This is a genomic window from Kitasatospora sp. NPDC001159, assembly GCF_053598235.1.
Genome location: NZ_JBSFJV010000034.1, coordinates 1 through 56,253 on the forward strand (window position 1 = coordinate 1; position 56,253 = coordinate 56,253).

Genomic DNA, 56,253 nt, shown 5'->3' on the forward strand with positions numbered 1-56,253 from the left:
GCCGGTCCTCCCGCCGCTGCCGCCCACGGCGCAGCGGCTGGTCGGGCATCCAGCCGAAGGTCAGACAGGCGCCCACCACACCGAGCAGCATCCCCATCAGGAAGCCGCCCAGGTTGGAGGTCACCCAGCTGGCCAGCGAGGCGAGCACCGCGAGGACGGAGTAGAACAGCCGCTGCGCCGGGTTGAACAGGATCAGCAGGCCGCACAGCACCATCACTACCGGCACCAGGTACCCGGCCAGTCCCGCCATCCCGATGTGCAGGAGGACGGGCAGCGGGGCCCACAGCGTGAACAGGATCTCGGCGCCGCCGAGCGTCACCAGCAGCCCGCCCCAGAACGGTCTCTTGCCCCGCCAGTCGCGCTTGGCCGGGCCCGGTGGAACGGCGACGGGGGGCGTGGTCGCGGCGGGCGCGGCGGCCGTCCCCTCGGCTGCCACCCCCTCGGTCCGCGCCACGGCACCCTCGCCGGTTCCGGCCTGCTCCGGTACGGACTCCGTCATGCTCAGCAGCCCTTGGTGCTGAAGCTCAGCCGCAGGTTGGGCAGTTTGAAACCGACGGCGGTGCTCGCGTAGTTGTGCTGCTTGAGGTGGGTCAGCAGGACGTGGTCGGCCTGCTGGCCGAAGACGCCCCGGCCGCCCTTGCCGACGTCACCGGCCTTGTTGAAGGTGCTGGCGTCGCCACCGATCTCGATGTTCTTGAACTCCGCGTCGCCGGACAGCAGATCGGAGTCGGTGGTGAGGTCGCTGGCGGTGACGGGGGTGCCGCCGTCGCCCGCGTGGATCAGCAGGTTGACGCCGCCGAGGTCGACGCTCTGGCACAGGTTGGTGATCTCGGCGGACTTGATCGCCGACACCGCGACCAGGACCTGGCCGCCGGTGTTCCCCTTGTTGGGACTGTTGGGGATCATCTTGTCCAGCGAGCCGAACTGTGCGAAACCGTCTCCGTCGAGCTTGTCCGCGGTGATCGTGAACGGCATGCCGGAGATGGAGAACTGCGCGGCGAGCACGCCCTGGGCGGTGAGGGTCATCAGGACGCCCCCGATCGCGACAGCCGGTACGGCCATCAGGACGGAGCGCTTCAGCCGCACCCGGCCTCTTCTGGTCCCGGTCGGCGTCTGCGGGGTTTCCGCCGCGGCGGCGGCGTCCTCGGACATGGCCATGTGTGCTCCCTGTGCGTGGATGGGTGTGCAGGCACTGGCACGTTGCCCTGGCGCGGACAGCGTTGGGCGGCCCGACCGGCCGTCCGCCCCTCGGCAGCGGGGCGGGTCCGGTCGGAGCGCGAAGTAACTGGAAGCTACTGCCCGGTATTGGCCGGGTCAATAGAGGTGCACGAAGGATCTTCACCGATCCCGGCTCCGAGCCGCTCGACCGCCTCTGCCGGGCCGAGGAACGGCGAGAGGCAGAACATGCTCAACACCGGTATCAGATTAGGCAGTTGAGCGGTGCGGCCAGAGGCGATCCGCCGGTAGACCGCGCTGTAGACGCCGCCCACCACGGCATCCACCATCTCCTCCACCCCGACCCCGCCCGGTAGTTGGGGCACGTCGGCGAAGAACGCCCGGAAGCGGGTAAGGAGTTGGTCCCGCTCACGCCGTCCAGCCGGGCCGACCGCCTCGATCTCGATCACCGCCATGGTCGCGAAGGACGGTGTCCCGGCGAGGAGTTGGAGCATCGCGCCGAGCGCCTGACGGATCCCGGCGCACCAGTCGGATTCGGCCGCGAAGGCCGCCGCCATCCGCCGGATCACCACCCCGGTGCCGTGCCGGTGGGCGGCCAGGAAGGCGTCCTCCTTGCCGCTGAACAGCTCGTAGAACACCGGTCTGGTCACGCCCGCCGCGCGGCAGATCTCGCTCACCGTCGCGTGCTGGTAGCCGCGTTCGGCCACCGTCCGGACCAGCCCGTCCAGCAGCCGCTCGCGCTGGGTCGCGGCGACCACGCCGGCGGGCAGTCGGCGCGGGCCGGGCTTGATCGATCTGGCCGGATCCCGGCCGGTCCGGGCACCCGGCAGCAGGATCATATCGGCACTCCGGAAGTACTTCCGATCCATCCCAACTCCTGTGTCCTGTATTGACATTGACGGAAGAGCGGGTTTACAACACTGGCAGGTTTCCAACCGGTGGGTAAGCAGGCCACCACCGGTCGACCTCCAGGGCTTCGACGCCCCCGGGCCAGCCGCCCGGGCTTCAGGACCACGGCGGGCACTTGGGCCGCGGCGGTGGCAGCCGCCGACGTGCACACCCACAGCAGCGCACGTCCGCACCGATCCGGCTCCGTGCCGCTGTGATCCGAACCGCCGCGTACAGCACCGCCGTACCTCCGCGAAGTCGCACCTGCACACCGCCGCACCGCACGAGTGGGCCCGTGGCGCCGGGCCCGCCCGTACCGCGGTCCGCCGGAGCCCTCGGTACTCCAACACCTCCCCCGTCGTGCACACCACCACACCCGCACGCCGGGATTCCCCCACCCGTCCCCGGACGGAGAGAGGCACCCTCATGCGCATCCGTCGCACTCTCGCAGCCGCATCCCTCGCCGCCATCGCCCTCACCGGCGCCGCCGTGGCACCGGCCCAGGCCGACGCCGGCGCCGTGCTGACCACCGGCAGCGCCTCCGGGCCGGCCGTCTCCGTCGGCGACACCCTCACCGCCAGTCTGGTCTCCGGCACCGCCGCGACCTTCACCGACGGCCCCGACAGCACCAACGGCGTCAGCTGTGCGAGCTCCTCCTTCTCCGCGACCGTGACGTCCAACCCGGCCGCCCCCGGCAGCGCGACCGAGCAGCTCAACAGCCAGTCCTTCGACTCCTGCACCTCCACCGTCATGGGCGTCATGGGCGTGCAGAGCGTCACCGCCACCAGCCTGCCGTACACCAACACCGTCACCTCCGGCTCCGGCAACAACGTCTCGCTCAACGGCGGCACCGCCGGCCCGGTGGGGATCACGGTGGTGCTGAACACCCTCCTCGGCACCATCGAATGCGACTACCAGAGCCCCAGCGGCATCTCCGGCGCCACCTCGAACAGCGGCAACACCATCGGCTTCTCCAGCCAGCCGGCCAACCTGGTCTCCGGCCCGGGCCTGTGCTTCTCCACCGGCTACTTCAGCGCCACCTACGGCCCGGTCACCGACAGCTCGGTCTCCGGCAGCCCGGTCCTGTACGTCAACTGACGCTCCAGGGAGCGGACATGAGGCGAGCGGCGTACGACGGGCAGCAGCCCGCCGTACGCCGCGCCGGGCGGCTACGGCTTGATGCAGAAGTACACCACCAGGCCTGCGGTCAGGCTCAGCAGGACCAACGCCCCGCCGAACCTGATCCGGGAGAACAGCGCCGACCCGGCCCGGCCGGCCGCCCGGGTCCTCGCCGAGGCGAAGGTGATGGGCTACCACGGCAACAGCGACTACGGCTCCGCGCTCGGCGAGTTCGCCGACCGCCACCTGGACGCGGCCGGCCCGCGCACCTGTGTGCTCGTCCTCGGCGACGCCCGCAACAACCACCGCGACCCCAGCCTGGACGCGCTGCGCCGGATCGTCGGCCGGGCCCCGCGGGTGTTCTGGCTCAACCCCGAACAACCCGCACTCTGGCCGACCGGCGACTCCGCCGCACTCGCGTACGCGGACGTCGTGGAGATGCATTCCTGCCGCAACGCCCGCCGACTCGGCGAGCTGATCTGCCGCCTGCTGCCGGTCTGAAGAGCGATCTAGGACAGGCCCCAGCCTTCGAGGTGCTTCAGGAAGTCCAGCAGCGCCTCCGTCACCTCGGCCGGCCGCTCCTGCTGCGTCCAGTGCCCGGTCTCCGGCAGCCGGACGTGCCGGTGCAGCTTGGGCAGCCGGCCCAGCAGGTGGGCCAGCACCTCCGGCGGGACCATCGCGTTCACCAGGTCCTGTTCGCCGGCCACGTACAGCGCCGGGACCTCGACCGTCACCCCGGTGAAGGCGGCCAGCAGTTCGGCGTTGCGGTCCAGGTTGCGGTACCAGTTGAGCCCGCCGGTGAAGGCGCGCTCGCCGTGCGTGGCGTAGTCGGCCGTGAAGGCGTCCAGGTCCGCGTCGGTGAGCCAGTCCGGCAGCGTCTCCGGCTCGGGGACGGTGTCCAGCAGGGCCTTGCCCTCGGGCACGATCCACGGCCGCGGCACGCCGTCCGGCTGTTTGCCGCACAGGATGCGCCGCAGGCTGGACTTGATGTCGGCGGCCAGCTCGTCGTCGGCCCGTCCGGGCTCCTGGAAGTAGACCTGGTAGAAGCCCTCGCCGAAGTTGGCCCGGGCGGACTGCAGCGGCGGCGGCCCGCCCACCGGCAGCGGCGGAACGCTCAGCCCGGCCACCCCCCGCACCAGGTCCGGCCGGAGCGCGGCGGTGGCCCAGGCGACCGGCGCGCCCCAGTCGTGCCCCACCACCACGGCCTGCTCCGCTCCCAGCGCGCCGATCAGCGCGGTCACGTCCCCGACCAGGTGCAGCAGGGTGTAGGCGTCCACGTCCTCGGGCTGTGAGCTGCGGGCGTACCCGCGCTGGTCGGGGGCGACCACCCGGTACCCGGCCTCGGCGAGCGGCGCGAACTGGTGCCGCCAGGAGTACCAGCTCTCCGGGAAGCCGTGCAGCAGCAGGACCAGCGGCCCCTCGCCCTGCTCCGCGAGGTGCAGCCGGACGCCGTTCACCTCGACGTGGCTGTGCTTGATCGCGTCGTTCAACTCCGCTCCCGGTTCGGTCCGATGGGTCCTTGGGTGGCCCCGTGCGACCCCTGCCCAGCCCAAGGCACCCCCAACCCCGGTGGGTTCCCCTTCCGCCATGTCCACTCGGAAAGCAGCCGAGGCCGCCCCGGTGTTCCGGGACGGCCTCGGCCTCGGCCTAGCGCGCTGAACTGATTGTGCGTCAGCTCACCGTGTAGCTGTACGGGATCGCCGCGAGCACCGAACCGGTGGTACCCAGGCTGTTGTTGGCGGTCGGCACGAAGCTCGGGCCGGACACCAGGTAGAGAACACCCTTGACCGTGCTGCCCTTCGGGCCGGTCGGGGTCACGGTCACCTGCAGCGAGCCGGTGGCGCCCGGAGCGACGGTCACCGGGTTGGCGGCCGGAGCGGAGGCGTTGACACCGGAGGCGTACGGGTCACCGGTGCTGGAGGCCAGCGCCGGGTCGAACGCCAGGGTGTGCGCGGTGGCGGTGATGGTGGAGGTACCGGCCGGCGCGGTGCCGTTGCCGAACGGGCCGATCTGCTGGACGAAGGTGCCCCAGGAGCCGGGGACGACCGGCTGCTCGGCGCTGCCCTTGTCGGTGGCGACCGAGATGGTCGAACCGTCCTGGGCCTTCTTCAGGTCACCGAACAGGTCCGGCGAGCCGGTGGTGGCGTTCAGCTCGATCTGCGCCGGCGTCGAGGACGCCGCCACGGCCTTGAGCTGGTCGGTCGCCGGCGGCACCAGGAAGCCCGGCACCGAGGAGGTGAGGCTCAGCGGCAGGGCGACCGAGGCCGAGGCGCCCTGCGGCACCAGCGGAAGGTCGACCCGCTTGTCCAGACGGCCGTCTGCCGCGATCCGCTGGGTGGCGGCGGTGTTGTTGGTGTAGTTCACCTGGACGGTGACCGGCTTGCCGGCCTCCAGCTTGGTCTTCGCGTCGTTCGGCAGCCCGGCCGCGGTGGCCTGGTTCTGGTTGAACGCGATGGTGCCGGTGAAGTCCTGCGAGAGCTCCTGGCCGCTGACCGGGCCGAGCACGTTCAGGACGAACCGCCAGTGGCCCTCGGCCGGGTTGACCGTGGTGGCCGAGACACCGTTGGAGCTGCCGGTCAGGTTGCCCTGGGCGTCGAACAGCGCGTTGCCCTCGATGTCGATCGGGGTGCCGTTCGGGCTGATCAGCGCGCCCTGCATGAGCAGGTTGGCGTCCTTGGCGACGGTCACGCCGACCCGCAGGTCCTTCTGGCCCTTCGGGACGTCGAAGCCGTAGGTGAAGCTCTGAGTCGGCGAGGAGCCGCGGCCGTTGCCGCCGGTGATGGTGCCGGTGAAGGTGCCGGTGCCGTTGGTGACCGGGACCAGGCTGCGCAGGATCACCGGAACGCTGGTGGTGTTGCCGTTCGAGCTGGAGACGGTGACCGCCTCGCTCGAGTCGCCGCTGGTCGCCGGGACGGTGAGCTGGACCTTGAGGGTCTTGGTCTCACCCGGCTTCACGTCGGTGCTGTTCGGGCTCACCGCGCCGGCCGGGACCGCGCGCTGGGTCGAGGTGCCGAACTGGACGTCGCCGCTGTAACCGGCCTTGCCCGCCGGGGTGTACATGATCGCGGTCCACTCACCGGCGACCGGGTGCGGGACGTCGACCAGGCCGTAGTTGGCCGGGGTGGCGCCGCCCTGCGGACGGGTGTTGGTCTCGAAGCGGCCCGACGGGTCGAGCAGCGTCATGCGGACCACGGGACCGTTGGTGACCGGGTTCGGGCCGCCGTGCCAGGCGATCGACGCCGCGAGGCGGTCGGCACCGGCCGGAACGGTGAACTTGACCTGCTTCTGCACCCAGGTGGCGCCGTTGGTGGCGTACTTGAAGGTGTCGGTGGAGGCCGTGTCCAGCTTGACGGTCTGCTGGTTGTTCGACAGCGGCGCGAAGCTGCGGGTCGCGGCGCTCACCGTCTGGGTCTCGTCACCGGTGTTGGTGACGGAGACATCAGCGGTGTGGGTCGAGCCCGGGGTGCCGGAGATGTTCAGCTGGCCGGTGTTGACCACGACGGTCTGGGCACCGTCGGTGCCGTCGCCGTCGTCGTAGCCGCGGGCGGCCTCGACGGCGGCCCGGACGTTCAGCAGACCGGCGCCCTGCTCCTCGGCGGGGACGCCGAGGTCGGTGGCGGTACCGGTGATGAACTTCTTCACCAGGGCCGGGGACGGCGAGTCGCCGCCGTGGGTGTCGCGGTAGGCCTGGATGACCAGGGCCGCGGCGCCGGTGACGAACGGGGCGGCCTGGCTGGTGCCACCGAAGGGCTGGATCGCCGAGGGCTTGCCGTTGAAGTCGGTGCACTCGGTGAACTTGGTGGTGTCGGGGGTGCAGAGCGCCCAGTCCGACTCGCCCGGCGCGACCAGGTCGACGGTCCGGCCGGCCTGGGTGAAGCCACCCGAGGACAGCGCGGAGATGCGGCTGTTGCTCCAGGTCTTGTTGGAGAACTGGGAGGCCGCGTAACCGGTCTGCTGGTAGTTCTGGTTGTCCGTCGACGCGCCGACCGCGATCACGTTCGGGTCGGTGGCCGGGGTGCCGATCGTCCCGCTCAGGCCCGCGTCACCGGAGGAGACGGAGACCGTGACACCGGCCTTGACGGCCTGGTCGTTGAAGAGCGAGATGGTGTCGTGCGCGCCGCTGTCCGGGGTGACGTTGCCACCGAAGGACTCGTTCAGCACGTCGACGTGGGCGACCCGCACCGCGTAGTCGATGGACTGCAGGATCGACGAGTTCGACATCATCTCGCCGCCGGCCTTCAGGGCGACCAGGTCCGCGTCCGGGGCGAGGCCCTTGATGCGGATGTTGCAGCCGGCCGGAAGCGGGTGCGAGGAGTTGACGAACTTCGAGACGTCGTAGGTCTGACGGCCCTGGGCGATGACCGCCGAGGCGTCGCCGAAGGCCTCGGCGGCACCGCTCGGCGCGCCCCAGCCGTCACCCGCGAAGTCCTGGTAGTCGACCACGGCGTGCGAACCGTCGGCCCGGATGAAGTCCGGGTTGTTCGGGTCGAGGCTGTCGGCGATGTAGGCGACCTTGACGCCCTTGCCGGTGGCCAGGTCGGCCGCGCCGGGCTTGCCGTTGCCGGTCACACCGTGGACCGAGTACAGGCCCTCCGGCTCCAGCAGCGGCTTGGAGGGGTCGGAGGGGCAGACCGTGTTGGTCGCGTTCTCCTCGGGCTGGCCGTTGCTGCCCGAAACGGCCTCCGGAGCGGCGTTGCCCTTGGCCGAACCGGCCGCGGTCGTGTCCGTGTCCTTCTTGGCCTTGGCGGCGGCGATCGGAGCCACCTGGACCTGAGTGTCCGCCACCACGGAGGCGACCGCCGGGTCGGCCTGCAGCTTGGCGCGCAGCGCCGGGCTGACCGTGGCCGAGAAGGCGTTGCCGACCACGAAGCTCTTGATGTTGGTGCCGCCGTTGGCCTTGACCTTGTCCAGCAGCGGCGCCTGGGAGTTGGCGGTCTTCTGCTGGCGGTCGCCCAGGTGGCCGTGGTCGGCCGGGGCGTCCGCTATCTGGTCCTTCAGGATCACGATCACCGGTGCCGGCGCGCCGTCCGCGGACGCCGCCTGGGCGTTCTGCGGGTCCTGGAGCGGGGCTGCGTTGGCGATGGTCCCGAGAGTCAGGACCATGGACGCGGTGGTGACCGTGACGGCGGCTGCAAGCTGGGTCTTCCGCCAGCCGATCAATGGACATCCTTTCGTCTGATGAGACGTCAGGTTGCACGGCCCAGCGTACGCGAATCCCGATTGGACGCGTGGTTGCTCCGGACCGCGCGTCCCGACAGCGGACGCATTCCAGCGCATCCGACACGACCACGACAAGGGGCAAAATCCCCATCAGAAAGTAAAAATGACCATCGGGAAGTAAAATTCACAGTATAAATCGCGCCGAGTCCGTCCCTTTTTCACCGATCAGAGCCGGTCAGGGACGGTCGAAAGTGACCGCCGCGGCGGAGAATTTGCCAGTGGCGAACTCTCGACAGTGGCGAAACATCGCCACCCGGTTCACTGCGCGCTACCTACTTGTCGACACTTCGACCCTTCCTTCCCCGTCGACCGGGATCGAAACAACACGCGGCGACGACGCTGGGGCCGCCGGGGAGAGTTCGCCCACACCCCCGGCCGCTCGGACGTTTTCCGCAAGGCGCTTCCCGGAGGGGACTTCAGGAGGAGGCCGCCAGCCACTCCTGAGCGTCCGCCAGGCCCCCGGCGGTCGGCGCGTCGTCCCGGGTCAGCCGGTGGCGCCAGTACCCGGCGAAGTCGATGCCCGGCTTCAGCGCCCCCTGCTCGTCGACCAGGCACCGGCGGATCGTCCGGACCGCCCCGCCCCGCCTCGGCGGCGGGTCAGCCGGTCGGACGAAGGGCTCACTCGTCGGCAGCACGGCACCCCGGAACGCCCCGGCCGGATCGGCGCTCGGCTTCGGGAATCGCCAGGTAGGCCTGGCATCGACCTGTCGGGTCGCCCTGCCGCGCCGGCAACAGCGGCTCGCGTTGCCCGGGACGCGGGAAGCGGAGCCCAGGCTGCCGGTCGGGCGCCGTACCGGCGGTGTCGGCCAGGGCCTCGCCCTCCAAGGCAATCCGGGCGGTGCGCGGCGTGATCCGACGGACCGCCACGACCGCGACGAAGGTGACGGACGGCGCCATCGCGAACCCCTTCGATTGGTAATCTTACGACATAAAGAATCACCGTCGCGGGGATGCTTTACGCCCTAAGGAGATTTCGGATGACCGTCTACGCCGGGCAGGGCGACGTCCACCGCTCGCTCGCCCTGCTCTGGGGCGCTCCCGCGGAACCGCGCGCCGGGCGCAGCGGCCCCAAACCGGGCCTGAGTGTGGACGCGATCGTGTCCGCCGGAATCGCGGTGGCCGACACCGAGGGGATGGCCGCACTCTCGATGCGCGCCGTGGGCGAACGGCTCGGTCGCACCGCGATGGCGCTCTACACGTACGTACCCGGAAAGGCCGAGCTGCTCGATCTGATGCACGACCGCGCACTCGCCGAACTCCCCGGCGAACTAACGCTGCTGGAGGGCTGGCGGGCCGCCGCCGAAGCCTGGGCCGAGCAACTGTACGCCTGCTACCTGCGCCACCCCTGGGTACTCCAGATCTCCCAGGCCCGCCCGGTGCTCGGTCCGGCCGAACTCGCCTCCATGGAGAGCCTGTTGACCGCCCTACGGCCGGCCGAGCTGGCCCCGGAGCGGCTGCGCGGGGCGGTCGCCGCACTCTGGCAGTTCGTCCGCGGCACGGCCGCCGCGACCGCCGACGCACGCGGGGCGGCGGCCGCCACCGGCGTCGCGGCCGAGGACTGGTGGAGCGCTCGCTCGGCCCAACTCGCCGAGCTGGCACCGGACTTCCAGGAGCGCTTCCCACTGCTGACCGCACTGCAGAGCGCCACCGGCGCCGCGCCCGAGGAGAGCAGCCGGGAGGACTTCCGCACCGGGCTCGCGGTGCTGCTCGACGGCATCGCGGCCGGGGTCTCCGTTTAGGCCGGGCGGGCCCTGGGACGGGACCTAACCCCGCCGGGCGGCGGGGATCGCCAGCAGCACGCCGAAGACCAGCAGGGCGGCGTACCCGACGGTCTCGTGGCCGTCCGGCACCAGGAAGCGGACGAAGCCGAACAGCCGGAAGCCCCCGAGCCGGTCGGCCAGCAGGCCGGAGCCGCCGCCGAGGATCAGCACGAAACCGAGGTAGCCGAGCAGGGTCTTCATACCCCCGAGCCTACGAATCCCCGGCCGCCGGTTCAGCCGACTTTCGGCGCGGGCCGGGGCCACCAAAGTCTCGGTCCCTTCCCGGGTCCTCTTCCCGGGGTGGCTCCGGACGGAGCAGCAGGCACGGCGGCCCGGCGGCGGCGCCGGTACGTTCGCGGTGTGCAACCAACGCATGTGCAGCAGAAGTCACCAGCCGTCACCCGGCTCGCCGCCTCGGCGGCCGCCGCCCTGGTGCTCGGCATCGGCGCCCCGGTGGTGTTCGCTGGCGGCGCCCCCACCGTCTCCGCGCAGGACGGCTCCTCAGCCGTCGGCGGCGAGCGGCTCGGCCGCCAGGCCGTCCAGGTCGCGCCGCTGGCCGGGGCGCCCGCCCTGCCCTCCGGGCTGAGCGGCCGCTCCTGGCTGGTCGCCGACGCCAGCACCGGCGAGGTACTCGCCGCCCGCGACGCCCATCTGCCGCTGGCCCCGGCCAGCACCCTCAAGATGCTGTTCGCGGACACCGTGCTGCCCAAGTTCGACCGCTCGATCGAGCACCAGGTCACCCCCGCCGAACTCGCCGACGTCGGCGTCGGCAGCAGCCTGGTCGGTGTCAAGGAGAACCTGCCGTACCGGGTCGAGGACCTCTGGCGGGGCGTCTTCCTCAGCTCCGGCAACGACGCCGTGCACGTCCTGGCGCACATGAACGGCGGCGTCCAGCAGACCGTGGCCGAGATGCAGGCCCGCGCCCAGTCGCTGCAGGCGAACGACACCAAGGTGGTCTCCCCCGACGGCTACGACATGCCCGGCCAGGTCTCCTCCGCCTACGACCTCACCCTGTTCGCCCGCGCCGGGCTGCGCAACGCCGACTTCCGCTCCTACTGCTCCACCCGCACCGCGCGCTTCCCCGGCGGGCTGGACAAGACCACCGGCCAGCGCATCTCCTTCGACATCGCCAACACGGACCGGCTGCTCGGCAAGTACCCGGGCCTGATCGGCGTCAAGAACGGCTACACCACCAACGCGGGCGCCACCTTCACCGGCGCCGCGGAACGGGACGGCCGCACCCTGCTGGTGACGGTGATGCACCCCGAGGCGCAGGGCAGGGTCTACGACGAGGCCGCCAGCCTGCTCGACTGGGGCTTCGCGGCAGCGGGCAAGGTCCAGCCGGTCGGGCAGCTGGTCGAGGACCTCGGCGGCCCGGAGACCGCCTCCCCCGACACCGCCCCGGAGGCTGCGGACGCCACCCAGCTGCCGCCCTGGTCCCGCCCGCCGGTTTTCCACAACAGCGACTCCGGCCTCGCCCCCGCCCTCTGGTCGGCCGGCATCCTCGGCACCGCCCTCGCCGTCTGGGGCACCGCCCGCGCCGCCGCCCGTCGCCGCACCGCCGCCACGTCCGCCCCGGCCCCCGGCGCCCCCGACGTCGGCTCCTCCGAGGTCAGCTCCTCCGGTGTCAGCGGCCCCAACCCCCGCAGCCTGGTCCGCCGCGCCCGCGCCCTGATCCACGGCGACCGCCACCGCCGGACGCGCTGAGCTGCGGGGACTGCATCTAGACTTCCGGCCATGACCACGCCCGACCCCTCCGCCTCGGACCGGCTCGCCCGGATCGTCAGCCTCTCCTCCGGCAGCTACCTGCTCGTCACCACGTACAAGAAGGACGGCTCCGCCGTGCCGACCCCGGTGTGGGTGGTGCGCGACGGGGAGGCGCTCGGCGTCTGGACCGTCGCGGACTCCTGGAAGGTCAAGCGGATCCGCAACCGCGCGGACGTCCTGGTCGGCCCCTGTGACGTCAAGGGGCGGCCGACCGGCAAGCAGTACCCGGCCACCGCCGAGATCCTCGGCCCCGAGCGGACCGCCGCGTACCGGACCCTGCTGCGACAGAAGTACGGCCTGCTCGGGGTGCTCACCCTGCTCGGCAGCCGGCTGCGGCGCGGCGAGCGCGGGACCGTCGGGATCCGGATCACGCTGGCCTGATCGCCTGGAGCCGGGGTACCGGTCCTCAGCGTAGGTGCGGGTCCGCCAGCACGCTCGGCAGACCGACGAACTGCGGCTCCGGGCCGAAGCGCTCCTCGCATCGGGAGAGACGTTCAGCGACCAGTCCGCCCTGGCAAGCTTGACGGCCATGGAAGAGAACGAGGTCGAGCCCGCACCGCTGCTGGTGGTGGACGGCGCGAACGTGGTCGGGTCGGTGCCCGACGGCTGGTGGCGTGACCGGCGCGGCGCCGCCGAGCGGCTGAGGGACTCACTGGTCCCGCTCGCCACCCGGGGGCTGCCGAATCTGCCCGGCCCGGTGGAGGTGGTCCTCGTCGTGGAGGGTGCCGCACGGGGCGTGACCGGCCTGCCCGAGGTGCGGGTGGTCGCGGCGGGCGGCAGCGGCGACGACCGGATCGTCGAGCTGGTCCGCGAGGCCCGTGCCGAGCACCCCGACCGGCGCTGCCTGGTCGTCACCGACGACCGCGAACTCCGCACCCGCGTCGGCTCGTTGGGTGCCGCCGTCACCGGCCCGCGGAGCGTTCGGCCCTGACCGGCCCTCGGGCCAGCAGACCTGGACGGCGTGCAACCTCCGCGCCAACGCCCGTCCGAGACCGCCACCGCCCGGCGCAGCACGGCACGGCCCGTCAACCGACCCGACCCACACCACACCGGAGCCCGCCGTCGGCGCCACCAGCCCGCGTCGCGTACGGCACCCACCACCACCGCGCCGTGTCTGCGAACCGAATCCGGCGATTTCAGCGCGTGCGGGAACCGACCGCTCCGGTCGTCCGACTGCTGTGGGGTGAGTACGAAGTCGCCGGGTGTCCGGCCGTTGAGTGTGCTGGTGGGGTTCGCCCTGCTGCTGGTGGTGGTGTTCGTGGTGGCGTATGCGGTGGGGCGGCAGGCAGGGCCGGTGGCGCCGGGGCTGACGCCGGGCCGGGGTGGCGGGGCGTCGCCGGGGATGGGTGGGCACGACATGGGCGGGATGCGGTGAGCCCGCTCGCGGGCGACGACGCCGGGGCGCTGGTGTCCACCGATCTGGCGGTCGGCGGGATGACCTGTGCGGCCTGCGTGGGCCGGGTGGAGAAGCGGCTGGGCCGGATAGACGGGGTGACGGCCGGGGTGAACCTGGCCACCGGGCGGGCCCGGGTGCTGCATCCGGCCGGGGTGTCCGTAGAGAAGCTGGTGGCGGCTGTCGAACGGGCTGGCTACACCGCCGAGTTGGCGCCCGGCGGGCTGGCGGAGGAGGAGCCGGACGAGCGGTGGCGGCTGCTGGTGAGCGCCCTGCTGGCCGTCCCGGTGCTGGTGCTGTCGATGGTGCCGGCGCTGCAGTTCACCGCCTGGCAGTGGGTCTGCTTCGCGCTGGCCGTCCCGGTGGTGACCTGGGGTTCGGCGGGCTTCCACCGCCGGGCCTGGCAGGGGCTGCGGCACGCGGCGGCGACCATGGACACCCTGGTCAGCCTGGGCGTGGTGGCCTCCTTCGGCTGGTCCGGGTACGCGCTGTTCCTCGGCGGGGCCGGGCAGTTGGGCATGCGGATGCCGTTCTCGCTGACCGCCGACGGCGGCGGCACGGCGCACGTGTACCTGGAGGCGGCGGTCGGCGTGCCGCTGTTCGTGCTGGCCGGCCGGCTGTTGGAGGGGCGGGTGCGGCGGCGCAGCGGCTCCGCGCTGCGGGCGCTCGCCGAGCTGGGCGCCAAGCAGGTGTGTCTGCGGGCGGAGGACGGCGAGGAGCGTCTGATGCCCATAGAACTCCTGCTGCCGGGGCAGGAGTTCGTGGTGCGCCCGGGCGAGCGGGTGGCCACCGACGGGGTGGTGGTCGAGGGCGGTTCAGCGCTGGACCTGAGCCTGCTGACCGGGGAGAGCGTGCCGGTCGAGGTCGGCCCGGGTGACCGGGTGGCGGGGGCGACGGTGAACGTCGGCGGCGCGCTGGTGGTGCGGGCGACGGCCGTCGGCGAGGACACCCAACTGGCCCGGATCACCGCGCTGGTGGCGGACGCCCAGGCTGGCAAGGCCCGTGCCCAGCGGCTGGCGGACGCGGTGGCCGGGGTGTTCGTGCCCTGCGTGCTCACCGTCGCGGTGTGCGTGCTCGGCTTCTGGCTGGGCGCGGGCGCGGCCCCGCAGGCGGCGGTCACGGCGGCGGTCGCGGTGCTGGTGGTGGCCTGCCCGTGCGCGCTGGGCCTGGCGACCCCGACCGCACTGCTGGCGGCCACCGGACGCGGCGCCGAACTGGGTGTGCTGGTGCGCGGCCCGGAGGTGCTGGAGAGCCTGCGCCGGGTGGACACCGTGGTGATGGACAAGACCGGCACGCTCACCACCGGTCGGATGGAGCTGGCGGCGGTGACGCTGGCCGAGGGCTTCACCGCGGAGTTCACGCAGGAGGAGGTGCTGCGGCTGGCCGGCGCGGTCGAGCACCGCTCGGAACACCCGATCGGACGGACCGTCGCGGCCGCCGCCCGGGAGCGCTGTGGGGCGCTGCCGGCGGTGGACGGCTTCGCGGCCACCGCCGGCCTCGGGGTGTCCGGCACGGTCGAGGGCCGGTCGGTGCGGGCGGTGCGGCCGGACGACGGTGCCCTGCCTCCGGAACTGGCCGAGGCCGTGGCGGCCGCCGGGGAGGCGGGCCGCACGGCGGTGCTGGTGGAGCTGGACGGGCGGGGCGCGGCGGTGCTGGCGGTCGGCGACACGGTGCGCTCGGGCAGTTGGCGGGCACTCCACCGGCTGCGCGGGATGGGCCTGGAGACCGTCCTGCTGACCGGCGACGGCCCGGGCGCGGCCCGCGCGGTGGCGGCCGAGCTGGGCATCGAGCAGGTGCACTCCTCCGCTTCGCCCGAGCGCAAGTCCGAGGTTGTGGCCGAACTGCGCGCCGCCGGACGAACCGTGGCGGTGGTAGGCGACGGTGTCAACGACGCGGTGGCGCTGGCCTCGGCGGACCTCGGGGTCGCCCTGGCTTCCGGCAGCGACGCGGCGATCGGCGCGGCAGGGCTGACCCTGGTGCGCGGCGACATCGAGGCGGTGGTGGACGCGGTACGACTGGCCCGGCGGACCCTGGCGACGATCCGGGCCAACCTGCTCTGGGCCTTCGGCTACAACCTGGTGCTGATCCCGCTGGCGGCCGTCGGGCTGCTGAACCCGATGCTGGCGGCGGTCGCGATGTCGCTCAGTTCGCTGCTGGTGGTGGGCAACAGTCTGCGGCTGCGCACCTGGCAGCCGGGGCGGGGACAGCACGGCGGACAGCGCGACAGCCAGCACTGCGGACGGCGGAAGGGGGCGCGGCGATGAGGGCACTGGAACGACTCAAGGTGGTCGGCCCGCCGGTCGGCGCGACGGCGCTGGCACTGACTCTGCTCACCGGCTGGACGGCGGTCGGCGGGGCCGGCGCGCCCCGGCCGGTGGAGGCCGACGCCGGCTGGGTGCTGCTGCCGACGGCGGGCGCGGCCTCGGCGACGGCGGCCTTCTTCACGGTGCGCAACCTGGGTGACGTACCGGACGAACTGACCGGCGCCAGCTGGGAGTTCGGCGTCCCGATCACCCTGAAACGGCACCTGCACCAGGGCGCGGCGGGCCGCTGGGAACCGGTTGCCGCGCTGCCGGTTCCGACCCGGGGCGAACTGGCGATGTCCCCCGAGGATGCCGACCTGATGATCGCCGCCCCGCCCCCGCTCAAGCCCGGCCAGTGGGTGGGCTTCACCCTCACCTTCCGCCGCAGCCCGCCCCTGCGGCTGGTCGCCCGGGTCCTGCCGCCGGGCGCGCGGCCACGCTGAGGCCCGGGCGCCGGGTCGGGTGAACCCCGGCGGCGCCGGGCCGCGTTGGACCTAATGGTGGCGGCCCGTGTGGGGCGCGGCCGCGCACCACCTTCACGCGGCCGCACCCCGACCGCCCGGCCGAGCGTGTGCTCGACGGGGCGGTCGGGGTGTGGCCGCGCCTGGCGGTCCGCAGGTCGGTCAGCCGTGCGGGACGACCGCGACCGGCGCCCCGGCGTGGTGCAGTGCCGCGTGGGCGACCCGGCCGAGCCGGGGGCCGAACTCGATCGGGCGACGGCGCCGGCCGACCACGACCAGCGCGGCCCCGGCGGAGGTCTCCACCAGGCCGCGGGCGGCGCCGAGCCGGACGTCCTCGACCACCTCGACCCCGGGGTGCTGCTCGCGCTGCCCGGCCAGGGCGAGCGACAGCAGCTTGGCCTCCAGCGCCTCCAGCTGGGCGATCTCCGCCGCCGGTACGGCGCCGCCCGCGTAACCGAACAGCGGTGGCAGGTCCCAGCCGTGCACCGCCCGGACCCGGGCGCCGCGCAGGGCGGCCTCGCGGAAGGCGAAGGCGAGCACCTCCTCCTCGGGGCTGTGCGCGTCGACGCCGACCACCACCTCGCCGAAGCCGGTCCCGGTCTGCCCCTCGCGGGACTCCCGCACCACGACGACGGGCGTGCCGCTGCGCCCGGCCACCGCCATGCTCACCGAGCCGAGCAGCAGCCCGGTGAAGCCGCCGAGCCCGCGCGAGCCGAGCACCAGCAGGTCGACGTCGGCGGCCGCGGCCACCAGGCCGTCCACGGGCGCGTCCAGGACGGCGTCGGTGCGCACGGCCAGGCCCGGGTGGCGGCCGCGGATCTCGTCGGCGGCCGCGGTCAGGGTGCGCTGCGCGGCCTCCGGGAGGTCGTCCGGTTCGGCGAAGGAGGACACCCCGTCGGTCAGCCACGGCCAGGCGTGCACCAGTCGCAGCGAAGCCCCGCGCCGCACCGCCTCCTCGGCGGCCCAGTGGGCGGCGGCGGTGCTGGCGGGCGAGCCGTCGACCCCGGCCGCAACGGTTGACGTCATGAGAGTTCCTCCATGTCTCGGCACCGGGAACGGTGCGCGCTGACGCCCCGTCCGCTCCTGCTCCCACCCTGACGTCCGGGTACGGCCCCCGCCAGAGGCCGCAAGCCCCCCGCCCGCGGGACGAAAGACCCGCCGGCCCAAGATTACGGACGCCCCCGGCCTTCACCGTGCCGACACCCGCGCACTACCGTGCGAACACGGCATTCCCGCTGGCCGGACGGTACCGAAGCCGCCCGGACCCGCAGCGGTGAACGGTCCGGGCGAGAACGAGGAGGACAGCGGTGGGCGGAGCCGGGGCGTCCTCGGCGAGCTGATCCGCCATCCGCAGCCGCTGCGCTGCCCGGTGCTGTCCGACCGCCCGGCCTCGGTCGGCTTCCCGGCGAACCACCCGCCGATGCACACCTTCCCGGGGGTGCCGGTGCGGGTGCGAGGCGAGGTGTTCGGCAACCTGTACCTGACCGACAAGCGTGGCGGGCTGGACTTCGACGAGGACGACGAGACGGTGATCGCCACCCTGGCGGTCGCGGTCGGCGGGGCCTTCACCCTCGGCCCGGCGGACGGCGAGGGCAGCGGCACCCGGCTGGTGTGGGAGGCACCGCTCGGCTCCTGAGGGCCGAGCGAGGCATCGGGGTAGTGCCCGGCACCCTCGACGGTCACCGCGCGACCGTCGGTGGCGGTGCGGGTGATCCGTCGCTGAGGAGGGATCACCCTCGCCCGTCCCTTTCTCAGCCCCGGAAGGCCAGCAGGCGGTACTGCGGGTCCGGGCGCGGGGTGTCCTGGGCGGGGAGGGCGGCGAGCGCCCGGGTGGTGGCGGCAGCGTCGACGGGATCGCGGCACCAGGGGATGCGACCCTTGGCGACGGACTCCTGCCAGGCGCGCGGGCTGCGGCCCTGGCCGAGGCCGGGGAAGGCGGTCTCTGCCGTGGGGTGGAGGCCGAGGGCGGCGGCCTGGGCCGTGAGGCGGGCGGCGTTGTCCGTCACCTGCGGGGCATGGCGGCGGCGCAGCTCGGCCGTGGCGGCGGCGAGGTCGCTGGGCTGGGCGAAGTACGCGTCGTTCTTGTCCACCGTGGTGATCAGCACCCCGCCCGGGCGCAGTACCCGGCGGGCCTCCGCCAGGACGGGCGCGGCGTCCGGCAGCAGGTGGAGCAGCCAGACCAGCACCACCGCGTCCACGCTGCCCGTCCGGAGCGGGAGCCGGGTGGCGTCCGCGCGCAGGACGGCGCCGGGCAGGCGCTGCTCGGCCAGGCGCAGCATCCCGGGTGAGCGGTCGACCCCCAGGACGGTCCGGCCCGGGCGGCGCAGCCGGGCGGTGACGATTCCGGTTCCGCAGGCGATGTCCAGCACCGTGCACCCGCCCTCCGGCAGCAGCCGCTCGACGGCCTCCGCCGCGGCCCCGGCGCGGGGTTCACCGCCGCGTGAGGCGTCGTACTCCCGTGCCTCGGCGTCGTAGTCGATCATTGGTCCCGGCCTCCTCCGCCCGGCAGTCAAGCCGACCCGGGGTCAGTCGGGCAAGCGGTCCGAGGACAGGCACCGGCCGATCACCACCTCCGGCCGGATGCGGATCCGGGCGGTGTCAGCGGCGTGACGGACCTGGGCGCGGCCGAGGACGGTCACGTACCAGCCGGAGCCGTCGGCGCCGTTCACCTCGTCGGCCTCGAAGGCGATCACCGCGTCCTGGACCGCCCGGGCGAGTTCCGAGTCGGCGGGGGCCGAAAGCAGCACCCCGCCGTCCTGGCCGGGGGCGAGCCGGAAGGACACCGGCTGGACGGCAGGGAGGGCTCCAATGGTGTAGACCACCCGGCCGACCGTGGCCCGGGCCAGCAGTTCCAGCGCCCGGGCACGGTCGAGGACGGGCAGGTCGTACGGGTCGTGATCGCTTTTCATGCCTGCGATGCTCGCCCGGACGGGGCGGGGTCACGAGGGCCGATGGTCCCAGGTCGGGTCGTCAGCCCCGGCCGATCCGCAGCGTGGACGGCTGCGCGGTGGAGGCCTGCCGCAGCTCGGTGGCGATCAGCGCCGCCTGCACCCGGCGCTCCACGCCGAGCTTGGCGAGCAGCCGGGAGACGTGGTTCTTCACCGTCTTCTCGGCCAGGTAGAGCCGATCGCCGATCTGCCGGTTGGTCAGGCCCTCGCCGATCAGCGCCAGCACCTCCTGCTCGCGCGCGGTCAGCCCCGGTCCGGCGGTGACCGGCTGGGCGGGCTCGGCGTCACTGCGCAGCCGGTTCAGCAGCCGGGTCGCCGCACCGGGGTCGAGCATCGACCGGCCGGAGGCGACGGTGCGGACGGCGGCGACCAGGTCGGTGCCGCTGATCTGCTTCAGCACATAGCCGGCGGCCCCTGCCATCACGGCGTCGAGCAGCGCCTCCTCGTCATCGAAGGAGGTCAGCATCAGACAGGCCAGGTCGGGCATCCGCGAGCGCAGCTCGCGGCAGACCGACACGCCGTCCCCGTCGCCCAGCCGGACGTCCAGCACCGCCACATCGGGCCGCAGCGCCGGCACCCGCACCAGAGCCTGTTCGGCCGTCGCGGCCTCCCCGACCACCTCCAGGTCCGGCTCGCCGTCCAGCAGGTCGTGCACCCCACGGCGCACCACCTCGTGGTCGTCCAGCAGGAACACCCGAACCGGCGCCGAACCCTCGACACCCTCCACCTTGGTCGCCATCACACGGCTCCACCTTCATCAACCCCCGCACACTCCCAGCGGGGCCCAGTGCATCATCCCCCGCCCGCAGGCACGGGCCCAGGGCCCAACGGCCCCAATCGGGGCGGGACGGAGGACCCAGCAGACGGCGGCGGGAGCTCTCAGTGCTCCCGCTGCCATCCTGGTACGCCTCAACTCCGTACGCGCTTCCCGACGCGTTGCGCGCCCCGGAGGAGGCACGACGCCCCCTCAGCGCCCCTGCCGCCGGACGTTCCCCAGCCCCACCAGCAGGAACGCGAGCGCCACCCCCGCGCCGCTGACCGCCGCGAGCGCCACCCTGGGCACCACCGAGCCCCCGCCCGACAGCAGGATCGCCACCGCCCCCAGCGAGGCGACCGCCGCCCCGACCACCAGCCAGCCGGCCAGCGCCACCGCGGCCGGGCGGCCCGTCCGCGGGGCCGGGCGGCCCGTCCGCGGGGCCGGGCCGACGTCCAGGGCGGCCCAGCGGGCGGCGGTCTCCCGCTGCTCGCCGCGCCGGTCCCACCGGGCCCGCATCCGCAGGGCCGTGCCGCCGACCAGCCCGGTGAGGGCGACCTGGGCGGCGGGCCGCCAGTCGGACAGGGCGAGCAGCAGCCCGCCCGCCAGCGCCAGGCCAGCCCACCACATCACGCAGGCCGCGGCGGCCGTACGAATGGAGCGGGGCCGGTCGGCGCCGGCCTGGAGGTCGGCGATGGCGGGCAGGTACCAGACGCAACCGCTGGCCGTGAGGGCGGCGGTGCCGATGGCGAGGACGGTGTGGGTCACGGGACGGCCTTCCTAGTCGCACGGGGATCGCGCGGAGATCACGTGAGGTTCACGGAGGGGACACCAAGCCGTCCCCGCCCGCCCGGGGGCAGCGACGCGGGCGGGGACGGCGTCCAGGGGATGCGGCCTCAGCCGTCAGCGGAGGACGAAGGAGAGGAGGAGGACGACACCCGCCTCCGCTCCGCCCGCGGCAGCGGCCGGTCGTACTTCACCGGCTCCACGTCGCCCAGGTACTCGGCCGGCTTCCCGGTGTGCACCAGCACGTCCCGGGCCGCGATGTCCGGGTGGTGCAGGTCGAAGGCCGGGGATTCGGAGCGGATCCGCGGCAGCTTGACGAAGTTGTGCCGGGGCGGCGGGCAGGAGGTGGCCCACTCCAGCGAGCGGCCCCAGCCCCACGGGTCGTCCGCGGTGACCTTCTCGCCGTACTTGGCGGTCTTCCAGACGTTGTAGAGGAACGGCAGGATCGACAGCCCGAGCAGGAAGGACCCGATGGTCGAGAAGGTGTTCAGGGTGGTGAAGCCGTCCGAGGCCAGGTAGTCGGCGTACCGGCGCGGCATGCCCTCGGCGCCCAGCCAGTGCTGCACGAGGAAGGTCGAGTGGAAGCCGACGGTGAGCGTCCAGAAGGTGATCTTGCCGAGCCGCTCGTCCAGCATCTTGCCGGTCATCTTGGGCCACCAGAAGTGGAACCCGGCGAACATCGCGTACACCACCGTGCCGAACAGCGTGTAGTGGAAGTGCGCGACGACGAAGTACGAGTCGGAGACGTGGAAGTCGATCGGCGGCGCCGCGAGCAGCACGCCCGTCAGACCGCCGAAGAGGAAGGTGACCAGGAAGCCGACCGTCCACAGCATCGGCGTCTCGAAGCTCAGCGAGCCCTTCCACATCGTGCCGACCCAGTTGAAGAACTTCACCCCGGTCGGGACCGCGATCAGGAAGGTCATGAACGAGAAGAACGGCAGCAGCACCTGCCCGGTGACGTACATGTGGTGCGCCCACACCGTCACTGACAGGCCCGCGATGGCCACCGTCGCGGCGATCAGACCGGAGTAACCGAACATCGGCTTGCGGCTGAACACCGGGATGACCTCGGAGACGATCCCGAAGAACGGTAGCGCCAGGATGTACACCTCTGGATGCCCGAAGAACCAGAACAGGTGCTGCCACAGCATCGCCCCGCCGTTGGCCGGGTCGAAGACGTGGGCACCGAACTTGCGGTCCGCCTCCAGCGCGAACAGCGCGGCCGCGAGCACCGGGAAGACCAGCAGCACCAGCACCGAGGTGAGCAGCACGTTCCAGCAGAAGATGGACATCCGGAACATGGTCAGCCCGGGGGCGCGCATACAGATGATGGTGGTGATGAAGTTGACCGCGCCGAAGATGCTGCCGAAGCCGGACAGGGCCACACCCATGATCCACATGTCGGAGCCGACGCCCGGCGAGTGGACGGCGTCGGACAGCGGCGCGTAGAGGAACCAGCCGAAGTCGGCGGCACCCTGCGGGGTGAGGAAGCCGGCGGCGGCGATCAGCGAGCCGCCCATGAACAGCCAGTAGGCCAGGGCGTTCAACCGGGGGAAGGCCACGTCCGGGGCGCCGATCTGCAGCGGCATGATCCAGTTCGCGAAGCCGGTGAACAGCGGCATCGCGAACAGCAGCAGCATGATCGAGCCGTGCATGGTGAAGGCCTGGTTGTACTGCTCGTTCGACAGGATCTGGGTGCCGGGACGAGCCAGTTCGGCGCGCATGACCAGGGCCAGGATGCCACCGATCATGAAGAACGCGAACGAGGACACCAGGTACATGGTGCCGATCGTCTTGTGGTCGGTGGTGGTCAGCAGATTGACCAGGGCCGAGCCGGGTCGGCGGGGGCGAACCTCCCCTTCCGGTATGGGCGTTGGCGGGGTTATGGGGTCGCCCTGTGCCTGGGTGGCGCTCAAGGACGCACTCCTTCGGAACGTCGTGCGAATGATGGCGATCCATGATCCGAACGCACCGCCTCCGCGCCCCAGGGCCCTTGGGCCCGCCCGGCCGGGGCCGCTGGGCCCGAGTTCCCAGGCCCCGACCGGGACCTCCCGACCGGGACCCGCCGAGCGCGCCCCACCCAGCGGACCGCCCGGCCGCGTCCGACGGCCTTCCACAGGAGCTGCTGCAGCGTCAGGCCTGAGCGCCGCCGATGAGGCGCCGCATCCGCACCTGGTAGGAGGTGGGCCGCCTCAGCCGCCCGCAGAGCACGTCGCAGACCACCTCCACGTCATCGGGGAGCCCGCCTTCGTGCAGACGCCGCACGAAGGCCCGGTGCTCGGCAGGGTCCTCGGTGACGGACAGCACCTCCCACGGCCCGGCCGTGGCCTCGACCGCGGCCCACCGCTCCCGGTGGCGCCGCAGTTCCTCCTCCTGCTTGCGCCGGCGCGCCCGCTGGCCAGGCACGGCCGCTCAGCCCGCCAACCGGGCGATCTGGCCGCGCTCCAGCGCCGCGTACACCGCGCCGTCCGGGCCGACGGCGATCCCGTGCGGCTCGGCGCCCGGGCCGGGGACCGGGTATCCGCCCAGTCGCCCGTCCGGGGTCAGCACCCCGATCCGGCCGGCGCCCCACTCGGTGAACCACAGCCGCCCGGCCCCGTCGGCGGCGATCGCGTGCGGCTTGGCGGCCCGGTCGGCCAGCGGGTACTCGGTCACCTGCCCGTCCACGGTGATCCGCCCGACCAGCCCGCCGCCGATCCCCACGTACCAGAGCGCCCCGTCCGCCCCGGCGGCGATCCCCACCGGCGCGGTGCCCCCGGTGGGCAGGCGATGGACGGTCACCTCACCCTTGACACCCACCCGGGCGACGGCGTCCGCCTGGTTCAGCGTGCACCAGAGCGCCCCGTCCGCCCCGGCGGCGATCAACGACGGGAACGCCCCGGTCAGCGGCAGCGGAAACTCCGTCACCTCCCCGTCCACGGTGATCCGCCCCACCCGGTCGACATTCAGCTCGGTGAACCACAGCGCCCCGTCGGGCCCCGCGGCGATCCCGTACGGTCCGGCGTCCTCCGTCGGCACCTCGAACGAGCTCGCCTCCCCCTCCACCGTGACCCGCCCGATCCGGTTGTCCCGCATCCGGGTGAACCACAACGCCCCATCGGGCCCCACGGTGATCACCGAAGGCCCGCACCCCGGCGCCCCCAGCCCGAACCGCTCGGCCGAGCCGTCCGCCGACAGCCGCCCGACCTCCCCGGCGTGCACCAGCGTGAACCACACGTCCCCGTCCGGCCCCACGGCCACCCCGTACGGCCCGGCCCCCGCCTCGGCCACCTCGAACAGTTCCATCCGCACCCCCAAGCACTATTGCGACTAGAGTCGCATTAGCGATGCTCGCACGTCCACCCCCCAGGAGCAACCCACTTATTCGCGGCCGGACGCCAGCCCCCGGAGTACCGAGATCACTCCGCTGCCCGCCGCGCAGACCGGGACGGCGAGGAGGGCGCCGATGATGCCCGCGATGCCTGAGCCGGCCACCACGGCGACCATGATCGTGGCCGGGTGGAGCTCCACCGTCCTGCTCTGGATGACGGGCTGCAGGATGTTGCCCTCGATCATCTGGACCGTCAGCACCACGCCGAACGCCCACAGCGCCGTTCCCAGGCCGCCGTCGGCGAGGGCGACCAGCACCGCCACCGTGCCGGAGAGGAACGCCCCGACGAAGGGAATGTAGGCGCCCATGAAGACCAGCGCGCCGAGGCCAGGTGCGCCGGGGACGCCCAGCCCGGCGAGGCCGATGGTGATGAAGCCGGCGTCGATCAGGGCGATCAGGGTGGTGCCGCGCATGAAGCCGGCCATCGCCTGGAAGGCACGGTCGGCGCAGGCGACCACGGTTTGGGCGCTGCGGCCGGGCAGGTAGGAGCGGATGGCGTCGCCGGTGCGGTGGCCGTCGCGGAGGAAGAAGAAGACCAGGGCCAGGGCCAGCACCCCGCCGGTGATCAGCTGGGTGAGCAGGCCGAGGCCGGAGAGGACGCTGCTGGTGAGCGCCGAGACCAGTGAGTTGGTCTCGCCCTTGGCGTTGGCCAGGGCGTGCTGGATCTTCCCCCCGAACGGGCCCAACCAGTCGGCCAGCCGTCTGCCGGCCGCCGGGAGCGAGGCGGCGATCTGCGGGGCGCTGTGCACCAGGGAGTTGACCAGCAGGACGATCACCCCGGCGACCGCCACGACCAGCACGACGCAGGTCAGCCCGGCCGCCAGGCTGCGACCCACGCCCCGGCGGACCAGCCAGGGCACCACCGGCTGGAGCAGCGAGGCCCCGAGCAGCGCCAGGATGAACGGCACGGTCGCCGCCCGCAGCTCGACCAGCGCGAAGACCACCAGGGAGCCGACGGTGATCAACAGGATCACCGCCACCGACCAGGCCGCCGCCTGCCGCACGGCCGGCGGCAGCATCAGGTACGGCTTGCGGTCGTCGGGTTGCCCTCCGGGCGGGCGCTCCACGGACACGGCAGCCTCCGCCGGGGATCGTCGTTGAGTCCGGACCGCCCCATCTCAACAGAGAATCTGACGATCTGCCCGTTGTGCGGCTAAGCGACCGCCTCGATCCGCACCGCACCGCACCGCCGCCCTCGCCCACGAAGGCCAGCACCCGCCGCGCCTCGGCCTCCGCCGCCTCCCGGTCGGCCCGCGCCAGCGGCACGAACGGCTGGACCACGACCTCCTGCTCCCCCGTCAGCCGCCACGTCCCGGCGACCAGCCCGTCCACCAGCAGGGTCCCGCAGCGCGCAGAGCTGCTGGAAGGTGCGCGGTTCCTCCTCCACCAGTGCCCGGGCCTCGGCGGCCAGCGCGGTCAGGTCCAGCCCGGCCAGCCGCTTGCCGTAGGTGGTGCGCAGCGCATGGTCCAGGACGGGCTGGAGGAGCGGGCGCGGGGTACGGCAGTCCTCTGCCGTGACCAGGTGGATGGTGCCGCGCTGGAGTGCGATCCGCACCACCGCGCCGCTCGATGAGCGTGGTGAGCTGCTCCGGGGAGAAGCCGTCCAACCGGGCGAGCAGCCCGAGGGGGCGGCTGGGGTACGGCCTGGGCCCGGAGTCCGCCGAGGTGGCGGACCAGCGCGGCGGGTTCCGGGTCGGTCCGGGCGAGGAGGTGCTGACGGGCCAGCAGGGCCCGGCCGAGGGCCCGGGTGCCGAGCACCGTCACCGGCGGCCGTCCAGCACCGAGCGAAGCAGGGAGATCCGGTTGGTGGTGATGGAGGCGACCCCGGTGTCGCGCAGTCGGCGCATGGTGCGGCGCAGGTCGGCCGTCCAGGTGGAGACGGCGAGTCCGGAGTCGGCCGCGGCGTCCACGAACTCGGGGGTGACCAGGCCGAACGGCGGGTTGAGTAAGGTTGGGCGCAGGTCCTTGAGCAGGGCGGGCGCGGGCATCCGGGGCTGCTTCCAGGTGAGCGCGATCGAGGCCTCCGGGGCGAGCTCGCGTACGGCCAGCATGGCGGCGATGGGGCCGCAGAAGGCGACCTGTTGTTCGGCGCCGAGCCCGGTGACGACGGACCAGGTGGCGGCGGCCGGGCCGGGCTCGTCGAGGTCGATCAACAGCCGGGGGCCGTTCGCGGCCGCGACGGCCTTGATCGCCTCGGCGAGGGTGGGGATCGCCAGGCCCCCCTGGCGCAGCTCGTCCAGCTGCTCGACGGTGACCCGCTCGATGGAGCGCGGGTCACCCCAGAGCCGCTCCAGGGTGCGGTCGTGCAGCAGCACGGGCACCCTGTCGCGGGTGAGCTGGACGTCCACCTCGACGGCGTCGGCCCCAGCGGCGAGTGCGGACTCGACGGCGGGCAGGGTGTTCTCGCGGTACCGGTACGGGTCGCCGCGGTGGGCGACGGCGAGCACCGGGCGGCGGTCGGCGGGGGCGGGGCGGGCGGCCACCGCCTCGATCGCCAGCACGGCGGCCTGGGTGGTCGGCAGGTGCGGAGGGGGCATCCGGGCCTCTCGATCGGAACTCGTCGTCGGTAGGGATCGGCAGGGAGGGGCTAGCGCCGTTCGATCACGACATTGGTCGACTTGATGACCGCCGTGGCCGGTGCTCCGGGGACCAGGTTCAGCTCCTCCGCCGACTCCCGGCTGATCAGCGACACCACCCGGAACGGCCCGGCCTGCACCTCCACCTGGGCGGCCACATCGCCGAGCACCACGTCGGTGACGATCCCGGGGAAGCGGTTGCGGGCCGAGGACGGCCGCCCCTCCGCCTCGGCGATCTCCGGCCGGGCCAGCTCGCGGGCGAAGGCGGCGAGCTCGGCGCCGGGGATGATCCGGTGCCCGTGCTCGTCCCGCACGGCGGCGACCTTCCCGGCGTCCACCCAGCGCCGCATGGTGTCCGCGCTGACGCCGAGCAGCGCCGCGGCCTCGCCGATGCGGTACGGGTTGACCGGCACCTCGGGCTGACCCATGTGCGACTCCTGACGGTGGTTCGAGGAACGGAGGTACGCGCCCCCGCCGCCATCCTGCCGTACCGGGGACACCAACGGGAAACTCCCGGGGCCGGTCTTCGCACTCCCGTCGCGGGAGTCCGAAGAGCGGCCCTACGGCCCGCCGAACAGGTCCCGTCTGACCGCGTCCCCCGCGGTGAGGACGGCCCCGGCGAGCACCGCGCCGCCGCCCGCCGTGCCGGCCAGCACCTCGGTGCGCAGCGGGGAGAACCCGGCGAGCCGCCGTTCGACCCGTCCGGCCAGGTCGGCGCCGCCGGCCCGGCCGACCTCGCCGCCAAGCACCACGCAGCCGGGGTCGAGCACCACGCAGACGCTCGCCGCGCCGAGCGCGATCCGCTCGGCCAGCTCGTCCAGGAACGGTTCGCCCTTGACCCCGGCGGCGAGCGCGGCGCGCACGGCGGCCTCGGCGGCGCCCGCGCCCCCGGCCGGGTCGGCGGGCAGCCCGTGGGCGCGGGCGAGTTCGCAGATCGCGGCGCTGCCGACCAGGCCGTGGAAGCCGCCCTCGCAGCTGTCGGCGCTGGGCAGGCCGACGGTGCCGGGAACGGGCAGGAAGCAGATCTCGCCTGTGCCGCCGGAGAAGCCGCGGCGCAGCCGCCCGTCCAGGATGACGGCGGCGCCGACGCTGTGGCCGAGCCACATCAGCACGAAGGTGTCGCGCTCCCGGGCGGCGCCGACCCGGTACTCGGCCCGGCCGGCCAGGTTGACCTCGTTCTCCAGGATCACCTCGGTGCCGGGCAACTCCCTCAGTGCGGCGAGGAGTTCGGCGTGCCAGCGGGGGAGCTTGCCGGTGCTGTGCAGGCGCCCGGTGGCGGGGTCGACCAGGCCGGGGGCGCCGACCGCGACGGTGTGCAGTCGCTCGACGCCGGCGCTGCGCGCGCTCTCCAGCAGGGTGGCGACGATCGCCCCGGCGGTGTCGGGCGTGCCGTCGCCCTCGACCGGGACCTCGGCGGTGGCGAGGGTGCGCCCGGCCAGGTCGGCGACGACCAGGCTGACGCCGCCGGAGCGGACGTCGAAGGCGGCGATGTGGGCGCGGGAGGCGACCAGCGCGTAGACCCGGGCGTTGGGGCCGCGCCGCTGCTCGCCGCGTTCGCCGACGACGGCGACCAGGCCGGTGCGCTGGAGGCGGTCGAGCAGGTCGGCGACGGTCGGCCGGGACAGGCCGGTGAGGCCGCGCAGCTCGGTCGCGGTCAGGGGGCCCTGTTCGAGCAGGAGATTGAGCGCCAGCCGGTCGTTGATGGCCCGGGCGGTGCTCGGCGTGGCCGTACGCGCGGTGGTCATGGCAGCTCATCCTTCCAGAGTGTTACTATCAGGGTCCCTTCCTGATAATTTATCGAACGTCCGCCGAACGGCCGCGTCCGCCCCGCGGACCGATCGGCCTGCACGTAGACCACCCGCAGGGCACCGTCGCGCCCCACCGTGCGCGACCGGGAGGGAATGCCGCATGAGCGAGCGCAGCGAGCGAATCATTCAAAGGTGCGCGTGGGCGAATGCCCCTGCCGAGCGAAGCGAGGCGGGCGCATGAGTGCCAGGACACTCGAACCACTCACCGCCCCACGCCGGGCCCGGACGAGCATCGCGCTGGTCTTCGCCGTGCACGGCGCCGTCGGCGGCACCTTCGTCACCCGCATCCCGTGGATCCAGCACCGGCTGGACCTCTCCCCCGGCCAGCTCGGCCTGGCACTCGTCATGCCCGCCATCGGCTCCTCCCTCGCGATGCCGCTGGCCGGGCGCTTCGTCCACCGCTACGGCGGCCGGGCGGCGGTGCGCGGGCTGATCTCGCTCTGGTGCCTGGCCCTGACCCTGCCCGCGCTCGCCCCCTCGCTGCCGGCGCTGTGCGCGGTGCTGCTGGTGTACGGCGCCACGGCGGGCATGGCGGACGTCGCGATGAACGCGCAGGGCGTGGAGGTCGAGCAACGGCTCGGGCGCTCAATCATGTCCGGGCTGCACGGGATGTGGAGCGCGGGCGGCCTGCTGGCCTCCGGCTTCGGCATCCTGGCCGCCCACCTCGACCTCGACGCCCGGCTCCAGCTGGCCGTCACCGCACTGGTCCTGCTCGCCCTCGCCCAGCCGGTCTGCCGGGGCCTGCCCGACCTGCGGGCACCCGAGGAGGCGGAGGCGCCGCCGCGCTTCGCGCTGCCGCCGCGCAGCTCGCTGGTGATCGGGCTGGTCGGCTTCTGCGCAGTGTTCGGCGAGGGCGCCTCGATGGACTGGAGCGGCGTCTACCTGCGCGACATCACCGGCGCCTCCGCCACCGTCGCCGCCGCCGCGTACACCGCCTTCTCGCTCACCATGGCGGTCAGCCGGCTCGCCGGGGACGCGGTGATCCGCCGGCTCGGCACCGTCCGCACCACCCGGCTGGGCGGGGTGATCGCCACCGTCGGCGGGGTGCTGGTGGTGGCCGCCGACCACCCTGCGGTGGCCATCCCGGGCTTCGCGCTGATCGGCGTCGGCGTCGCGGTGATCGTCCCGCTCGCCTTCGCGGCCGCCGGCCGGATCGGCAGCAACCCCAGCCAGGCCATCGCGGGCGTCGCCACCGTCACCTATACCTCCGGCCTGATCGCCCCCGCCGTGATCGGCGCCCTCGCCCAGGCCACCTCGCTGACCGTCTCCTTCGGGCTGGTCACCCTGCTCGCCTTCGCCCTGCTGCTGAGCGCCGGGGCACTGCGCCGGGCCGAACCGGATTCCACCGCCGGGAACGTGGCCGCGAGGGCACTGGAAGGCACTGCGGCCGAGGCCGCCTGAACCGGCTCAGATCCCGCCGAGGCCCCCGTTGCCCTTGTCCTCGGCCTGGCGCCTCCGTTCCGTCTCTCGGGCGTCCGACGCCTCCCAGGCGACCTTCAGCGGATGCCGCTCCGGCAGACCGTGGAAGCCGCGCAGGGCGACCTGGTCCGGGCCGTCCTGTCGGCGGGCGTCGGTCCGGGCGAGGCGGAGCACCCGCTCGCCGTGCACGGTGCGGTGCCGGTAGCTGTTCTCGAACGTCCGGTTGCCGACCAGCGCCGCGGCCCCGAGCAGCAGGGCGAACGCCCCCAGCGGGATCAGGACGTTCCAGTGCTCCCCCGCCGTCCAGATGACGCTGAGCAGCCCGAGCAGCACGGTCAGCGGGTAGACGCCGGTTCCCCAGCCCACCGCCCGGTTGAGCCGGCGGCGGAGTTCCTCGTCCCGGACCAGCCCCCGCGCCGCGAGCTCACGGTGGACCTCCTTCAGCGTCGGCTGCTTCTTCAGCTCGGCCGTCACGGCGAGCAGATCGAGGCCCGGCCGGGCCTCGATCGCCGCCAGCAGCGCCGAGTGGAAGCTGCGCCCGCCGGAGCGGCCCTCGGCCGTCAGGTGACCGGACGCGCGGACGCCCACGGCCCCGCGCTCATACGCCTCGAACAGCAGCAGCTCCGCCGAGTTGTCCGCCACCACTGCCAGTTCGTAGGGCTCCAGCTCAGGGCCGGCCGGCTCGGTGATGCTCCGCTCGACCCGGTACAGCTCCTCCCGCGCGGACCGGCACCACCGGACCGTCCAGACCAGGTACGCCACCGAGGCGAGGAAGGACCCCAGGAACACCCACACGATGCCACCCCTCCCCGCCAGGTCACCCCAGTGTGGGGACACCCGCGCCGCACGGCAACACCCGTGCGGCGCGGGGCGGTTCAGGAGCGGTTCACGGCTGGTTCAGGTAGGTGAGCACCGCCCGGACCCGACGGTTGGTGTCATCGTCATCGGCGATGCCGAGCTTGCCGAACATCGAGGTGGTGTACTTGCTGATCGCGCTGTCGCTGAGGAACAGCCGGCGGGCGATGGCCTGGTTGGACAGCCCCTCGGCCATCAGGCCCAGCACCTCGTACTCGCGCTCGGTGAGCTGGCTGAGCCCCCGCTCCGGCGGACTCGCCGACAGCAGCTTGGCGATGACGGCCGGGTCCATCGCCGTCCCGCCGGCCGCGACCCGCTCCAGCGAGCCGATGAACTGGTCGGCGTCGAACACGCTCTCCTTCAGCAGGTAGCCGATCCCGCCGGAGCCGTCCGCCAGCAGCTCCCGCGCGTACAGCTGCTCCACGTGCTGGGAGAGGATCAGGACCGGCAGCCCGGGCAGCTCCCTGCGCGCGGCCAGCGCCGCCCGCAGGCCCTCGTCGGACTGGGTCGGCGGCATCCGGACGTCGACCACGGACGCGTCCGGGCGGTGGGTCCGCAGCGCCGCCAGCGTCTCGGGCCCGGTGGAGGCGGTGGCCACCACCTCGTGCCCGCACGCCTCGATCAGATGGACCATCCCCTCGCGCAGCAGGTAGAGGTCTTCGGCTACAAGGATTCGCATGGCACTGTCATCCTGACGTGGGTCGGTCCGCCAGGCGGACTGGTGATCTCCAAAGAACCGTCGAAGGCGTCGAGGCGGCGGCGCAGGCCCGCGAGCCCGCCGCCGGGCCGTGCCCGGACGCCGCCCGAGCCGTCGTCCTCGACCTCGACGACGAGTCCGAGCTCGTCCTGGCGGAAGGTCACGCCCGCCCGGGTCGCCCGGCCGTGCTTGACAGCGTTGGTCAGCAGCTCGGCGACGCCGAAGTAGACGGCGGACTCGATCGGCGCGTCCACCCGCACCGGGGCCTCGGCCTCGACGGTCACCTTCAGGCGCAGGTCCAGGCCGAGCGCGCGCACCGCGTCCACCAGCCCGCGTTCGGTCAGCACCGGCGGGCTGATCCCCTGGATCAGCTCGCGCAGTTCGACCAGCGAGGCCTTCGCCCCGGCCTGGGCGTCCCGCATCAGCGCCTTGGCGCGCTCCGGGTCGCGCTCCACCAGCCGCTGCGCGGTGGCCAGCGAGAGCCCGAGCGCGACCAGGCGGGCCTGCGCCCCGTCGTGCAGGTCCCGCTCGATCCGGCGGATCTCGGCGGCCTGGGCGACCGTCGCGTCCGCGCGCTGGGCGGTCAGCTCCTCCACCCGCTCCGCCAGCGCCATCGCCGAGGAGGGCCGCAGGAAGCGGACGGCCACCGGGGTCACCACCCGCCAGGCGTACGGGGCGCAGCCGACGGCCAACAGCACGCCGAGCGCCCCGACCAGCCGGGCCACCGTCTCCGGCCGGCCGAGCCCGAACACGGCCGCAGCCGCCCCGGCCGGCGGCAGCGCGGCGGCCGGGCCCGCGGTGAACGGCGCGATCGCGACGAACCGCAGGTCCCGCAGGTTGGCGGGGTCGCAGCGGATCCGCCAGTGCTGGTCCATCAGGGCGTCGCGGCGGGTCTTCTCGTAGGTGAAGCCGTTCCACCAGAACCCGGTGGACATCCGGATCACCGGCGGAGCCTGCCGGTATCCGGCGTCGAGAACGGTGCCGCCCCACCGTGCGACCAGGGCGCGCACCGCCCGGCACACCGGTCGGCACAGCGCGAGCGTGCCCGCGCACACCACCACCAGCGGCAGCAGCCAGGACCACGGGTTGGTCGGCCCCCAGTCGATCCCCAGCGCCACCGCGCCCGCCCACACGGACGGGACCAGCAGGGTCACGGCCGCGACGACGCACGCCCGTAGGAACCCCACCGCGGCCCCCGCCGCCCACGTCCCCAGGTGCCTCATGGCTCTTCCCCGCCTTCCGTCGGTGCTCTCCACTCTGCACCGCGCGGAGCCCGCGTCCGCCCTGCTCGGGCGGGGAGTGTGGCTGGCCCCACCCGACCGTGCGTCCAGCCGGACACCGGTACCCTCGACGCGACCGCATCGAGATCCCCGACGGACATCATGCCGATCGTGATCATCGACGTCGACCGATTCCCCGAGATCCGTCCCCTCCTGCCCGCCCCTGCACGTACCTGCACGCCCCAGCCCGCACGACCTGACCGGCGGACCAGCCCGCTCCGGGGACCGGTTAGGCTCGGGCCGTGCCCGAACCCCTGACGACGTCCCCCCTGCCGAGCGCCGCCGAGAGCACCGCCGAGCGACCGGCCAGGTCGCCCTGGTGGCGGTTCGGCCTGCTGGTGCTGGTGCTGGGGGCGTGCGCCGGGTCGCTGCTGCTGTGGAGCCCGACGGACCTGCTCTCCGGTGGGCTGGCGGACCGGATGCCCGGGTACTGGTTCGCGCCGTTGTTCACCCTCGTCTACGCGGTCGGCACGCTCGCCTTCGTCCCGCGCCCCGCGCTGAACGCCGTCGCCGGTCTGCTGCTGGGCATCCAGCAGGGCGTGCTGCTCGCCGTGCTCGGCACCACCCTGGGCGCGGCCATGGCCTTCGCGCTGGGCCGGGGCCTCGGCCGAGAGGCGCTGAAGCCGTACCTGCGCGGCAAGGTGCTCGGCGCCCTCGACCAGCGCTTCACCGAGCAGGGCTTCCGCAGCGTGCTGGTGCTGCGGCTGCTCCCCGGCCTGCCCTTCCAGGCCGGCAACTACGGCGCCGCCTTCTCCGGGGTCCGCTTCCTCCCCTTCCTCCTCGCCACCGCGATCGGCGTGGTGCCGACCACGGCCGTCTACGTGACCGCCGCCGCCAGCGCGGACCAGCCGGGCTCGGCGGCCTTCCTGGTCTCCGCCGGGGTGATCGCCCTGCTGGTGCTCGGCAGCCTGGTCGGCCTGTGGCGCGCGGCCGCCGCCCGCCGCCGCGTGCAGGCCGGCTGACAAACCGGTCGCGCGGCCGGTCCGCCCCGGGCCACTATGGCCGGCATGACCGAACTCAACCCGCGGGTGGACCCGCCGATGGCCGCCGACGAGGCCGCCATGCTCACTGCGTGGCTCGACTACCACCGCAGCACGCTCGCCCTCAAGTGCGAGGGTCTGACCGACGACCAGCTGCGGCTGCGCTCCGTCCCCCCGTCCACGCTCTCCCTGCTCGGCCTGGTCCGGCACATGGCCGACGTGGAGCGGAGCTGGTTCCAGGGCATCCTGCTCGGCGCGGAGGCCGCCTCCGGCCACTACTGGACCGAGCAGGACCCGGACGGCGACTTCGACAACGTCGACACCGCCGATGTCGCCGCCGACTTCGCCACCTGGCGCGCCGAGATCGAGGCCGCCCGCCGGGCCTCGGCCGGTCTGCCGCTGGACACCGTCGGCAAGCGGCTGCGCCGCGGCAAGGAAGTGACGCTCCGCTGGATCCTCGTCCACATGATCGAGGAGTACGCGCGGCACAACGGCCACGCGGACTTGTTGCGCGAACTGGTGGACGGCGCAACTGGCGAGTGAAATCGCTGCCGCATCGTTGACAGAAGGTCAATTGAGCACTGGCCGCTACCGATATCGTCTACGCGCGCAACCGTACGGAGCTGCGCCGCGTCGATCTCTCTGCCCGGGTCCGCCCGGGTTTCCGGCGCGGCACGACTCGAACGGGGGTCGCGAGCGGGCACGGGACCGGTGAACAGTGCGATACTCGGACAGTTCCGACGAGTGGATGACGTGTCAAGAAGGACACGCGTCTCCGGGGGGACCAGGACGGGACGAGGCAGGGAGGCGCGGCATGGGAGCACTTCGCGACGAGCACCACAACGGGTGGCTGATGCCCTCGGGGAACTACCCGGCCGCTGTGTACGACGACGAGTGGGTCGATCAGGAGACGGTGCCCTCCGTCCCCGCGCCCGCGAAGATCGTCTCCCTGCGGCCGACGGGCTTCGAGGCGGCCCGCGCGGTCGGTGAGCACATCCGGGCGAGCATCCCGGTGGTCATGGACCTCACCGAGATGGAGGAGGCGGAGGCCAAGCGCATGGTCGACTTCGCCTCCGGTCTGATCTTCGGCACCCGGGGCGGCATCGAGCGGATCGCCCGCCGGGTCTTCCTGCTCACCCCGGCCGACGTCGAGGTCATGGTGATCGACCGCCCGCTCGACGAGACCGGCTTCTACAACCAGAGCTAGACCGTACGACCAAAGCTGAACCGGCCGTACGGCCACCAGCGCCCCGACCGGGGACGGCACACCCGCCGCCCCCGGTTTTTGCTGCCCGGACGCGGAGCGTCAGTGGATCACCTGAGACCCAGGAATCAATTCTGAGACACAGTTGTCTCACTTCGTCTAGACTCGATCCATGGCCACCGACCGCGACACCGTCCTCGAAGCCGCCGTCGGCGTGCTCTCCCGCCGGCCCACCGCCCACATGGACGAGATCGCCCGCGCGGCCAGCATCAGCCGCGCCACCCTGCACCGGCTGTTCCCGGGGCGCGAGGCGCTGATCCGCGAGGTCGGCCGGCTCGGCCTGGAGCGCTTCGCCGCCGCCCTGGACACCGCCGCGATCGAGGACGGCGACACCGAGGCGGCGCTGCGCCGCCTGGTGGACGCCTCCGTCCCGGACGCCATGCTCTGCGCCTTCCTGGCCGGTGAGAACCAGCTCTACGACCACGACGACATCAACGACCTCTGGGAGGTCCAGATCGCCCGGCTGCACGCGCTGTTCCTGCGCGGGCAGCAGCAGGGCGTCTTCCGGATCGAGCTGAGCGCCGCCTGGCTGAGCGAGGCCTTCTTCGACCTGGTGGCCGGGATCGGGTGGGCCATCCAGGACGGCCGGCTCGCCCCGCGCGAGGCCGCCTTCTCACTCGCCGAGCTCTTCCTCGGCGGCGCGCTGCGCCGGCCGAGCACCCCTGCCCCCACGGCTCCCATCCCCGTTGGCCCGACCCACAGCACCTCGGACCGGAAACCGGAAACCGATACCCCATGAGCAGGAACGCTCTGCACATCCCGACCACCCGTCAGCGCTGGAGCGGCCTCGCCGTCCTGGTGCTGGCCGTCACCGTGGTCGCCTTGGACGCGACCGTGTTGTCCCTCGCCATCCCCTCCATCAGCGAGACGCTGCGCCCCAGCGGCACCCAGCTGCTCTGGATCGGCGACTCCTACTCCTTCGTCCTGGCCGGCCTGCTGGTCAGCATGGGCGCGCTGAGCGACCGGATCGGCCGCAAGAAGCTGCTGCTGTCCGGCGCCACCGCCTTCGGCGCCGCCTCGCTGCTGGCCGCCTACGCGCCGAGCCCGGGCTGGCTGATCCTGGCCCGCGCGCTGCTCGGCGTCGCCGGGGCGACGATCATGCCCTCCACCCTGTCGCTGATCCGCAGCCTGTTCCCGGACGACCGGGAGCGGGCAACCGCGATCGGTGTCTGGGGCGCGGCCGCCACCGCCGGTGCCGCGCTCGGGCCGGTGGTCGGCGGGGTGCTGCTGGAACAGTTCTGGTGGGGTTCGGTGTTCCTGCTGAACATCCCGGTACTGCTCCTGCTGCTGGTCTTCGGCGCCTGGCTGCTGCCGGAGTCCAAGGACCCGAAGCCGGGCCGCTGGGACGTGCTGAGCGTGGCACTGTCGATGACCGGCGTGATCGGCGTGGTGTACGCGGTCAAGGAGGGTGCGGCCCACGGCCTCGCTTGCTGGGACGTCCCGGTCACCTTCGTGCTGGGCGCCGCCGCGCTGACCGCCTTCGTCCGCCGCCAGCTGCGCCTGGAGACCCCGCTGCTGGACGTCCGACTGTTCCGCGACCGGCGGTTCACCGCGGCCGTCACGGCCTCGCTGATCTCCCTGGTGGGCCTGAGCGGCGTGATCTTCGTGGTCTCGCAGTACCTCCAGCTGGTCCGCGGCTACGGGCCGCTCCAGGCGGGCCTGGCGGAGCTGCCGGCCTTCGCCGGCTCGGTGGTCGGTGGTCTGCTCACCGCCCGGGCCGCCCGGCGCTTCGGCGCCCGCAAGGCGCTGACGGTCAGTCTGCTCGCCATGGGCCTCGCCGCGGGCACGCTGGGCTGGTTCCAGCAGGACACCACCTACCTGCTGCTGGCCGTCTCCTTCCTGGTGACCGGGACGGCCGAGGGCGTGGTCTACACGCTCGGCGCCGACCTGGTGCTGAGCGCCGCGCCCGCCGACAAGGCCGGCGCCGCCTCGGCGGTCTCCGAGACGGCGTACGAGCTGGGCACCGCGCTCGGCATCGCACTGGTCGGCTCGGTGGTCGGCTCGATCTACGCGAACGGGCTGTCCGTCCCGGCCGGGGCCTCCGCGGAGACCGCCGCCCGGGCCGGCGAGTCGCTGGGCTCGGCGGTGGAGGCGGCGCACGGGCTGCCGACGGAGGTGGCCCAACCGCTGCTGGTGAGCGCCAAGGACGCCTTCGCGCACGGCATGAACAGCGCCGGGCTGGTCGCGGGGGTACTGCTGGTCGGTGCGGCCGTACTGGCCTGGCGACTGCTACGCGGGCTGTCCGCCCCGACGGCGGCCGAGCCGGTCGAGGTCCCCGAGCCGCAGCGGGTCGACGCCTGGCAACACTGACGAGACATCAGTTCCCCGGGATCCCGGGGAAGTCCTACGACACCCCGAAGGGCAGTTCCAGCTCCGCCCAGACCACCTTGCCGTCCCGGGTGAGCCGACTGCCCCACCGCTGGGCCATCTCGCTGACCAGGAACATTCCGCGCCCGCCCTCGTCCTGCTCGGCGAAGGGGCGCAGCTGGGGGGTCTGGCCGCCGGCGTCGGCGACCTCGATGGTGAGCACCCGGTCGCGGAACAGCCGCAGTCGGCGCGGTGCCTCGGCGTGCAGCAGGGCGTTCGTGACCAGCTCGCTGACCAGCAGTTCGGCGTAGTCGGAGAGCGCGGTCAGGCCCCAGGACTCCAGGGTGGTGCGGGTGAAGCGGCGGGCCTTGCCGGGCAGTTTGCCGCCGCCGGCGAGCGGGAGGGTGGCGATCCGGTCGGCGGGCAGCGGCAGCGCCCGGCCCATGATCATCGCGATGTCGTCCTCGGTACCGTCGGTGACCAGTGCGCCGAGCACGGCGTCGCAGCTCTCCTCCAGTGTCCGGCCGGTCTCGGAGAGGGTGCGGGCGAGCAGGTCGATGCCGTCGTCCAGGTCCTGGCCGCGCCGCTCGACCAGGCCGTCGGTGTAGAGGGCGAGCATGCCGCCCTCTGGGAGGGTGAACTCGATCGACTCAAAGGCGACCCCGCCGACACCCAGCGGTACGCCGGGCGGCACCTCGATCTTGCGGGCGGTGCCGTCGGCGCCGACCCAGACCGGCGGCAGGTGCCCGGCCGAGGCGACCTGGACGGTGCGCTCCAGCGGGTCGTAGACCGCGCAGATGCAGGTGGCGAACTGGCCCTCGCCGATGCCCGAGGCGGTCTCGTCGAGTCGGGTAAGGACCTGCTCGGGCGGCATGTCCAGGGTGGCCAGGGTGCGGGCGACGGTGCGCAACTGGCCCATCGTGGCGGCGGCCCGGATGCCGTGGCCCATCACGTCGCCGACCACCAGGGCGACCCGGCCGCAGGACAGCGGCACCACGTCGAACCAGTCGCCGCCGACCTCGCTGACCACGCTGCTGGGCAGGTAGCGGTAGGCGATCTCCAGGCCGAGGGTGCGGTGGATCTCCTGCGGCAGCAGGCTGCGCTGCAGGGTGAGGGCGGTCTCCCGCTCGCGGCGGTAGAGCCGGGCGTTGTCGAGCGCCAGCGCGGTGCGGGCGACCAGTTCCTCGGCGAGCGCGACGTCGGCGTCGGTGAACGGCTCGGGGTTGCGCATCCGGATGAACTCGGAGCCGCCGAGCACCATGCCCCGGGCGGTGATCGGCACCATCAGGTACGAGTGGATGCCGGCCGCCATCCCTGGGGCGACCCGGTCCTCGCTGGACACCAGTCCGCGCAGCGCCTCCTCGTCCACGTGGGCGCGCAGCAGCGGCCGCCCGATGCGCAGGCACTGGGTGTAGCTGCGGTCGGGGGCGTACTCGGAGGTCTCGCCGACGACGTCGACGGCGTGCGCGAGGCCGGTCTCGTAGGACTCGCCGACCGCGACTGCGCGCAGGGTGACCGGCCGGTCAGTGGGGATCTGGGTGGGCTCGGCGCCGCGCAGCACCGGCTCCAGCAGATCGACGGTGGCGAAGTCGGCGAACCGGGGGACGACGGCCTCGATCAGCTCCTCGGCGGTGCGCTGGAGGTCGAGGGTGGTGCCGATCCGGGCGGTGGCCTCGGCGATGGTGGCGAGGCGCTCCTGGGCGCGGGCGGCGCGGGCCTCGGCCTGGAAGCGCTCGGTGACGTCGATGATCGACGAGGCGACGCCGAAGACCCGGCCGGTGGAGTCCTCCAGCCGGAAGTAGGAGGCGGACCAGGCGTGGTCCCGCTGGGGGTCGCCGGGGACACGGCCGTGCGAGCGGGCGTCGACGACGGGCTTGCCGCTCTTGAGGACCTGTCTCATGGTCTGCTCGATCTCGACGGTGTTGATGCCGGGCAGGACGGCGGATATCCGGCGGCCGAGGTGGGCGGCGACCGGGACGCCGTTCATCCGGGCGAGCGCCTCGTTGATCCGGATGAAGCGCAGCTGGGTGTCGTAGACGGCCATGCCGATCGGTGAGCGGCCGAAGATGCCGTCCAGCACCGCGAGGTCGGCCTCGACCTCGTGCAGGGCGCGGGTGTCGGAGGCGGTGGCGAGCAGCAGCAGGGTGCCGTTGGGGCCGACTATCGGATAGGTGCGGAACTCCAGCTCGACCTGGTGGCCGTCACGGTGGCGGACCGGGAAGACGAAGGAGGTGCCGGTGCCGGACATGATCTGCTGGAACAGGCCGAGGACCTCGGGGCGGTCGGTGTCGTCGGTGAGCAACTGGGCGGCGTAGCTGCCGACGGCCTCCTCGGCGGTATAACCGAGCAGGGCCTCGGCGTCCTCGCTCCAGTGCAGGATCAGGCCGTCGCTCTGCAGCAGGGCCGTCGCGAGCGGGACCAGGCGGTGGCCCTCCGGGCGCGCGGAGGCGCCGCCCCGTGCGAGGCTGGCGGCGTCGGTCGCGTCCCACTCGTGTCCGTGCATTCAGGCAGCACCCCGGTTCGGCTCGTGCCCGGCCAGATGAGCCTCGCGGTCCGTGCCGGCCGGGTTTCTTCTCCAGACTGCACGGACATCGGCCGCCCGGCGACCCCTTGGTCAGGGACGTCCGGCCGCTCCGGTTGTACGGGCGTCATGGGCGTACCGGGCGCAGCGTACTCTCCAGAAGGCCCGCCCACTGCCGGATCACTCCGGAACGTCGGACACTGTCGTCGGTCAGCAGGTTGGCCAGGCCCAGTCCGCGGGCGAGGTCGAGGGTGGCCTGCACCGATTCGCGCACGCCCGGGCGGGTCTCGTCGGCGCCGAGGAACTCCACGGCGGCCCGGTGGGCCTCCCGGCCGACCCGGCCCTCCAGGGCGACGATCCGCTCGCGCAGGGCCTCCTCGGTGGCGGCGGCGGTCCACAGGTGCAGGGCCGCGCGGAAGGCCGGGCCGGTGTAGAGGCGGACGATCATGTCGACCACGGCCCGGGTGCGGTCGGAGCCGGCGGCCGGCAACTCGTCCGCGTGGGCGCGGACGGCTGCCAGCCGCTCGGCGGTGACGTACTCGACGGCCGCAGTGACGAGGTCCTCCCGGGTCGGGAAGTGGTGCTGGGCGGCGCCCCGGGAGACGCCGGCGCGCTCGGCGACCACGGTGACGGTGGAGCCCTGCCAGCCGAGCTCGGCCAGGCAGTCCACGGCGGCCGCGAGCAGCCGGGCCCGGGTCGCGCGACTGCGGTCCTGCTGGGGGGTGCGGGCGACGGGGTGGCTGGTCATGGCGGGTGGCGGTTCCTGTTCCGGTCGGGGCGCGGCGGGTCGATCCTCACAGACGGGCCGCGGTCCTCGTCCGCCGGGTGGGTCCTGACCGGCGGGGGACGTCGGATCGGGGTCCAGGGGCGTCAGGAGGCGACCTCGGCGCGCGCGGCCTCGCGGGCGCGCAGTTCGCGGCGGAGGATCTTGCCGGCCGCGGACTTGGGGACGGCGTCGACGAACTCCACCGCGCGGACCTTCTTGTAGGGGGCGACCTGCCCGGCCACGTAGCCGGTGACCTCCTCGGCGGTCAGGGCGCTGCCGGGGGCGCGGACCACGAAGGCCTTGGGGCACTCGGTGCCGTCGGCGTCGGGGACGCCGATCACGGCGGCGTCGGTGATCTGCGGGTGGCCGAGCAGTACGGCCTCCAGTTCGGCGGGGGCGACCTGGTAGCCCTTGTACTTGATCAGCTCCTTGACCCGGTCGACGATGTGCAGGTAGCCGCGCTCGTCCACGTAGCCGATGTCACCGGTGTGCAGCCAGCCCTCGGCGTCGATCACGGCGGCGGTGTCGGAGGGGCGGCCGAAGTAGCCCTTCATCACCTGCGGGCCGCGGATCAGCAGCTCGCCGCGCTCGCCGGGCCCGAGGTCCTCGCCGGTGCCGTCCAGGGCGGTGACCCGCAGTTCGGTGGAGGGGACCATCCGGCCGACCGAGCCGGGCGAGGGGTCGCGTTCGGTCGGGGAGACCACGTGGGTGACCGGGGACAGCTCGGTCATGCCGTAGCCCTGGAGCAGGTGCGGCAGGCCCAGACGCCGGGCGCAGGAGTCGGCGAGGTCCTGGTCCAGCGGGGCGGCCGCGCACAGCAGGTACTCGACGGAGGAGAGGTCGAAGCCGTCCACCACCGGGTGCTTGGCCAGGGCGAGGGCGATCGGCGGGGCCACCACCAGGGCCTGCACCCGGTGCTGCTCGATCGCGCGGCAGAACTGCTCCAGGTCGAAGCGGGGCAGCACGACCACGGTGGCGCCGCAGCGCAGCGGCTGGTTGAGCAGCGCCGCCAGGCCGTAGATGTGGAAGAAGGGCAGCACGGCGAGCACCCGTTCGCCGACGGCGGGGCGGTAGAGGGCGTCGGTCTGGGCGAGGTTGGTGGCGATCGAGCGGTGGGTGAGCATCACGCCCTTGGGCAGGCCGGTGGTGCCGCTGGAGTAGGGCAGTACGGCGACGTCCCGGCCCGGGTCGATCGTGGTCTCGGGGGCGGGGCCGGTGGCGGCCAGCAGGTCGGCGAGCGAGCGGTGGCCGTCGGCGCCGTCCAGCACGATGACCTCGGTCAGCGCGCGGCCGTCGGCGGCGAGCAGTTCGGCGGCCGCACCGGCGGTCGGCAGGAACGGGGAGACGGTGATCAGCCAGCGGGCGCCGCTGTCGCGGAGCTGGCCGGCGAGTTCGGTCGGAGTGGAGAGGGAGGACACCGTGGTCACGGTGGCACCGGCCCGGGTGGCGCCGTAGTAGGCCATCGGGTACACGATCGAGTTGGGGCTGAACAGGGCCACCACGTCGCCCTTGCGCACTCCTGCCTCGGCCAGCCCGGCGGCGACCCGCTCGACCGAGGCGGCGAGCCGCGCGTAGCTGACCTGCTCCCCGGTGAGGCCGTCGATCAGGGCCGGCCGCTCGCCGTACTCGGCGGCGGCGCCGAGCACCGCGTCATGGATCGGCAGGTCGACCACGGGGACGTCGGGGAACTCGCTTCGGAACACCAAGGTAAGCCTCCAGCAAGGAAGTTGATGCAGCAACAAACCCGTCGGGGGGTCGGCTCGCGGGCGTGCTCAGGAGCATACGGACAGTCAGGGGGGTGGCTGGGCCATTGTGGGGAACCGGGGGCGCAGCACGCGTGGCACGGTTGCTCCCGGGTGCGCCCGCCCGGACGGTGTGCACCACGGCCGCCCGCCCCCGGGTGCGGCCCCGGACCCTGGAGCACTCCCCGTGCGACCCACCTCCCCCTCCCTGCCGTCCGCCCGCCGACTGTCCGCCGCCGCCACGGTGGCGGCCGCGCTCACCCTCGGTGGGGCCCCGGCCACGCTGGCCGCGCCGGGCGACAACGGCGACGTCGAGATCCACAGCGGCACCACTCCGGTGACCGACACCCGCGACGAACGCAAGGTCTGCAAGTTCTACCTGGACGCCTTCAACTTCGACACCGTCCACCAGGTCAACTGGACGATCGAGCAACAGCAGCCGACCGGCACCGCACCGGTGCGGGCCGGACAGATCACGCTCACCAACGGCACCGGCGCGACCGCCGTGTTCACCCTTCCGAACGGGCACTACAAGCTCGTGTGGACGTTCTCGGGTGAGAGCGGCACGGCGAAGCGGAAGCTCTTCGAGGTCTCCTGCGCCACCTCCTCGCCCTCGCCCAGCCCCTCGCACTCGCCCACGCACTCTCCCGGCCACTCGCCGAGCACCTCGCCGACCCGTCACGAGCCGCACGGCGGCGTCGGCACCGGTGGCGGCGGCACCTCCGGGGCCAACGCCGCCGAGGTGATCGGCGGCGGGGCGCTGGTCGTCGGAGCGGGCGGACTGACCATCCGCGCGATGCGCCGCCGCCCCGGCCGCGATGCCGAGTCCTGACCGCCCCGCCCGCGCGCCGCGCGACGACCGGGCCGAGCTGCGCGTGATCACCTGCGGCGGGAAGTTCGACCCGCACACCGGGTACGGGTCCACCACCGTGGCGTTCGCCCACCTGAGCGCCGTGCGGTGACCCAGGCCAGGACAGCGGCGCCTCAGGAGGGTCAGTACGACTTGGGCAGGCCCAGAGTGTGCTGGGCGACGAAGTTGAGCACCATCTCCCGGCTGACCGGGGCGACCCGGCCGACCCGGGTGGCCGCCAGCAGCGCGCCCAGCCCGTACTCCTGGGTCAGGCCGTTGCCGCCGAGGGTCTGCACCGCCTGGTCGACCGTCCGGGCGGCGGCCTCCCCGGCGGCGTACTTGGCCATGTTGGCGGCCTCCCCGGCGGCCAGGTCCTCGCCCGCGTCGTAGAGCAGCCCGGCCTTCTGGGTCATCAGCCGGGCCAGCTCGATCTCCACCGCGCACTGGGCCAGCGGGTGGGCCAGGCCCTGGTGGGCGCCGATCGGAGTGGACCAGACGGTGCGGGTCCTGGCGTACTCGACGGCCTTGCCGAGGGCCTGCCGGGCGAGGCCCAGCGAGAACGCGGCGGTGAGGATCCGCTCGGGGTTGAGGCCGGCGAACAGCTGGAGCAGACCGGCGTCCTCGTCGCCGACCAGGGCGCCGGCGGGCAGCCGGACGTCGTCCAGGAAGACCTGGAACTGCTTCTCGGGGGCGACCAGCTCCATCGGGATCGCCCGGTACTCAAAGCCGGGGGTGTCGCGCGGGACGACGAACAGGCAGGGCTTGAGTTTGCCGGTGCGAGCGTCTTCGGTGCGGGCGACGAACAGCACGGCGTCGGAGTGGTCGATGCCGGAGACGAACACCTTGCGGCCGGTCAGCAGCCAGTCCTCGCCGTCCCGGCGGGCTACCGTGGAGATCCGGTGCGAGTTGGAGCCGGCGTCCGGCTCGGTGATGCCGAAGGCCATCTTGCGGCTGCCGTCGGCGAGTCCGGGCAGCCAGCGCCGCTTCTGCTCCTCGGTGCCGTAGCGGGCTATCACCGTACCGCAGATCGCCGGGGAGACGATCAGCAGTAGCAACGGGCAGCCGGCGGTGCCGAGTTCCTCCAGGATGATGGCGAGGTCAGTGATGCCGCCGCCCCCGCCGCCGTACTCGGCTGGCAGGTTGACGCCGAGGTAGCCGATCTTGCCTGCCTCCGCCCAGAGTTCCTCGGCGGGCTCGCCGGCCCGGGCCTTGGCGAGGTAGTAGGCGGAGCCGTAGCGGCGGCCGAGGTCGCCGACGGCCTGACGCAGGGCCTTGCGTTCGGGGGTTTCGAGGAGCTGACTGCCGATGGCGGACATGCGGGGGTCCTTCCTCAGGCTTCGGTGGTCTGGACGACGGCCAGCAGGGTGCCGAGTTCGACCTGCCGGCCGGGGGTGGCGAGGAGTTCGACGAGGATGCCGTCGGCGGGGGCGGTGACGCGGTGCTCCATCTTCATCGCCTCCAGCACGAGCAGCGGCTGTCCGGCGGTGACGGCGTCCCCGACGGCGGCGGTGGTGCGGAGCACGGTGCCGGGCATCGGGGCGAGCAGGGCGCCGGGGTCGGTCTGGGCGGTCGGGTCGGGGAAGCGCGGCAGGGCGGTGAGCGCGGTGCCGCCGGTCGGGGTGTCCACGTACACCTGGTCCGCCCGGTCGCCGTAGCGGGCCACCCGGTAGGCGCGTCGGACCTCGCCCTCGCGCAGGACGACCAGCTCGGCGGTGGCTTCGACCAGTTCGACGTCCGGGTGGTCCTCGGCCAGCAGGCCGGCCCGGGTGGTGCGGTAGCGGACCTCCAACTCCGTTCCGTCGGCAGCCCGGTAGCGCTTCAGCTGCGGCTGGGAGGGCAGGTTGCGCCAGCCTGACGGCAGCGCCGTGCGTCGGGCGGCGGCGTCGGCGAGGGCGGCGGCCAGGGCGGCATGCCCGGCCCCCTTGCCGTCCGGGGCGGCGAGCTCGACTGCGTGCTCGGTCAGGAAGCCGGTGTGCAGGCGTTCGGCGAGGAAGGCCGGGTGGCGCAGCACCCGGACCAGCAACTCCCGGTTGGTGGACGGCCCGTGGACCCTCGCCCGGGCCAGCGCGTCGGCCAGCCTGCGGGCGGCGGCGGCGCGGGTCGGCGCCCAGGCGATCACCTTGGCGAGCATCGCGTCGTAGTGCGGGGTGACCTCGCTACCGGACTCGACACCGGAGTCCAGGCGCAGGCCGGTGTCGGTGCGGGTGCCGGTGAACTCCTGGTGATCGGTGGCGAGTTCGAAGCGGTACAGGGTGCCGGTGGCGGGCTGCCAGTCCTTGGCCGGGTCCTCGGCGTACAGCCGGGCCTCGATCGCGTGGCCGGCGGCTGGCGGCGGGGTGGGCCCGGGCAGCCTCTCCCCTTCGGCGACGGCGAGTTGGAGCGCGACCAGGTCCAGACCGGTGACCGCCTCGGTGACCGGGTGCTCGACCTGGAGGCGGGTGTTCATCTCCAGGAAGTAGAACCGGCCGTCCTCGGCGAGCAGGAACTCGGCGGTGCCGGCGCCGACATAGCCGATCGCCCGGGCGGCGTTCACGGCCGCCGCGTGCAGCTCGGACCGCACCTCCGCCGGGAGGCCGGGGGCCGGGGCCTCCTCGACCACCTTCTGGTGCCGCCGCTGCAGCGAGCAGTCGCGGTCGCCGACCGCCCAGACCGTGCCGTGGGTGTCGGCCAGCAGCTGGACCTCGACGTGTCGCCCGGCGGGCAGGTAGCGCTCGCAGAACACCTCGTCCGAGCCGAAGGCCTTGGCCGCCTCGGTCCGGGCCGCCGCCAGCTCGGCGGGCAGGTCCGCCAGCCGGCGGACCACCCGCATGCCGCGGCCGCCGCCGCCCGCCGCGGCCTTGACCAGCACCGGCAGGTCGGCCTCGGTCGGCTCGGCCAGCGCCCCCAGGACGGGCACCCCGGCGTCGGCCATCAGTCGCTTGGCGGCGGTCTTGGAGCCCATCGCGGCGATCGCGGCCGGCGGCGGGCCGACCCAGACCAGGCCCGCATCCAGCACCGCCCGCGCGAACTCGGCGTTCTCGGAGAGGAATCCGTACCCGGGGTGGACGGCGTCGGCCCCGGCCGCCAGCGCGGCGCGCACGATCAGCTCGCCGCGCAGGTAGGTGTCGGCGGGGGCGGCGCCGGGCAGCCGGACGGCGGCGTCCGCCTCGCGTACGTGCGGGGCGGCGGCGTCCGGGTCGGAGTGGACGGCGGTGGTCGCGATGCCGAGCTCCCGGCAGGTGCGGAACACCCGGCGGGCGATCTCGCCCCGGTTGGCGACCAGCAGGTTGGTGATCGAAATCTTGGAAGCCATCGTCGGTAGCCCTCTCACATCCGGAAGACGCCGTAGCCGCGCGCGCCCTCGACCGGCGCGTTGTGGATCGCGGACAGGCACAGGCCGAGCACCGTACGGGTGTCGCGCGGGTCGATCACGCCGTCGTCGTAGAGCCGGCCGGACAGGAACACCGGCAGCGACTCGGCCTCGATCTGCTGCTCGACCATCACCCGGATCGCCGCGTCCGCGTCCTCGTCGTACGGCTGGCCCTTCGCCGCGGCCGACTGGCGGGCGACGATCGACAGCACCCCGGCGAGTTGCTGGGGGCCCATCACGGCGGACTTGGCGCTCGGCCAGGAGAACAGGAAGCGCGGCTCGTACGCCCGGCCGCACATGCCGTAGTGGCCGGCGCCGTAGGACGCGCCCATCAGCACCGACAGGTGCGGGACCGCGGAGTTGGCGACGGCGTTGATCATCATCGCGCCGTGCTTGATGATGCCGCCCTGCTCGTAGTCCTTGCCGACCATGTAGCCGGTGGTGTTGTGCAGGAACAGCAGCGGGGTGTTCCGCTGGTTCGCCAACTGGATGAACTGGGCGGCCTTCTGGGACTCCGCGCTGAACAGCACGCCCTGGGCGTTGGCCAGGATGCCGACCGGGTAGCCGTGGAGGCGGGCCCAGCCGACGGCCAGGCTGGTGCCGTAGAGCGGCTTGAACTCGTCGAAGTCGGAACCGTCGACGATCCGGGCGATCACCTCGCGCGGGTCGAAGGGCACCTTGAGGTCGCCCGGGACGATGCCGAGCAGTTCCTCCTCGTCGTACTTCGGCGGCTCGGCGAACCGGTCCGGCGAAGGCCCCGGCTTGCGGTGGTCTAGCCGGGCGACGATCCGGCGGGCGATCCGCAGTGCGTCTGCCTCGTCCACCGCGAAGTGATCGGCCAGGCCGGAGGCGCGGGCGTGCATCTCGGCACCGCCCAGCGACTCGTCGTCGGCCTCCTCACCGGTGGCCATCTTCACCAGCGGCGGGCCGCCGAGGAACACCTTGGCACGTTCCTTGACCAGCACGGTGTGGTCGGACATACCCGGCACGTAGGCGCCGCCGGCCGTCGAGTTGCCGAACACCACGGCCACGGTGGGGATTCCGGCGGCGGACAGCCGGGTGAGGTCCCGAAAGAGGGCGCCGCCGGGGATGAAGATCTCCTTCTGGCTGGGCAGATCGGCACCGCCGGACTCGACCAGATTGACCAGCGGGAGGCGGTTGTGCAGCGCGATCTCGTTGGCCCGCAGGGCTTTTCGGAGGGTCCACGGGTTGCTGGCGCCGCCGCGCACCGTCGGGTCGTTGGCGGTGATCACGCATTCCACACCCTCGATCACGCCGATGCCGGTGACCAGGGCCGCGCCCACCGGGTAGTCGCTCCCCCAGGCGGCCAGCGGGGACAGCTCCAGGAACGGGGAGTCCGGGTCGACCAGCAGCTCGATCCGCTCGCGGGCCAGCAGCTTGCCGCGCTTGCGGTGGCGCTCCACGTACTTGGGGCCGCCGCCCGCAAGCGCCTTGGCGTGCTCGGCGTCGAGCTCGGCGAGCTTGGCGACCATCGCGGCGCGGTGCTCGGCGTAATCGGGCCCGGCCGGTTCGACGCGGGTGGTCAGGACGGTCACAGCAGGGCCTCCGGAATGTCGAGGTGGCGGGAGCGCAGCCACTCCCCCAGGGCCTTGGCCTGCGGGTCGAAGCGGTGCTGGGCGGCGACGCCCTCGCCGAGCAGGCCGGTCACGGTGAAGTTGACCGCCCGCAGGTTCGGCAACAGGTGCCGCGTTACGGCCAACTCGGCCGTCTCTGGGAGGAGTTCGCGCAGGAGATCGACGGTGAGGGTGTGCGCGAGCCAGCGCCAGCCGTCCTCGCTCCGGGCCCAGACACCGAGGTTGGCGTCGCCCCCCTTGTCGCCACTGCGGGCACCGGCCACCAGGCCGAGCGGGGCGCGGCGGGTCGGACTCTCGGGCAGCGGGGCGGGCAACTCGCCCGCTGATTCGACAGGTTGGGAAGTGACCGGAGCCGGCGGGACGGCGATCCGGCGGCCGTCCGGCAGTACGGCGGCGTGCTCCACCAGCTTGGCGTCGACGTACGCGGCGGTGAACACCCCGTACGGTGCGCCCGCGCCGGGTGGCGCGGTGAGGTGGAAGCCAGGGTACCCGGCCAGACCCAATTCGACTGCGGTCTTGCCGAGTTCGCGGCCGACCTTGGCCGGGTCGGGGTCGCGTGCGGTCAGCCGCAGCAGCGCGGAGGCGGTCTCCTCGGTGGCCGCGTCCGGGCGGTCGGTGCGGGCGAGGGTCCAGCGCAGTTCGGCCGGGCGGGCCTCGGGCGGCAGGGCGGCGGCGAACTGCCGTTGCACCAGCTCGGCCTTGGCCTCGATGTCCAGGCCGGTGAGCACGAAGACCACCTCGTTGCGGTGGCCACCGAGCCGGTTGAGGCCGACCTTCAGGGTGGGCGGCGGGGCCTCACCGCGCACGCCGTCGATCCGCACCCGGTCCGGGCCCTCCTCGGTGAGCCGGACGGTGTCCAGCCGGGCGGTGACGTCCGGGCCGAGGTAGTGCGATCCGCCGGTCTCGTACAGGAGTTGGGCGGTGACGGTGCCGACGGTGACGGCCCCGCCGGTGCCGGGGTGCTTGGTGATCACGCTGGAGCCGTCGGCGTGCAGCTCGGCGAGCGGGAAGCCCGGGCAGGTCACGTCGTGCTCACGGAAGAAGGCGTAGTTGCCGCCGGTCGCCTGCGCCCCGCACTCCAGGACGTGCCCGGCCACCACCGCCCCGGCCAGGGCGTCGAGGTCGTCGCTCGTCCAGCCGAAGTGGGCGATCGCCGGCCCGGCCACGAGTGCGGCGTCGGTGACCCGCCCGGTCACCACCACGTCCGCGCCCTCGGCCAGGCAGGCGGCGATGCCGAAGCCGCCGAGGTAGGCGTTGGCGGCCAACAGGCCCTCGGGCAAGCCCAGTTCGGACCGGCGCGACAGCAGGTCATCGCCCTCGACATGGGCCACGGCCGCTGCGACGCCCAGGCGCTGCGCCAACTCCCTCAGCCGGTCGGCGAGTCGGGCGGGGTTGAGCCCGCCCGCGTTCACCACGATCTTCACGTCCCGCTCGCGGGCCAGACCGAGGCACTCCTCCATCTGTCGCAGGAAGGTCCGGGCGTACCCGAGCGACGGGTCCTTCAGCCGGTCCCGGGCCAGGATCAGCATGGTGAGCTCGGCGAGGTAGTCCCCGCTGAGCACATCCAGCGGCCCGCCCGTGAGCATCTCCCGCACCGCCGCGAAGCGATCACCGTAGAACCCCGAGGCATTTCCGATCCGCAGTACCGAGCGTGCGAGCGCCAAAACGCCTCCCCTGCCGGTGGGTTGACGACACCCCGCACGAGCACCGCCGGGCAGCAGCGTGGCACCGGCCGAAGAAAAAAGCAATCATGCCTGCTTGTTTTAAGCCCTCCTGCTTGATGTGTGGGTCAGGCTGTTGAGGGTTGGCACCCCGAGAGGGTGGGGCGGGGACAGGTGCAGCGGGATCGAGGCCAGGGTGTCGCCCCGGCCGGCGCACAGCAACCACGCTCACGGCGACCGCCGCGTCCCTCACCCGCCGCCGAGCCCGGCTTCTCCGCCGCGCCCTTCAACTCCGGTCGGCGCGGTGAGAGGTCCCGCACCAGGAAAGCGCGTGATCGTTGCACAGGTTCGCGCTCTCCGCTCCTGAGCCGCCTGGCTTTCCGGCCAAAAGCCGCAGGGTCACCGCACACCCGTGCGCGACGCCCCCGGGTAACGGGCACGCCCGGGTAACGGGCACGCCCGGGTAACGGGCACGCCCGGGTAACGGGCACGCCCGGACCGGTAGCGCGGAGGGGCAGCCGTTGTCGGCGATCACGTGGCCAGGGATCCCCTCCGGGGGGGCGCGCATATTCCACGGTCGCCCCGCAATTACTTTCTGCAACTTGCAGTAAGAATTTCCACCGAGTTCTTGACGTCGTAACGCCGGGCGCGAGATGGTCTGCTCGCGGCGGATCCCCCGGCCATCAGGGTGGCCCCCGCACGATGAGGTGCCAGGCGGGTCCGCGGCCGCGTGGCTCCCCGGTCGTCGCTCCGCCGGGCGGGAACTCGGCGGATCATACGACCATCCCCGTCCGGGCGGTACCGCGAGCCGGCCCGGAGCATGCCCCCCACCCCGGCTCCACCGCGGCCTCCCGGTTCCACCCGCGCGACGATGCGCTCGCCTCGTGCTACCCGGTGGCCCGCGTCCGGCCGCCAGCACAGGAGAACCCCCACATGAAGCGACCCCGTCGACGCGGCAGAACCGTCCTAACGGCGGTCGGCGCCCTGCTTGCCGGTGCCGTCCTGCCGCTCACCGTCCAGACCACCGCCCACGCCACCAGCGCCCCCGACGGCGGCGACGTGATCGCCAACCTCTTCGAGTGGAACTGGTCGTCGGTTGCCGGCGAGTGCACCAGCGTCCTCGGCCCGAAGGGCTACGGCGCGGTCGAGGTGGCCCCGCCGGAGGACTCGATCCGGCTCAACCAGACCAGCCACCCCTGGTGGGAGGTGTACCAGCCGATCGGCTACGACCTCAACAGCCGGATGGGCACCGCGGCGCAGTTCGCGTCCATGGTCGCCACCTGCCACAACGCAGGCGTCAAGGTCTATGCGGACGCCGTGCTCAACCACATGGCCGGCGCCGGCAACACCAGCACCGACTCCTACGGCGGCGACAGCTTCAACGCCTCGACGCAGACGTACGCCCAGCCCGGGTACACCTCGGCGGACTTCCACAGCTCCCCGGCCAACTGCCCGAACGCGGACATGTCCATCCAGGACTGGAACAACCAGACCCAGGTCCAGGAGTGCGACCTGTCGAACCTGGAGGACCTCTACACCGAGACCGCGCACGTCCGGTCCACCGAGGCCGGCTACCTCAACAGCCTGGTCAGCCTCGGCGTGGACGGCTTCCGGATGGACGCCGCCAAGCACATCAACCAGGCCGACATGGCGGCCGTCCTGTCCCAGGTGAACAACACCACCTGGACCGGCTCCCGGCCCTACGTCTACCAGGAGGTCATCCCGGGCAGCTCGGGCAACCTCGCGCCGGGCGCCTTCGAGTCCAACGGCAGCGTCATCGAGTTCACCTACGCCAGGGACTTGAAGAGCCAGTTCACCGGCAACATCGCCAACCTCAAGTCCTTCGGCCAGAGCTGGGGCCTGGAGCCGGCCGCCAGCTCGACGTCGATGGTGACCAACCACGACACCGAGCGCGACGGCAGCACCCTCAACTACAAGTCCGGCGCCCCCTACATCCTGGCCAACGAGTTCGAACTGGCCTGGGGCTACGACGTCCCGCAGGTGTACGCCAGCTTCACCTGGACCAACAGCGACGACTCCCCGCCGTCCGACTCCAACGGGTTCGTCACCAACACCAACTGCTCCAGCGGCTGGTTCTGCACCGACCAGTACCAGGGCATCGCCAACATGGTCGGCTGGCACAACGCCGTGGCGGGCCAGTCGGTCGGCAACTGGTACGACGACGGCACGAACTTCGTCTCCTTCAGCCGGGGCAACCGCGGCTGGATCGCGATCAACAACGAGTCCAGCGCCAAGACCGTGACCGTCGAGACCGGCCTGGCAGCGGGCACCTACTGCGACATCATCCACGGCAACCTCACCGTCTCGACCGGAGCCTGCTCCGGCCCGACCGTCACCGTGGGCACCAACGGCACCGCGACCGTCACCGTCCCGGCCAACGACGCCGTGGCGCTGTACACCCCGACCGCCGCCGCCAACACGGCGGGCGAGACCTTCAACGTCAACGAGACGACCACCTGGGGCCAGAACGTCTACCTGGTCGGCTCGATCCCCGCCCTGGGCAGCTGGAACACCAGCCAGGCCATCCCGCTCTCCTCGGCCAACTACCCGACCTGGGGCGGCACGGTCACCCTGCCCGCCAACACCTCCATCGAGTACAAGTACGTCATCAAGAACGCCGACGGCTCGATCACCTGGGAGCCCGGCAACAACCACTCCTTCACGACAGGCAGTTCCGGCAACGGGACACTGAACGACACCTGGTGATACCGGTTCCGCCCCGTTGAGCACAGCCCAGCGGGGCGGAATGCCGTAGCCGCATCCTCGTCGGCCGGTCGAACGTGAACAGCTCCGGGGCGACGTCGGCGCACAGCCCGAGCCCGTCGCACAGCGCCCGGTCCCCGGTTTCCCATCGAAGATCACCGAGCAGTAGGCTCCCTCCGCAACACGACGCGAAGGGGAGCACCAGTGGCGCGGGTTGCGGTGATCGGTGGGGGTATCGGCGGGCTGGGAACAGCGCTCATGCTCGGACGGCGGGGCCACGAGGTCACCCTGTTCGAGCAGGACGCGCGGCAGGCCGGAGACGACCTGAACCACGACTTCCTCCACTGGGACCGGCCCAGGGTCCCGCAGGCCGTCCAGCCCCACTCCTTCCTCGCGCCCGTGCGCACCGTTCTGCAGGCCGACGCTCCCGATGTCCACGCGGACCTGCTGGCCCGCGGCGCCCGGGAGTACCACGACTTCGACTGGTTCGGTGAGCATCCGCCGCACCGGGCCGGCGACGAGGACCTGGTGACCCTGCGCATGCGCCGCATCGTGCTGGAGGCCGCCCTGGCCTCCGCCGTACGGCGGGAACCCACCGTCGAGGTGCGGCGGGGCTGCCGGGTGAGCGCCCTCCTGGTCGAGGAGGGCCGCCCCGCTCGGGTCACCGGCATACGGGTGGGCGCGCAGACGCACCGGGCGGACCTCGTCGTCGACGCCTCCGGCCGCCGCTCGCCGGTTCCCGGCTGGCTGGTCGCGGCCGGCTGCCGCCCGCCCGTGGTCGACAGCCACCGCGCCGGGATCGCCTACCTGTGCCGCTGGTACCGTCTACGCGCCGACGGTCCGCGTGATCCCGGGCGGGTGAAGCCCGGCTCGGCCGCGGCGTTCGCGCTCGCCGGCGTCTTCCCGTCCGACAACGACACCTTCGCGGTGAACGTGGTGCTCTCCACGGGCGATCCGAGCCGCAGCGCGCTCATCGACCCCACCGTGTTCGAGGCCGCCGCCCGCAGCTTCCCCGCCTGCGCCGCCTGGCTCGACCTGGACCCCGAACCGCAGTCGGCCGTGCTGGCGATGGCCGGCCTGGACAACCGCTGGACCACCCTGACCGACGATGACGGACCGGTCGTCACCGGCCTGGTCAACGCCGGGGACAGCCTGATCCACACCAACCCCACCCTCGGCCACGGCGCGGCCCTCGCCCTGCGCACCGCCCAGTACCTCGGCGCCCATGCCGACGAGGTCGCCGCGGACCCCACCGGCTACCACGCCTGGACCACCCGGACGCTCCGCCCGCTGTTCGACGCGCAGGTGACCGCCGACCGCGCCAACGAGCAGCGCCTCGCGGAGAGTTCACCGCCCTCGGACCGGCGGGCCGCCGCCCTGGCCGCCTGCGCCTTCGAGGACCCCGTCGTCATGCGGGCCCGAGCCCAGGTGCGCCATCTGGTGCGTACGCCCGACGAGGCCTACGGCAGCGAGGAGGTGGACCGCCACGTCACCGCCTGGCTGGCCGCCCACCCCGACTTCGAGCCGCAGCTCGACGGCCCGACCCGGGACCAGTGGGATGCGCTCGCCTCCGCCACCGCGGGTGCGGGCCGCACCGCGTAATCCAGCCCAGGCGCGGACCGATCAGGATTCGAGAAGCGCCCGCGCCGGGGCCGGGCCTAGCGTTGCGGTCATGAACGAGATCACCATTCACTGGACCTTCCTCCCGCACACCGACCCCGAGGCCTCGCTCGCCTTCTACCGCGACCTGCTCGGCTTCGAGGTCCGCAACGACGTCGGCGGCGGCACGATGCGGTGGATCACCGTCGGGCCCGCCGGGCAGCCGGGGGTGTCGGTGGTGCTGGAGCCGCCGACCGCCGATCCGGGCATCACCGAGGACGAGCGGCGTACCATCGCCGAGATGATGGCGAAGGGGACGTACGCCCGGCTGGTGCTCGCCACCACCGACCTGGACGGGGTGTTCGACCGGCTGAAGTCCGGCGGCGCCGAGCTCGTCCAGGAGCCGACCCTGCAGCCGTACGGCATCCGCGACTGCTCCTTCCGCGACCCGGCGGGCAACATGATCCGCTTCAACGAGGTGCGCTGAGCCTCCGCCCGCCCCGAGGGTGCTCCCTCGGGGCGGGCTCCGATCGACCCACGGTAGAACCCGCCCGACAGCCAGGGAGCGAAAAGAACGATGGCCGAGCCGCACGTCGCCGACAGCCACGACCTGATCCGCGTGCACGGCGCCCGCGAGAACAACCTCAAGGACGTCAGCGTCGACATCCCCAAGCGCCGCCTGACCGTGTTCACCGGAGTCTCCGGCTCGGGCAAGAGCTCGCTGGTCTTCGACACCATCGCCGCCGAGTCGCAGCGGCTGATCAACGAGACCTACAGCGCCTTCGTCCAGGGCTTCATGCCCGCCCTGGCCCGCCCCGAGGTGGACGTCCTGGAGGGGCTGACCACCGCGATCATCGTCGACCAGCAGCGGATGGGCGCCGACCCGCGCTCCACGGTCGGCACCGCCACCGACGCCAACGCGATGCTGCGGATCCTGTTCAGCCGGCTCGGCAAGCCGCACATCGGCTCCCCCAAGGCGTACTCCTTCAACGTCCCCTCGATCAGCGGCGCCGGTGCCGTGACCGTCGAGCGCGGCGGCAAAACCGTCAAGGAGCGGCGCAGCTTCAGCATCACCGGCGGCATGTGCCCGCGCTGCGAGGGCCGCGGCAGCGTCTCCGACATCGACCTCACCCAGCTCTACGACGCCACCAAGTCGCTCGCCGAGGGCGCGATCACCATCCCCGGCTGGAAGCCGGACAGCTGGTGGACGGTCGGCGTCTACACCAACTCCGGCTTCCTCGACCCGGACAAGCCGATCCGCAAGTACACCAGGAAGGAACTGCAGGACTTCCTGTACCGGGAGCCGACCAAGGTCAAGATCAACGGCGTCAACCTCACCTACGAGGGCCTGATCCCCAAGCTCCAGAAGTCCATGCTGTCCAAGGACAAGGACGCCCTGCAGCCGCACATCCGGGCCTTCGTGGAGCGCGCCGTCACCTTCACCTCCTGCCCGGACTGCGGGGGCACCCGGCTGAGCGAGGCCGCCCGCTCGTCCAAGATCGGGGCCGTCAGCATCGCCGACGCCTGCGCCATGCAGATCAGCGACCTCGCCGACTGGGTCCGCGAGTTGGACGAGCCCTCGGTGACGCCGCTGCTCACCGCGCTCCAGCAGACCCTGGACTCCTTCGTCGAGATCGGCCTCGGCTACCTCTCGCTCGACCGCTCCTCCGGGACCCTCTCCGGCGGCGAGGCCCAGCGCGTCAAGATGATCCGCCACCTCGGCTCCTCGCTCACCGACACCACCTATGTCTTCGACGAGCCCACCACCGGCCTGCACCCGCACGACATCAGCCGGATGAACGACCTGCTGCTGCGCCTGCGGGACAAGGGCAACACGGTGCTGGTGGTGGAGCACAAGCCACAGATCATCGCGATCGCCGACCACGTGGTGGACCTCGGCCCCGGGGCCGGTACGGCCGGCGGCGCGGTCTGCTTCGAGGGCAGCGTGGACGGGCTGCGCACCAGCGGCACCGTCACCGGCCGCCACCTGGCCGACCGGACGACGCTGCGGCCGACCGTCCGCAAGCCCGGCGGCACGCTGGCGATCCGCGGCGCGAACGCCCACAACCTGCGGGACGTGGACGTGGACGTCCCGCTCGGGGTGCTCACCGTGGTCACCGGTGTCGCCGGCTCCGGCAAGAGCTCGCTGATCCACGGCTCGCTGGGTCAGCAGTCAGGGGCGGCGGACGCGGGCGTGGTGTACGTCGACCAGGGCGCCATCAAGGGCTCCCGGCGCAGCAACCCGGCGACGTACACCGGCCTGCTGGACCCGATCCGCAAGGCCTTCGCCAAGGCGAACGACGTCAAGCCGGCCC

52 protein-coding genes and 1 pseudogene (1 of these 53 only partly in view) are annotated in these 56,253 nt (G+C 73.0%); 22 read left to right on the plus strand and 31 right to left on the minus strand.

The genetic code is table 11. From position 1 onward, the window contains the following. The 3 genes from ACWC9T_RS19170 to ACWC9T_RS19180 all read right to left on the minus strand — a co-directional run. A partial coding sequence (locus ACWC9T_RS19170; RefSeq protein WP_449822223.1) for a DUF6114 domain-containing protein occupies positions 1-499 on the minus strand: 499 nt, incomplete at its 3' end. A 2-nt stretch (positions 500-501) separates the two neighbouring features. Beyond that, positions 502-1,158: a DUF6230 family protein gene (locus ACWC9T_RS19175; RefSeq protein WP_449822224.1), complete on the minus strand. Its 657-nt coding sequence runs from the start codon at positions 1,156-1,158 to the stop codon at positions 502-504. Positions 1,159-1,292: 134 nt separating this feature from the next. Continuing rightward, positions 1,293-2,015 carry a TetR/AcrR family transcriptional regulator gene (locus tag ACWC9T_RS19180; protein WP_449822225.1) on the minus strand — a complete coding sequence of 241 codons (723 nt, stop codon included), beginning with the start codon at positions 2,013-2,015 and terminating at the stop codon, positions 1,293-1,295. Between the two features lie 475 nt (positions 2,016-2,490). Here ACWC9T_RS19180 and ACWC9T_RS19185 point away from each other — a divergent pair, with 475 nt between their 5' ends. Both ACWC9T_RS19185 and ACWC9T_RS19190 read left to right on the plus strand, forming a co-directional pair. Continuing rightward, positions 2,491-3,162, plus strand: a complete 672-nt coding sequence (locus ACWC9T_RS19185; protein ID WP_449822226.1) for a Tat pathway signal sequence domain protein — start codon at positions 2,491-2,493, stop codon at positions 3,160-3,162. Between the two features lie 81 nt (positions 3,163-3,243). Then, on the plus strand, positions 3,244-3,684 hold the full coding sequence (locus ACWC9T_RS19190; RefSeq protein WP_449822227.1) for a VWA domain-containing protein: 441 nt from the start codon (positions 3,244-3,246) through the stop codon (positions 3,682-3,684). 8 nt (positions 3,685-3,692) lie between these two features. On the opposite strand, the gene ACWC9T_RS19195 is transcribed toward ACWC9T_RS19190, so the two are convergent. From ACWC9T_RS19195 to ACWC9T_RS19210, 4 genes are all read right to left on the minus strand, one after another. Next, positions 3,693-4,673, minus strand: a complete 981-nt coding sequence (locus tag ACWC9T_RS19195) for an alpha/beta fold hydrolase (RefSeq protein WP_449822228.1) — start codon at positions 4,671-4,673, stop codon at positions 3,693-3,695. A gap of 181 nt (positions 4,674-4,854) precedes the next feature. Next, positions 4,855-8,343 (minus strand): S8 family serine peptidase, encoded by a 3,489-nt coding sequence (locus ACWC9T_RS19200; protein WP_449822229.1) that lies wholly within the window; start codon positions 8,341-8,343, stop codon positions 4,855-4,857. Between the two features lie 476 nt (positions 8,344-8,819). After that, on the minus strand, positions 8,820-9,038 hold the full coding sequence (locus ACWC9T_RS19205; protein ID WP_449822230.1) for a hypothetical protein: 219 nt from the start codon (positions 9,036-9,038) through the stop codon (positions 8,820-8,822). Continuing rightward, positions 9,022-9,300 (minus strand): siderophore-interacting protein, encoded by a 279-nt coding sequence (locus ACWC9T_RS19210; RefSeq protein WP_449822231.1) that lies wholly within the window; start codon positions 9,298-9,300, stop codon positions 9,022-9,024. Before ACWC9T_RS19210 ends, ACWC9T_RS19205 begins: the two co-directional genes overlap by 17 nt. 80 nt (positions 9,301-9,380) lie before the next feature. On the opposite strand from ACWC9T_RS19210, the gene ACWC9T_RS19215 reads away from it, so the two are divergent. After that, entirely contained in the window at positions 9,381-10,142 is a 762-nt protein-coding gene (locus ACWC9T_RS19215; protein ID WP_449822232.1) for a TetR/AcrR family transcriptional regulator, read from the plus strand. A gap of 24 nt (positions 10,143-10,166) precedes the next feature. Here ACWC9T_RS19215 and ACWC9T_RS19220 read toward each other — a convergent pair whose 3' ends face one another. After that, positions 10,167-10,364, minus strand: coding sequence for a hypothetical protein (locus ACWC9T_RS19220; RefSeq protein WP_449822233.1), 198 nt, complete (start codon positions 10,362-10,364; stop codon positions 10,167-10,169). Between the two features lie 159 nt (positions 10,365-10,523). On the opposite strand from ACWC9T_RS19220, the gene ACWC9T_RS19225 reads away from it, so the two are divergent. The 6 genes from ACWC9T_RS19225 (at position 10,524) to ACWC9T_RS19250 (ending at position 16,069) form a co-directional block, all read left to right on the plus strand. Beyond that, positions 10,524-11,870, plus strand: a complete 1,347-nt coding sequence (locus ACWC9T_RS19225; protein ID WP_449822234.1) for a D-alanyl-D-alanine carboxypeptidase family protein — start codon at positions 10,524-10,526, stop codon at positions 11,868-11,870. A 30-nt stretch (positions 11,871-11,900) separates the two neighbouring features. After that, the gene (locus tag ACWC9T_RS19230) at positions 11,901-12,311 is read left to right on the plus strand and encodes a PPOX class F420-dependent oxidoreductase (RefSeq protein ID WP_449822235.1); all 411 of its coding nucleotides are present in this window, start codon (positions 11,901-11,903) and stop codon (positions 12,309-12,311) included. A gap of 148 nt (positions 12,312-12,459) precedes the next feature. Further along, positions 12,460-12,861, plus strand: coding sequence for an NTP pyrophosphohydrolase (locus tag ACWC9T_RS19235; RefSeq protein ID WP_449822236.1), 402 nt, complete (start codon positions 12,460-12,462; stop codon positions 12,859-12,861). A 282-nt stretch (positions 12,862-13,143) separates the two neighbouring features. After that, entirely contained in the window at positions 13,144-13,305 is a 162-nt protein-coding gene (locus tag ACWC9T_RS19240; RefSeq protein WP_449822237.1) for a hypothetical protein, read from the plus strand. Further along, positions 13,302-15,587, plus strand: coding sequence for a heavy metal translocating P-type ATPase (locus tag ACWC9T_RS19245; RefSeq protein WP_449822238.1), 2,286 nt, complete (start codon positions 13,302-13,304; stop codon positions 15,585-15,587). Before ACWC9T_RS19240 ends, ACWC9T_RS19245 begins: the two co-directional genes overlap by 4 nt. Further along, on the plus strand, positions 15,584-16,069 hold the full coding sequence (locus ACWC9T_RS19250; protein WP_449822239.1) for a copper chaperone PCu(A)C: 486 nt from the start codon (positions 15,584-15,586) through the stop codon (positions 16,067-16,069). The genes ACWC9T_RS19245 and ACWC9T_RS19250 overlap by 4 nt, the downstream gene beginning before the upstream one ends. Before the next feature lie 180 nt (positions 16,070-16,249). Here the strand turns inward: ACWC9T_RS19250 and ACWC9T_RS19255 are convergent, their stop codons facing one another. Further along, positions 16,250-17,113 carry a universal stress protein gene (locus tag ACWC9T_RS19255; protein WP_449822240.1) on the minus strand — a complete coding sequence of 288 codons (864 nt, stop codon included), beginning with the start codon at positions 17,111-17,113 and terminating at the stop codon, positions 16,250-16,252. A 247-nt stretch (positions 17,114-17,360) separates the two neighbouring features. On the opposite strand from ACWC9T_RS19255, the pseudogene ACWC9T_RS19260 reads away from it, so the two are divergent. Continuing rightward, positions 17,361-17,651, plus strand: a pseudogene (locus tag ACWC9T_RS19260) (GAF domain-containing protein); the annotation flags it as partial. 187 nt (positions 17,652-17,838) lie between these two features. On the opposite strand, the gene ACWC9T_RS19265 reads toward ACWC9T_RS19260, so the two are convergent. The 12 genes from ACWC9T_RS19265 to ACWC9T_RS19320 form a co-directional block, all read right to left on the minus strand. Further along, on the minus strand, positions 17,839-18,570 hold the full coding sequence (locus ACWC9T_RS19265; protein ID WP_449822241.1) for a class I SAM-dependent methyltransferase: 732 nt from the start codon (positions 18,568-18,570) through the stop codon (positions 17,839-17,841). Positions 18,571-18,612: 42 nt separating this feature from the next. After that, positions 18,613-18,996 carry a pyridoxamine 5'-phosphate oxidase family protein gene (locus ACWC9T_RS19270; protein ID WP_449822242.1) on the minus strand — a complete coding sequence of 128 codons (384 nt, stop codon included), beginning with the start codon at positions 18,994-18,996 and terminating at the stop codon, positions 18,613-18,615. Positions 18,997-19,057: 61 nt separating this feature from the next. Further along, complete coding sequence (locus ACWC9T_RS19275; protein WP_449822243.1) at positions 19,058-19,774, minus strand: response regulator; 717 nt, start codon at positions 19,772-19,774, stop codon at positions 19,058-19,060. Positions 19,775-20,002: 228 nt separating this feature from the next. After that, complete coding sequence (locus ACWC9T_RS19280) at positions 20,003-20,557, minus strand: hypothetical protein (protein WP_449822244.1); 555 nt, start codon at positions 20,555-20,557, stop codon at positions 20,003-20,005. Between the two features lie 128 nt (positions 20,558-20,685). Further along, positions 20,686-22,443 (minus strand): aa3-type cytochrome oxidase subunit I, encoded by a 1,758-nt coding sequence (gene ctaD, locus ACWC9T_RS19285; protein WP_449822292.1) that lies wholly within the window; start codon positions 22,441-22,443, stop codon positions 20,686-20,688. A 265-nt stretch (positions 22,444-22,708) separates the two neighbouring features. After that, on the minus strand, positions 22,709-22,981 hold the full coding sequence (locus tag ACWC9T_RS19290; protein ID WP_449822245.1) for a hypothetical protein: 273 nt from the start codon (positions 22,979-22,981) through the stop codon (positions 22,709-22,711). 6 nt (positions 22,982-22,987) lie between these two features. Further along, the gene (locus tag ACWC9T_RS19295) at positions 22,988-23,860 is read right to left on the minus strand and encodes a Vgb family protein (RefSeq protein ID WP_449822246.1); all 873 of its coding nucleotides are present in this window, start codon (positions 23,858-23,860) and stop codon (positions 22,988-22,990) included. Between the two features lie 75 nt (positions 23,861-23,935). Beyond that, positions 23,936-25,018, minus strand: a complete 1,083-nt coding sequence (locus ACWC9T_RS19300; RefSeq protein WP_449822247.1) for an AI-2E family transporter — start codon at positions 25,016-25,018, stop codon at positions 23,936-23,938. Positions 25,019-25,098: 80 nt separating this feature from the next. Next, positions 25,099-25,503 (minus strand): DNA glycosylase AlkZ-like family protein, encoded by a 405-nt coding sequence (locus tag ACWC9T_RS19305; RefSeq protein WP_449822248.1) that lies wholly within the window; start codon positions 25,501-25,503, stop codon positions 25,099-25,101. A gap of 202 nt (positions 25,504-25,705) precedes the next feature. After that, positions 25,706-26,482, minus strand: a complete 777-nt coding sequence (locus tag ACWC9T_RS19310; RefSeq protein WP_449822249.1) for a glycerophosphodiester phosphodiesterase — start codon at positions 26,480-26,482, stop codon at positions 25,706-25,708. A gap of 50 nt (positions 26,483-26,532) precedes the next feature. Further along, the gene (locus ACWC9T_RS19315) at positions 26,533-26,949 is read right to left on the minus strand and encodes a TOBE domain-containing protein (RefSeq protein ID WP_449822250.1); all 417 of its coding nucleotides are present in this window, start codon (positions 26,947-26,949) and stop codon (positions 26,533-26,535) included. 132 nt (positions 26,950-27,081) lie between these two features. Next, entirely contained in the window at positions 27,082-28,266 is a 1,185-nt protein-coding gene (locus ACWC9T_RS19320) for an ROK family transcriptional regulator (RefSeq protein WP_449822251.1), read from the minus strand. 240 nt (positions 28,267-28,506) lie between these two features. Here ACWC9T_RS19320 and ACWC9T_RS19325 point away from each other — a divergent pair, with 240 nt between their 5' ends. After that, on the plus strand, positions 28,507-29,730 hold the full coding sequence (locus tag ACWC9T_RS19325; RefSeq protein ID WP_449822252.1) for an MFS transporter: 1,224 nt from the start codon (positions 28,507-28,509) through the stop codon (positions 29,728-29,730). A gap of 6 nt (positions 29,731-29,736) precedes the next feature. Here the strand turns inward: ACWC9T_RS19325 and ACWC9T_RS19330 are convergent, their stop codons facing one another. The 3 genes from ACWC9T_RS19330 to ACWC9T_RS19340 all read right to left on the minus strand — a co-directional run bounded on the left by ACWC9T_RS19330 (position 29,737) and on the right by ACWC9T_RS19340 (position 32,523). Beyond that, entirely contained in the window at positions 29,737-30,543 is an 807-nt protein-coding gene (locus ACWC9T_RS19330) for a TIGR04222 domain-containing membrane protein (protein ID WP_449822253.1), read from the minus strand. Between the two features lie 91 nt (positions 30,544-30,634). Next, positions 30,635-31,282, minus strand: a complete 648-nt coding sequence (locus ACWC9T_RS19335) for a response regulator transcription factor (RefSeq protein WP_449822254.1) — start codon at positions 31,280-31,282, stop codon at positions 30,635-30,637. Next, on the minus strand, positions 31,267-32,523 hold the full coding sequence (locus ACWC9T_RS19340) for a sensor histidine kinase (protein ID WP_449822255.1): 1,257 nt from the start codon (positions 32,521-32,523) through the stop codon (positions 31,267-31,269). The genes ACWC9T_RS19335 and ACWC9T_RS19340 overlap by 16 nt, the downstream gene beginning before the upstream one ends. 299 nt (positions 32,524-32,822) lie before the next feature. Here ACWC9T_RS19340 and ACWC9T_RS19345 point away from each other — a divergent pair, with 299 nt between their 5' ends. The 5 genes from ACWC9T_RS19345 to ACWC9T_RS19365 all read left to right on the plus strand — a co-directional run bounded on the left by ACWC9T_RS19345 (position 32,823) and on the right by ACWC9T_RS19365 (position 37,134). Next, the gene (locus ACWC9T_RS19345; RefSeq protein WP_355676059.1) at positions 32,823-33,542 is read left to right on the plus strand and encodes a TVP38/TMEM64 family protein; all 720 of its coding nucleotides are present in this window, start codon (positions 32,823-32,825) and stop codon (positions 33,540-33,542) included. Positions 33,543-33,587: 45 nt separating this feature from the next. Beyond that, entirely contained in the window at positions 33,588-34,103 is a 516-nt protein-coding gene (locus tag ACWC9T_RS19350) for a DinB family protein (protein WP_449822256.1), read from the plus strand. A 271-nt stretch (positions 34,104-34,374) separates the two neighbouring features. Continuing rightward, positions 34,375-34,767: a cell division protein SepF gene (locus tag ACWC9T_RS19355; RefSeq protein WP_449822257.1), complete on the plus strand. Its 393-nt coding sequence runs from the start codon at positions 34,375-34,377 to the stop codon at positions 34,765-34,767. 169 nt (positions 34,768-34,936) lie between these two features. Continuing rightward, the gene (locus ACWC9T_RS19360; RefSeq protein ID WP_449822258.1) at positions 34,937-35,563 is read left to right on the plus strand and encodes a TetR/AcrR family transcriptional regulator; all 627 of its coding nucleotides are present in this window, start codon (positions 34,937-34,939) and stop codon (positions 35,561-35,563) included. Beyond that, a complete protein-coding gene (locus ACWC9T_RS19365; protein ID WP_449822259.1) occupies positions 35,560-37,134 on the plus strand; it encodes an MFS transporter in 1,575 nt (524 codons plus the stop codon). The genes ACWC9T_RS19360 and ACWC9T_RS19365 overlap by 4 nt, the downstream gene beginning before the upstream one ends. 34 nt (positions 37,135-37,168) lie before the next feature. On the opposite strand, the gene ACWC9T_RS19370 is transcribed toward ACWC9T_RS19365, so the two are convergent. From ACWC9T_RS19370 to ACWC9T_RS19380, 3 genes are all read right to left on the minus strand, one after another. Further along, a complete protein-coding gene (locus tag ACWC9T_RS19370; protein WP_449822260.1) occupies positions 37,169-39,634 on the minus strand; it encodes a SpoIIE family protein phosphatase in 2,466 nt (821 codons plus the stop codon). Positions 39,635-39,779: 145 nt separating this feature from the next. Continuing rightward, entirely contained in the window at positions 39,780-40,400 is a 621-nt protein-coding gene (locus ACWC9T_RS19375) for a TetR/AcrR family transcriptional regulator (RefSeq protein ID WP_449822261.1), read from the minus strand. Between the two features lie 122 nt (positions 40,401-40,522). Beyond that, entirely contained in the window at positions 40,523-42,124 is a 1,602-nt protein-coding gene (locus tag ACWC9T_RS19380) for a 4-coumarate--CoA ligase family protein (RefSeq protein ID WP_449822262.1), read from the minus strand. A 223-nt stretch (positions 42,125-42,347) separates the two neighbouring features. On the opposite strand from ACWC9T_RS19380, the gene ACWC9T_RS19385 reads away from it, so the two are divergent. Further along, positions 42,348-42,992 carry a hypothetical protein gene (locus tag ACWC9T_RS19385; RefSeq protein ID WP_449822263.1) on the plus strand — a complete coding sequence of 215 codons (645 nt, stop codon included), beginning with the start codon at positions 42,348-42,350 and terminating at the stop codon, positions 42,990-42,992. Continuing rightward, on the plus strand, positions 42,979-43,122 hold the full coding sequence (locus tag ACWC9T_RS19390) for a hypothetical protein (protein WP_449822264.1): 144 nt from the start codon (positions 42,979-42,981) through the stop codon (positions 43,120-43,122). Before ACWC9T_RS19385 ends, ACWC9T_RS19390 begins: the two co-directional genes overlap by 14 nt. A gap of 31 nt (positions 43,123-43,153) precedes the next feature. Here the strand turns inward: ACWC9T_RS19390 and ACWC9T_RS19395 are convergent, their stop codons facing one another. From ACWC9T_RS19395 to ACWC9T_RS19410, 4 genes are read right to left on the minus strand one after another with little or no spacing between them, the layout of a single operon-like run. Then, on the minus strand, positions 43,154-44,326 hold the full coding sequence (locus ACWC9T_RS19395; protein ID WP_449822265.1) for an acyl-CoA dehydrogenase family protein: 1,173 nt from the start codon (positions 44,324-44,326) through the stop codon (positions 43,154-43,156). 14 nt (positions 44,327-44,340) lie between these two features. Further along, complete coding sequence (locus ACWC9T_RS19400) at positions 44,341-46,302, minus strand: ATP-binding protein (protein ID WP_449822266.1); 1,962 nt, start codon at positions 46,300-46,302, stop codon at positions 44,341-44,343. Positions 46,303-46,316: 14 nt separating this feature from the next. After that, entirely contained in the window at positions 46,317-47,915 is a 1,599-nt protein-coding gene (locus tag ACWC9T_RS19405; protein ID WP_449822267.1) for an acyl-CoA carboxylase subunit beta, read from the minus strand. Beyond that, on the minus strand, positions 47,912-49,618 hold the full coding sequence (locus ACWC9T_RS19410) for an acyclic terpene utilization AtuA family protein (protein WP_449822268.1): 1,707 nt from the start codon (positions 49,616-49,618) through the stop codon (positions 47,912-47,914). Before ACWC9T_RS19410 ends, ACWC9T_RS19405 begins: the two co-directional genes overlap by 4 nt. A 930-nt stretch (positions 49,619-50,548) precedes the next feature. Here ACWC9T_RS19410 and ACWC9T_RS19415 point away from each other — a divergent pair. The 4 genes from ACWC9T_RS19415 to ACWC9T_RS19430 form a co-directional block, all read left to right on the plus strand. Beyond that, on the plus strand, positions 50,549-52,342 hold the full coding sequence (locus ACWC9T_RS19415; protein ID WP_449822269.1) for a carbohydrate-binding module family 20 domain-containing protein: 1,794 nt from the start codon (positions 50,549-50,551) through the stop codon (positions 52,340-52,342). A gap of 201 nt (positions 52,343-52,543) precedes the next feature. After that, a complete protein-coding gene (locus tag ACWC9T_RS19420; RefSeq protein WP_449822270.1) occupies positions 52,544-53,941 on the plus strand; it encodes an NAD(P)/FAD-dependent oxidoreductase in 1,398 nt (465 codons plus the stop codon). A 70-nt stretch (positions 53,942-54,011) separates the two neighbouring features. Further along, entirely contained in the window at positions 54,012-54,425 is a 414-nt protein-coding gene (locus tag ACWC9T_RS19425; protein WP_449822271.1) for a VOC family protein, read from the plus strand. A 90-nt stretch (positions 54,426-54,515) separates the two neighbouring features. Next, a protein-coding gene (locus ACWC9T_RS19430) for an ATP-binding cassette domain-containing protein (RefSeq protein WP_449822272.1) crosses the window boundary here: on the plus strand, positions 54,516-56,253 show its 5' portion. The gene runs 641 nt beyond the window's last position; 1,738 of the gene's 2,379 nt are visible here — the first part of the coding sequence; it begins with the start codon at positions 54,516-54,518; the stop codon falls past the right edge of the window.

Excerpts from the sequence above, each read along its gene's own strand:
- ACWC9T_RS19175 (WP_449822224.1), bottom strand. The coding sequence starts at position 1,158 with ATGGCCATGTCCGAGGACGCCGCCGCCGCGGCGGAAACCCCGCAGACG.
- ACWC9T_RS19180 (WP_449822225.1), bottom strand. The coding sequence starts at position 2,015 with ATGATCCTGCTGCCGGGTGCCCGGACCGGCCGGGATCCGGCCAGATCG.
- ACWC9T_RS19185 (WP_449822226.1), top strand. The coding sequence starts at position 2,491 with ATGCGCATCCGTCGCACTCTCGCAGCCGCATCCCTCGCCGCCATCGCC.
- ACWC9T_RS19190 (WP_449822227.1), top strand. The coding sequence starts at position 3,244 with ATGCAGAAGTACACCACCAGGCCTGCGGTCAGGCTCAGCAGGACCAAC.
- ACWC9T_RS19210 (WP_449822231.1), bottom strand. The coding sequence starts at position 9,300 with ATGGCGCCGTCCGTCACCTTCGTCGCGGTCGTGGCGGTCCGTCGGATC.
- ACWC9T_RS19215 (WP_449822232.1), top strand. The coding sequence starts at position 9,381 with ATGACCGTCTACGCCGGGCAGGGCGACGTCCACCGCTCGCTCGCCCTG.
- ACWC9T_RS19220 (WP_449822233.1), bottom strand. The coding sequence starts at position 10,364 with ATGAAGACCCTGCTCGGCTACCTCGGTTTCGTGCTGATCCTCGGCGGC.
- ACWC9T_RS19230 (WP_449822235.1), top strand. The coding sequence starts at position 11,901 with ATGACCACGCCCGACCCCTCCGCCTCGGACCGGCTCGCCCGGATCGTC.
- ACWC9T_RS19235 (WP_449822236.1), top strand. The coding sequence starts at position 12,460 with ATGGAAGAGAACGAGGTCGAGCCCGCACCGCTGCTGGTGGTGGACGGC.
- ACWC9T_RS19250 (WP_449822239.1), top strand. The coding sequence starts at position 15,584 with ATGAGGGCACTGGAACGACTCAAGGTGGTCGGCCCGCCGGTCGGCGCG.
- ACWC9T_RS19255 (WP_449822240.1), bottom strand. The coding sequence starts at position 17,113 with ATGACGTCAACCGTTGCGGCCGGGGTCGACGGCTCGCCCGCCAGCACC.
- ACWC9T_RS19265 (WP_449822241.1), bottom strand. The coding sequence starts at position 18,570 with ATGATCGACTACGACGCCGAGGCACGGGAGTACGACGCCTCACGCGGC.
- ACWC9T_RS19270 (WP_449822242.1), bottom strand. The coding sequence starts at position 18,996 with ATGAAAAGCGATCACGACCCGTACGACCTGCCCGTCCTCGACCGTGCC.
- ACWC9T_RS19275 (WP_449822243.1), bottom strand. The coding sequence starts at position 19,774 with ATGGCGACCAAGGTGGAGGGTGTCGAGGGTTCGGCGCCGGTTCGGGTG.
- ACWC9T_RS19295 (WP_449822246.1), bottom strand. The coding sequence starts at position 23,860 with ATGGAACTGTTCGAGGTGGCCGAGGCGGGGGCCGGGCCGTACGGGGTG.
- ACWC9T_RS19310 (WP_449822249.1), bottom strand. The coding sequence starts at position 26,482 with ATGCCCCCTCCGCACCTGCCGACCACCCAGGCCGCCGTGCTGGCGATC.
- ACWC9T_RS19315 (WP_449822250.1), bottom strand. The coding sequence starts at position 26,949 with ATGGGTCAGCCCGAGGTGCCGGTCAACCCGTACCGCATCGGCGAGGCC.
- ACWC9T_RS19320 (WP_449822251.1), bottom strand. The coding sequence starts at position 28,266 with ATGACCACCGCGCGTACGGCCACGCCGAGCACCGCCCGGGCCATCAAC.
- ACWC9T_RS19325 (WP_449822252.1), top strand. The coding sequence starts at position 28,507 with ATGAGTGCCAGGACACTCGAACCACTCACCGCCCCACGCCGGGCCCGG.
- ACWC9T_RS19335 (WP_449822254.1), bottom strand. The coding sequence starts at position 31,282 with ATGCGAATCCTTGTAGCCGAAGACCTCTACCTGCTGCGCGAGGGGATG.
- ACWC9T_RS19340 (WP_449822255.1), bottom strand. The coding sequence starts at position 32,523 with ATGAGGCACCTGGGGACGTGGGCGGCGGGGGCCGCGGTGGGGTTCCTA.
- ACWC9T_RS19350 (WP_449822256.1), top strand. The coding sequence starts at position 33,588 with ATGACCGAACTCAACCCGCGGGTGGACCCGCCGATGGCCGCCGACGAG.
- ACWC9T_RS19355 (WP_449822257.1), top strand. The coding sequence starts at position 34,375 with ATGGGAGCACTTCGCGACGAGCACCACAACGGGTGGCTGATGCCCTCG.
- ACWC9T_RS19360 (WP_449822258.1), top strand. The coding sequence starts at position 34,937 with ATGGCCACCGACCGCGACACCGTCCTCGAAGCCGCCGTCGGCGTGCTC.
- ACWC9T_RS19365 (WP_449822259.1), top strand. The coding sequence starts at position 35,560 with ATGAGCAGGAACGCTCTGCACATCCCGACCACCCGTCAGCGCTGGAGC.
- ACWC9T_RS19370 (WP_449822260.1), bottom strand. The coding sequence starts at position 39,634 with ATGCACGGACACGAGTGGGACGCGACCGACGCCGCCAGCCTCGCACGG.
- ACWC9T_RS19375 (WP_449822261.1), bottom strand. The coding sequence starts at position 40,400 with ATGACCAGCCACCCCGTCGCCCGCACCCCCCAGCAGGACCGCAGTCGC.
- ACWC9T_RS19390 (WP_449822264.1), top strand. The coding sequence starts at position 42,979 with ATGCCGAGTCCTGACCGCCCCGCCCGCGCGCCGCGCGACGACCGGGCC.
- ACWC9T_RS19395 (WP_449822265.1), bottom strand. The coding sequence starts at position 44,326 with ATGTCCGCCATCGGCAGTCAGCTCCTCGAAACCCCCGAACGCAAGGCC.
- ACWC9T_RS19400 (WP_449822266.1), bottom strand. The coding sequence starts at position 46,302 with ATGGCTTCCAAGATTTCGATCACCAACCTGCTGGTCGCCAACCGGGGC.
- ACWC9T_RS19415 (WP_449822269.1), top strand. The coding sequence starts at position 50,549 with ATGAAGCGACCCCGTCGACGCGGCAGAACCGTCCTAACGGCGGTCGGC.
- ACWC9T_RS19425 (WP_449822271.1), top strand. The coding sequence starts at position 54,012 with ATGAACGAGATCACCATTCACTGGACCTTCCTCCCGCACACCGACCCC.